Below are 56,191 nucleotides of genomic sequence, written 5' to 3' on the forward strand. Positions count from 1 at the left end.
CTGGAGGTGCTGACCGATGCATCGGGCGCGCGCGCCTGCGCGGTGCGGGTGGCCGACGCCACGGGCGCGCGCCGGACCATCGAGGCCCGGACCATCGTGCTCGCAGCCAGCGCCATCGAGAACGCGCGCCTGCTGCTGAACTCGCGCGCGCACCACCGCCACGGCCTGGGCAACCAGCACGACATGGTCGGGCGCTGCCTGATGGACCATCCCAGCGCGCGGATCGCCCGCTTCAGCCCCCAGGCGATCCCCGCCGTGTCCCGGCTGTATGGCTTCTACGGTCTGCGGGGCCCGCGGGGCGTCAGCATGTACATGCACGGCCTGGCCCCGACGGCCCGGGTGCAGGCGGACGAGTGCCTGCTCAACTGCGCCGCCTACACCATGGGCGAGCGCGCACCGGACGACCCGTGGAGCGCCGTCCGCCGCATCGCCAAACGGCAGAGCCGGAACGTCCTGTCCGACGCCCAGGCCATCCTCAAGTCCCCGGGCATCATGGCCAAGGGGCTGGCGCGCCTGGCCTTCCAGAGCCAGCGCGTCCCCAAAGCCTGGACGCACTTCGCGGTCCAGCAGGTGCTGCGCTGGCGGCCGGGCCTGGCGGTCGAGGAGTACCTCACGCGCGGCGTGCCGCACAAGTTGGTGGGTCTCTCGCTCGACGCTGTCTGCGAACAGGCGCCGGACCGCAACAACCGCATCGAGCTCTCGCCCAAGACCGACCGCTTCGGCATGCCGCTGCCGGTGGCGCACTGGCGCATCGGCGAGCGCGAGATGCACACGCTGACCCGCCTGGCCACCCTCGTGCAGCAGGAGTTCGCCCGGGCGGGCCTGCCGCCGCCGGTGCTCGCCGACTGGATCGCCGACCGCGACGCGCACAGCCCCGACATCATCGACATGGGCCACACGGCCGGCACCACGCGCATGGCGGCCGATCCGGGCCGGGGCGTGGTGGACGCCGACTGCAAGGTGCATGACGTCGACGGCCTCTACGTCGCGGGCGCGTCCATCTTCCCGACCTCCGGCCACGCCAACCCCACGCTCATGATCGTGGCGTTCGCCCACCGGCTGGCCGAGCACCTCGCGCAGCGGAGCCGTCCATGAACGTGGCCGTGATCGTGGCCTCCCTGGGGCGCCCGGACAGCGTTGCGGTGCTGCTGGAGCGGCTGGCGGCGCAGACGCAGCGGCCCTCGCAGGTGATCCTGTCGATGGAAAGCCCGGCCGACGCACCACCGGCCGGGGACCACCCGTTCACGGTCGAGCAGGTCTTCGGGCCGCGCGGCTCCTGCGTGCAGCGCAACCGGGGCCTGTACCGGCTGCGCCCGGACACCGGGGCCGTGGTCTTCTACGACGACGACTTCGTGCCCTCGCGCTTTGCCATCGCCGGCATCGCACGCTTCTTTGAGCGGCACCCCGGCGTGGCCGGCGCGCACGGCCTGGTGCTGGCCGACGGCGTCCAGGGCCCTGGCATTGCGCCCGACGACGCGGTGCGCATGGTCGAGGCCGCCGACGCGGCGGGCGACCCGCAGACGCACACCATCCTGGCGCACACCCACGGGCTCTACGGCTGCAACATGGCCTACCGGGCCTCGGCGATCGCGGGCGTGCGCTTCGACGAAAACCTGCCGCTCTACGCCTGGCTCGAAGACCTGGACTTCGGCGGCCGCGTGCCGGGGCCGCTGGTGCATACCGACGCCTTCCGGGGCGTGCACTGCGGCGAGAAGCGCGGGCGCGAGCGCAGCGGGCGCCGGCTGGGCTACAGCCAGGTCTGCAACCCGGTGTACCTGCTGCGCAAGGCCACGCTGCCGCGAAAAGTCGCGGCCCGCATGATCGTTCGCAACCTGCTGGCCAACCACGCCCGGCTGCTGCGCCCCGAGCCCTGGATCGACCGCCGCGGCCGCGCCGCCGGCAACTGGCTGGCCCTGCTGGATGTCCTGAGGGGGCGCGCCGACCCCCGCCGGATCCTGGAGCTGTGAACACGAAGGCCCCGCCCGGGGTGCTCATCAACGGACGTTTCCTGTCCGCGCCGCCGACCGCCGTGCACCGCGTGGCCTACGAGCTGACGCGGGCGCTGGGCGAGCTGCCGCAGCGCCCGCCGGTCTCGATCGCCGTGCCGCCCGGCACGCGCCCGGCCTGGCCGGCCCCGGAGCTGCCGGTGCGGGAAACGGGGCGGCTGCACGGCATCGCCTGGGAACAGCTGTTCCTGCCCCGGGCCGCGCGCGGCCAGCTCCTGCTGGGCTTCTGCAACATGGCGCCGTTCGGCGTGCGCGCGGGCCTGACCATGGTGCACGACGCCCAGGTGTTCACCACCCCCCGCTCGTACGGGCAGGTGCGCAGCGCCTGGGCGCGCCTGCACATCCGGCGGGCGGGGGCCGCGCAGCGGGGCCTGCTCACCGTGTCCGAGTTCGCGCGGCGCGAGCTCGTGGCGCTGGGCATCGCGCCGGCCGAGCGCATCCACGTCGTGCACAACGGCGTCGACCATGTGCGGCGCATCCCCCGGGACGACACCATCCTGCGCCGCCTCGGCCTGGGCCCGCGGCGCTACGCGCTGGCGCTGGCCAACCTGCAGCCGCACAAGAACATCGGCCTGCTGCTGCGGGCCTTTGCCCGCCCGGGGCTGGCGGGGCTGCCGCTGGTGCTGACCGGGCGCGCCAGTGCCGCGGACTTTGCGGCGGCGGGCTGGTCTTTGCCGCCCAACACCGTGTTCGCCGGCTACGTGAGCGAGGGGGAGATGACCAGCCTGCAGGCCCACGCGCTGGCCGTCTGCACGCCCTCGCTGACGGAGGGCTTCGGCCTGCCACCGGTCGAGGGCCTGATGCTGGGCACCCCGGCGCTGATCGCCCCCTGCGGCGCCCTGCCCGAGGTCTGCGGGCCGGGCGCGCTGCGGGTCGACCCGCACGACCCGGCGGCCTGGGAAGCTGCGCTGCTGAGCCTGCAGAACGACCCGGCGCTGTGGCAGTCGCTGGCGCAGGCCGGCCAGGCCTTTGCGGCCCGCTTCACCTGGGAGGCGGCGGCGCGCAGGCTGGTCGAGGTGATCGCGCAGGTGACGGCGCAGTGGCAGTGACCGGGTGGGCGCGAGTGCGGGTGGCCCGGTGCCGCGTCAGCGCGGCCAGAGCACCCACATCTGCAGCGGCTGCTTGAGCCGCGAGGCGAGCTGGTAGGGCGCGTCGCCCCAGTTGCCCCAGCCAGTGAACAGGTCGGCGCGCACCGCGCCGGTGATGGCGCCCCCCGTGTCCTGCGCCATCACCAGACGCTGCTGGTTGAAGACCACGCCCTTGGAGGCCAGCCAGACCGGCGTACCGTAGGGGATGCTCTGCGGATCGACGGCGATCGAGCGGCCCGGCGTCAGCGGCACGCCCTGCGCGCCGGCAGGGCCGAAACGGGCGTTGAGCTCGGTCAGGCGCACCTCGCGGAAGAACACCGTGCGCGGGTTGCTCCAGAGCATCTCGTTAAGCCGGTCGGGGTTCTGCGCGGCCCAGGCGCGGATGCCCTCCCAGTTGCCCTCACGGATCTCGCGACGGTCCAGCAGCCACTTGCCCACGCTCTGGTAGGGGTGGCCGTTGTGCGCCGCAAAGGCCACGCGCGTCTGCTTGACGGTGCCGTCGGGCTCCTTGATGTTCAGCCGGCCCGAGCCCTGGATCTGCAGCACCAGGGCGTCGATGGGGTCGGACAGCCAGGCGATGACCCGCCCCCTGAGCGCGGCCTGCGCCGCGGGCAGGGTGTCGATCTCCTGCCGGGTGTACCAGGGCGGCTCGTTGCTGCCCAGCCGCACGCCGAGCGGCGGCGCGTACACCGGCACGCGGTGGCTGAAGGTGGTGGTCCGCGAGGCCTCCAGCACCGGCTCGTAGTAGCCGGTGAGCAGGCCCTGCGGCGCGCTGCCGTCGGGTTCGACCACGCGGTAGGGCTGGAAGCGGCTTTCGATCCAGGCCTGCTGCTCGGCGGTGCCGGCCATGATCAGCGGCCGCACCTCGGCGCACAGCGGCGCCTGCACCGGCGACGGCTTCTCGCAGCCGCGCACCCAGGCGCCCCAGACCTCGTGCAGGCTGTCCAGACCCCAGCCCGGCAGCTCGCTCCAGCGCACCGGAACCCAGCGGCTGGCCGGCTGCTGGATGGCGGGCGGCAGGCTGCCGTCGGCCGGGCGGGCGCCCGGCGCCGCGGGCGGCACCTCGACGGTGGTGCAGGCGGCCAGGCTGCCTACAATCAGCGCCGTCGTCCACCGAACCAGTGCACTCCGGCCCCTGTCCATGACCCTGTTGCTGCTCGAAGCGCTCGCTGCGCTGGTACTGCTGATCTTCATCGTGTGGTGGACCATGTTCTCGGGTCGGAAAAACGGGGAGCTGCCCGAGGAGCGCAAGGCCGAGAGGCCCGATCCGCGGGACGACTGAGCCTCAGCGCGCCCCCAGCTGGCGCAGCGCGTTGGCCAGTTCGACAGCCGACTTCACGCCCATCTTGTCGAACACGCGCGAGCGGTGGACCTCCACCGTGCGCACGCTGATGTTGAGCCGGTCGGCCACCAGCTTGTTGGGCAGGCCCTCGATCACCAGGTCCATCACGTCGCGTTCGCGCTCGGTCAGGCTGTCCAGGCGCTGCTGCACGCTGCGCTGCACGCGCCGCCCCTCCTGCACCTGGGCCGAGAGTGCCAGCGCCTGCTCGACGCGGTCGACCAGGGCGTTGTCGGAAAACGGCTTCTCGCAGAAGTCGAAGGCGCCGCGCTTGACGGCGTCGACAGCGGTCGGCACGTCGGCATGGCCGGAGAGGAAGATCACCGGCATGGCCGCCTGCCAGGGCAGCGCCAGCAGCTGCTCGAACAGCGCCAGGCCGCTGGTGCCGGGCATGCGCACGTCCAGCAGCAGGCAGCAGGGCACGGAGGGTTCGGAGGACCAGCGGGTGATCTCGGCCAGGAAGGCGTCGGCGCTGTCGTAGCGCTCGCTGAGCAGGCGCCGCGTGCGCAGCAGCCAGGCCAGCGCGTCGCGCACGCCCGCATCGTCATCGACGATGAACACCTTGGCGTCGGGATGCTGGGTCATGGGCGGGATGATAGTGAATCCGCCGCAGGCAGGGTGAAGCGGAACACGGTGCCGCGCGGCTGTGCCGGCTCGAAGGTCAGGGCACCACCGTGCTGCTCGATCACGGTGCGGCACAGCGACAGTCCCAGGCCCATGCCCTCGGCCTTGGTGGTGAAGAAGGGTGTGAACAGTTTCTCGCGCACCTCGTCGCTCAGGCCCTTCCCGTGGTCGGTGACCGCAAACTCGACCCAGGTCTTGCGCAGGGGTTCGCCATCGGCGGACTGCGGGCGGCGCGGCGCGATGTGGATCTGGATGCTGCGCAGGCCCGAGGCCAGCGGCGGATCACCATCGGGCATGGCCTGCATGCCGTTGCGCGCCAGGTTCAGCAGCACCTGCTCGACCATGGTGCGGTCGCACAGCACGGCCGGGCAGCCGGACGCGATGCGCGTCTCCACCCGGATGTCCAGCTTCTTGGCCTGCAGGCCCAGCAGCGGCAGGATGGCGTCGAGCAGGGCAGCCGGCGCCACCGCCTCGCGCACCTGCTCGCGCCGCCGCACGAAGTCGGCCACGCTCTTGATGACGCGGCCGGCGCGCTCGGCCTGTTCGCTCACGCGCTGCATCGCCTGGCGCAGCAGGTCGGGCGGCGCGTCGGGGTCTTCCAGCAGGTTGAGCGAGCCGCTGGCGTAGCTGGCGATGGCGGCCAGCGGCTGGTTCAGCTCATGGCTCAGCAGCGAGGCCATCTCGCCGACGGTGGCCAGCCGCGCCGTGGCCTGCAGCCGCTCCTGCGAGGCGCGGTTGAGCTCCTCGACGCGGCGCTGCTCGCTCAGGTCGAGGATGGCGCTCATGAAGCCGGTCTGCGTGCCCTGGGCGTCGATCAGCGGCGCCTCGATGATCAGCACCGGAAAACGCGTGCCGTCCTTGCGCTGGAACACCGACTCGTAGCCTTCGCGCGGGAGCACCTGGCCGGCCAGCCGCACCGCCTGGCGCTGCTGGTACTCGTTCACCAGCTCGGGCGGCCACCAGGGCGCGGGCAGGCCCGAGCCGATCAGCTCGCTGGCGGAGAAGCCCACCATCTGGCAGAACGCGGGGTTCACATAGGTCACGCGGCCGTTCATGTCGCGCGCGCGCAAGCCGGTCACCAGCGAGTTCTCCATCGCCTTGCGGAAGGCCAGCGCCTCGGCCACCTCGGTCTCGGCGCGCTGGCGCCGCCGCATGTCGCGCCCCAGCAGCACCAGCACCGCCAGCAGGGCCAGCGAGAGCGCGCCAACCACCGCCGTCAGCACATTGGGGAACAGGCCGGCGACCCGGCGCGGGCTCTCCAGCCGCAGCACCAGCGTGTGGCCCGGCAGGTCCAGCAAGGCACTGGCCACCTGCAGTCGGTTGCCCGTGACGGCGCTGTAGAGCGCCAGCCGGGTGCCGTCGACCTCGGTGAAGGCCAGGCCGCGGTTGCGCAGCAGCGCCTTGTTGGTCAGTTCCGACAGCAGGCCGGGCAGGGCGTAGGTCGCCACCAGGTAGCCCTCGGCCGCGCCGGTGCGCACCACCGGCAGGCACATCTCCATCAGCTCCATGCCCAGGCCGCTGCTCATGGGCCAGAAGTAGCTGGGCGAAAACGAGGGCCCGGACACCCGCTGCGCGCTCTCGCAGGCCTGGCGCACGTCGGGCAGGGCCTGGGCGCGCGACATCTGTCCGTACAGGCCGGACACATAGGACGAGTCGCGCTCGGCCACCAGGCGCAGGCCGGCGTCGCGCCACTCCAGCCGCACCAGCTCGCGGTGCTGGTCCAGCACCTCGGCGGCCGGGTCCTGCCACGAATCGGCCGTAGGGGCCACGCTGTGCAGCGCCTGCAGGGTCTGCACGTTGCGCACCAGACCGTTGCGGATGTCGCCGGCCAGCGCAGACGCGTCGCGCTCCAGCGCTTCCTGGTCGCGCGACTCCTCGTACTCGGCGGCCAGGAACACCAGCACGCCGAGCAGCACCACCACCAGCAGCAGCAGCGCGCCCCACAGCAGCCAGCGCCGCGGCGGTCGTTTCATAGGCTCACAGCCTGCGGTGCTGGAGGGACGGCAGCTGTTCGCGCACGGCGCGCAGGCGTTCGAGGTCGATGTCGGCCATCACCACACCCGGGCCTTCGGCCTGCATCGCCATCACCTGGCCCCAGGGGTCGATCACCATGCTGTGGCCCCAGGTGCGGCGGCCGTTCTCGTGCACGCCGCCCTGGGCGCTGGCGATCACGTAGGCCTGGTTCTCGATCGCTCGGGCGCGCAGCAGCACCTCCCAGTGCGCCTGGCCGGTGGTGTGGGTGAAGGCCGCGGGCACCAGCAGCAGGTCGGCGGCGAGCATGCGGTAGAGCTCGCCGAAGCGCAGGTCGTAGCACACGCTCATGCCGATCCGCCAGTGCTCGCCGTGGCGGGTGGGCATCTCGAAGGAGACCGGCGTGTCGCCGGCCCGCAGCACCGCGGCCTCGTCGTAGGCCTCGCGGCCGTTGTCGTAGCGGAACAGGTGGATCTTGTCGTAGCGGGTGACGCAGTGGCCTTTGTGGTCGTACACCAGCGAGGCGTTGGCCGCGTGCGCGGGGTCGTCGGTGGCCATGGGCAGCGTGCCGCCCACGATCCACAGCTTGAGTTCGCGCGCCGCGTCGGAGAGGAAGTCCTGCACCGTGCCCAGACCGGTCTGCTCGGCCAGCAGCAGCTTGTCGGCGTCCTGCTGGCCCATGAAGCAGAAGTACTCGGGCAGCACCGCGAGTTCGGCGCCGGCGCGGGCGGCCTGGTCGAGCAGGGCGCGAGCGGCGCTGAGGTTGGCGTCCAGGCTGATGCCCGAGACCATCTGGATGGCGGCGACTTTCATGGGTGCTCCTTGGTGTCGGTGTGCGTTTTTACTTCTTTTCGATCTTCTCGACCTTGGGGTCGGCCCAGCCGCCGCTGATGTGGAACTGCTGGGTGGTGGCGGACTGCAGCGGCTCACGCAGCAGGAACTGGGCGAGGAAGGTGCCCAGGCCGATGGCCGGGTTGATGGCGGTGGCGATCAGCGAGGCGGTGCCGGCGTTGATTTCGGGCACTACCACCACCTTGAGGTCCTGCTGCTCGCGCACGATGTCGGCGCTGCCCTCCATCAGCACGGCGGCGTTCACGCCCTTCATCTGCAGGTTGTTGGTGGTCGCCACGCCCTGCGCGATCTTGGCGTCGCCGCGCACGAAGTCGAAGGCGAAGCCCTCGGAGAACACGTCGCGGAAATCCAGCGTCAGCCGCCGCGGCAGGGCCTGCAGGCTCAGCACCCCCAGCAGCTTGGCCGCGCCCGGCTCGACCTTGAGGAACTGGCCGGTCTCGAAGTTGGCCGCCATCTCGCCCGAGAGGCTGGGGTAGTCCAGCGTGAAGGGCGAGCCCAGCCAGCCGATCTCGCCCTCGATGTGGCCGCTGCCGCCGCGCACCACGCCCGCGCGGCCAAAGCGCGTCAGCAGCTGGCCCGCGTCGTCCACGTCCAGCCGGAAGTCCAGCCGGGTGCGGCGCGCCGCGCCCTCGTCCCCGGTGGCGGCCCAGTTGCCGCTGGCGATCAGGCGCGCCTCGGGCACGCGCACGTTCAGCCTGTTCAGGCGCCATTCCCGGTTGCGCCCCACGCCGCGGTTGACGGCCTGGATGTCCACCAGCCCGAGCTGGCGGCCCGAGAGCACCAGGTTCTCCACCGTGATGTCCAGCGCCGGCACGCTGCTGGGCTGCTGCAGCAGCTGCTCCACATCGGCCGCGGCGCTGGGCGCCAGGTCCAGCCGCGCCAGCCGCGCGTAGACGCTGCCGGCGCTGCCACCCGCCGCCTGGCGGTATTCCACATAGCCGTTGAGCTCGTCGGCGTCGACGTTGGCGCGCCACTGCGTGCCCTCGCGCGAGCCGCCCAGCACCACGTTGTTGAAGCTGCGGCCGTCGACATCGACCTGGCCGGCGCGCACCGCCAGCACGGTGGGCAGGTAGTTCAGGCTCGCCGCCTGGGCCGGCGCAACGCTGGCCCCCGGGGTGGTGGCGCGCACCTCGACGCCGCTGGCGTCGCTGAACACGCGCTCCCAGGCGTCCACGTCGATGCGGGCAAAGCGCAGGTTGGCCGCCACGCCCTGTGGCGGCAGCGGCGCGGTTTCGCCCGCCTGCAGGCCCACGCCCAGGCTGCCGCGCAGCACCCGCGCCTCGGGGCCGGTGACGTCGCGCTCGTACTGCAGCGACAGCAGGGGCTGCGCCGCGGTGCCGATATCGACCGCCAGCCGGTCGGAGCGGGCCACCTCGCCGGTGCCCTCGGACGCCACCCCCACCACGGTGTTGTCGTAGCGTAGCGGCAGGATGTCCTCGGCCTTCTTGGACAGGGGCGCTGGCAGGTCCACCGCCAGGCCCTGCAGCGAACTGCTCACGCTGATCTCCGGCGCACCGCCCCGGAAACCCAGGCGCGCGGTGTAGGCCGCGCTGCCGCTGGCGCTGGCGAACAGGCGCGAGACGAAGCCCAGCCCGCCGTCGCGCAGCCCCTCGGCGGTGGCGCTGCCCTGGCCGCGGAATTCCACCCTGGCCACGCCCCGGGCGTCGGGCTGCAGGCCGCCTTCGAGCACCACGTCGCCGCCGTACAGGCGGGCGCGGGCATCGGTCAGCCTAAAGCCACGCTCGGTGAAGGCGATGCCACCGCTGCTGCGCTCCAGCAGGGGCGCATCGGGCGTGATGCGCAGGTCGTTGCCGCCCAGCTGCACGCTGCCCTGCAGCGCGAAGTTCTCAGGTTTTTCAAGCGGCAGCTGCAGCTTGAAGCTCACGCCGGCATTGCCAGTGCCGGTGGCCTTGGACAGGGCGCCGGAGAGCAGGCCGTCGAGCGGCGAGGTCTGCACGAAGCGCAGCACCTCGGCGGCCGGCCCCTGGGTGCGCGCGCCGACCTCGACCCTCGGCGTGCTCATGAGGTCGGGAATCAGCACCTCCCCCTCACCCAGCCGCACCTGCGGCAGGCCCTCGACCCCGGCACTGAGCCCGCCGAGTTTCAGCGAGGCCCTTTCGAGCACCAGCTCACCATTGACCGCCTTGAGCGCCGGCCAGGCCGGGGCACCGGTTTCCTGCAGGTAGGGCGGCAGATAGGCGAAGTCGACATCCTTGAGCGCCGCGGTGATGCGGAACTCGCCGTCGGCGCCGGCCTGGTGGAACGGCAGGTCCCAGAGGTCGCCGCGCACGCGGAACTCGATCCGGTCGGACGCGCCCCCGCGGATCGCCTCGCGCACGTAGCGGCGCGCGTCGGCACCCACCGACAGCGGCATGTAGCGGTGCACCTGGGCGGCGTCGGCGCGGTTGAGGGTGGTGTTGAGGTCGAGCACACCGGGGAAACGGGACTTGGCGCTGCTGCGCGCCGGGTCGGCCGTGGTCCAGTGCAGGCGCCCCGTGCCTGCGGCGTCGGCATTGGCCAGGCGCATGTTCTCCAGCCAGACCTCGATGCGCTCGCCCTGGATGTTCCAGCGCGCGTCGGTCTGGAAGCTGGTCATGGGAATCTGCGGCTGCTCGAACATGCCCGGCAGCTCCAGCGCGCCGTCGGTGATGGAGACGCGCGCGGTACCGCCGTCCTGGTGCAGGTCGAAGTCGGCGCTGGCGCCCACCACCCCGGGCCGGCCCAGTTCGGGGTAGGGCCCGTAGGCCGACAGGCGGCCGCTGGGCTGGCCGGCCAGCGCCAGGCCGCTGACCCGCCCCTTGGCCTGGTAGACGGTGACGGCCGGGGCCGGCGGCGGGGGCTGGCCCGCCACCGCCGCCGGCGCCACCGGCTGCTGCCAGCGCGCCGACAGGCCCTGCACCTGACCGGCCGGCCGCAGGCTGGTGAGCAGGTCGCGGCTGGCCTGGGGCAGGGGCACGCGCGTGGCCAGCGCGGCCAGCGCCGCCAGGTCCAGGCGGTCGGCCTCGATGGTGGTCGTTGCGCTGGCGTTCGCGCCGCGGGACAGGCCGTTGTCGTGCGCCAGCCGCAGCTTGCTGGCGGGCCAGTCCAGGCCGTCCTGGGTGCGGAAGCTCAGGTCGTCGCTGGCCACCTGGAAGCCCTGCGCGCCCCAGCTGGTCACCACCCGGCCATCAACCCGCTCCAGCGCCAGCTCCGGCAGCTGTTTGCCCAGCCGCGTCGCGACCTCGCGCAGGCCCATGTCGACGGTGGCGCCGGCCACCTGACCGCGCTCGACGTCGGCCCAGGCGCGCAGACGGCCCTGGCCGGCCCGCACCTCGACACCCCATTCGGACAGGTCGACATAGGCCTTCAGGCGCGAGACATCGACCGCCGGGAAGTCGCCGTAGACCTCGCCGCTCCAGTTGTGCCAGGGTGCCTGGCCGGGCGGCTGCGGCCCCAGGTCCAGCAGGGGTTCGCGCATCTGCGCCATCAGGCTGAAGGTCTGGCCCCATTCGGACGGCGGTGTCGCGTCCAACCGCAGCAGGTGGCTGCGCACGCGGTTGCGGGCCACGAAGCTCAGCTGGCTCAGGGCCAGGGGGGGCTGGCCCTTGAGTTCGTCGGTCCAGCGCACGGTGCCGTCCCGGATCACGAACTCGGACTGCGAGAAGAACCAGTCCGCCGCGCGGTGGTCGCCGGTCTGCGGCCCCGAAAAGTCCAGGCCTGCGATTTCAATGCGTCCCTGCGGCGTGCGGCGGATGTCGAGCACCGGCGCCTCGATCAGCAGCTGCTCGAAGCCCAGGCGCCAGAGCGAGGTGACCGACACCGCCGCCCGCACCTTGGGCAGCCGCAGGGCCTCGCGGCCCTGGGGGTCGAGCAGGCGCACGTCGCTGAGTTCGAGCGTGGGCACCAGGCGCAACAGGAAGCCGGCGCGGGCACTGGCGTCGCCCTGCGACTCGGCGCGGATGGCACCCACCTGAACGGGTACCCCCACAGCCGCACTGGCCCAGCGCTCCAGGTCGGGGCGCCATTCGCCGATTCGCGGCACAATCCAAAAATGCAAGGTGCCCCAGGTGAGTGCGAACAGGAGCCAGACCGTCAGCACCATCCACAGCAACAGCCGAGTGATCGCCGACCAGGTCTTCTGGGTTCTTGAGGCAGGGGCGGCTGGGGCCGGGCTTTGATTCATATCCAACGCAAATTATGACGGTCAGCCCTCTCGACGGTTCCGCAGCGTCGGTTTCTCCTTTGTCGCCAAATGTGAACCCCGCCGACACCCCGCTGCCCACCCGGCTGGCCGAGCACTCGCGCTTCGTGCAGCGGGTGCGCCGCCGCTACGAGAACGAGCTGGCCTGCCTGCCGCCGGGCCCGCCGGTCAAGGCGCTCATGAACACCTGCCTGGCCACGCTCACCGGCCGCGGCCTGCCCATGCCCGCCGCCCTGCGCGTGCTGCGCCAGCTGGTGATGGAGCGGCTGGTGGTGCTGGACTGCGAAGAGGGTGCGCCCCTGCAGGACATCACCCGCGCGGTGACCGAACTGGCCGAACTGGCGCTGGACCAGGCCTGCCGGCTGGCGTTTGCCGACCTGGACGAGCTGTACGGCGCGCCGCTGGACGAGAACGGCCAGCGCGCCCAGCTCTGGGTGATCGGCATGGGCAAGCTGGGGGCGCGCGAGCTGAACGTCTCCAGCGACATCGACCTCATCTATGTGTATGACGCCGACGGCGAGACGGCCGGCAACGCGGCCGGGCGCAACCGCATCAGCAACCACGAGTACTTCGGCAAGGCGGTCAAGCACATCTACAACACGGTGGGCGAGACCACCGAACACGGCAGCGTGTTCCGGGTCGACCTCGCTCTGCGGCCCAATGGCAATTCCGGGCCGGCCGCGGTCTCGCTGGGCGCGCTGGAGGAGTATTTCCTGGTCCAGGGCCGCGAGTGGGAGCGTTTTGCCTGGCTCAAGAGCCGCGTCATCGCGCCGGCCGCCTGCATCGCTGATAAGAGCGCCAGCGCGCTGCGCGGGGCCGTGCTGCCCTTCGTGTTCCGCAAGTACCTGGACTACAACGTCTTCGATTCGCTGCGCACCCTGCACCGCCAGATCCGCGACCACGCGTCCAAGCGCGCCGCCGGCAACCCGGGCCGGGCCAACGACGTCAAGCTCTCGCGCGGCGGCATCCGCGAGATCGAGTTCACCGTGCAGCTGCTGCAGGTGGTGCGCGGCGGCCAGTTCCCCGAGCTGCGCACCCGCCCCACGCTGGACGCGCTGCAGCGCGTGGCCAAGGCCGGCCTGATGCCGCGCGAGACGGCCGATGCGCTGGCGGCGGCCTACGACTTCCTGCGCAAGGTCGAGCACCGCATCCAGTACCTGGACGACCAGCAGACCCACCTGATACCCACGCGCGACGACGACCTGGCCTGGATCGCCGCCACCCTGGGCTTCCCCGACATGTGCGCCTTTTTGTGCGCGCTGGACGCCCACCGCGAGACGGTAGCGCACGAGTTCGACATCCTGCTCGGCGGCGCGCCCGGTGGCGGCTGCACCGGCAAGGGTTGCAACAAGAACGGCGCGCGCGGCGCGGTGGAAGACCTGCAGGGCGTGATGGCCGGGCTGCCCGAGGCCTTCGCCGCCAAGGTGGCGCAGTGGTGCGAGCACCCGCGGGTGCTGGCGCTGCGCGAGGACGCGCGCCTGCGCCTGGTGCGCCTGGTCCAGCGCACCGGCGCCTGGCTCGACGAAGGCCGCGTCAACGAACAGGCCGCGCTGCGCCTGGCCGACTGGATCGAGCCGCTGCTGCGCCGCGAGAGTTACCTGGCCCTGCTGCAGGAGCGGCCCTCGGTGCACGAGCGGCTGCTGCGCATCCTGGGTGCGGCCAAGTGGCCCGCGCGCTACCTGCTCAAGCACCCGGGCGTGATCGACGAGCTGGCCAGCCGCCAGCTGCTGGAAGATCGTTTCGATGCCGCCCAGTTCGAGGCCGATCTGGAAGACCGCCGCACCGCGCTGCGCCGAACCGGTGAGGACGACGAGGAAGAACTGCTGAACCTGCTGCGCCGTGCCCACCACGCCGAGGTGTTCCGCACCCTGGCGCGCGACATCGAGGGCGTGCTGACGGTCGAGCAGGTGGCCGACGACCTCTCGGCGCTGGCCGACGCGGTGCTGCGCGTGACCGCGCGCTGGTGCTGGGCGCGGCTGAAGAACCGCCACCGCGAAGAGCCGGCCTTCGCCATCATTGGTTACGGCAAGCTCGGCGGCAAGGAACTGGGCTACGGCAGCGACCTGGACATCGTGTTCGTCTACGAAGACGAGGACGAGAACGCCAGCGAGATCTACGCCGCCTTTGTGCGCAAGCTGATCAACTGGCTGCAGGTCAAGACCGGCGAGGGCGACCTGTTCGAGATCGACACCGCGCTGCGCCCCAACGGCAACTCCGGCCTGCTGGTGACCACCTTCACGGCGTATGAGAACTACCAGCGCGGCCGCGGCAGCAACACCGCCTGGACCTGGGAACACCAGGCCATGACCCGCGCGCGCTTCGTGATGGGCATGGCCGGTCTGCAACCGCGCTTCGACGACGTGCGCGAGGCCGTGATCACCGCCGAACGCGACCGTGCGGCGCTGGCGCAGGAAATCACCGCCATGCGCGAGAAGGTGCGCAGCGCCCACCCGGTGCGCGGCGAGCAGTTCGACGTCAAGCACAGCCCGGGCGGCATGGTGGACGTGGAGTTCGTGGTGCAGTACCTGGTGCTGGCGCACTCGGGCGAACACCCGGAACTGCGCGGCAACCTGGGCAACATCGCGCTGCTGCAGCGCGCCGAGGCCGTGGGCCTGCTGCCCAGAGGCGTGGGTCAGGAAGCCGCCGACGCCTACCGCGAGCTGCGCGCCATCCAGCACCGCGCGCGGCTGGACGAGGCACCCACGCAGATAGGCGCCGAGGCCGCCGCCGGCATGGCGAGCGCGGTGCAGGCGCTCTGGCGCCACGCGCTGGGCAAGACGGAATAAATAGGGCCCCCACGCTCCGCCGCTGCGCGGGCCATCCCGAACCGATAACCCTATGACCATCATGGGTTTTAGAAAGAATGTTTCGGCTGTTTTGTGACTGATCAGTCACAATAAAACCAGACAGTTCACCGACACGCCAGCCACCGGAGGGCACATGGTCATCCACCTGCGGAACTTTTCCGCCACGAATCCTCTCAATGCTTTCACGATGGCGCCAAAGCCGGTGTTGTCGGATGTTCAGGTTTTTGCACTGCGAAGCCTTCCGCCGATCGCGGCGGATGAAATCCCGAGGCGCTTCTCCTCCTCCTCCCTCCCTCCCTCCTTCGCGTCGGGGCGCTTCGCAGGCTTTTCTTCTTCCCCCCTCCGCCGCCCCCAACGGGTGGCGGCTCGTCTGGGCTGAGCCATGTACTCGGTCCCCACCCCCTCCCCGATCGGCGGCGCGCCCGCGAGCCCTCCGCAGCGTCCGCGCGTGGCCATCGTCGGCTCCGGCATTTCCGGCCTGGCCGCCGCCCACACCCTCAGCGGCCTGGCCGATCTGACCCTGTTCGAGGCTGGCGACTACTTCGGCGGCCACACCCACACGGTGGACGTGACCCTGCCCGACCCGCTGGGCCGTCCGACCACCTTCGGCGTCGACACCGGTTTTCTGGTGCTCAACGAGCGCACCTACCCCAACCTGCTGGCCCTGTTCGAGCAGCTGCAGGTGCCGGTGGCGCCGTCCGACATGTCGTTCTCGGTCCAGGCGCCGGGCGCCGGGCCGCGCGGATCGGCGCTGGAATGGAGCGGTTGCGACCTCTCCACCGTGTTCGCCCAGCGCGAGAACCTGGGCAACGCCCGTTTCTGGCGCATGCTGGCCGACATCGTGCGTTTCAACCGCCTGACCACCAAACTGGCCAAGCGCGGCGACGACCTCGGCGCCGACAGCCCGCTGCTGGAACCGCTGGGCGACTTCCTGGAGCGCCACCGCTTCTCGGTCGCCTTCCGCGACTGGTACTTCCTGCCCATGATGGGCTGCATCTGGAGCTGCCCGACCGACCAGATGCTGCGCTTCCCGGTCGCGACCATGGTGCGCTTCTGCCACAACCACGGCCTGATCCAGGTGACCAACCGGCCGCAGTGGTACACGGTGGCCGGCGGTGCGCGCCAGTATGTGGAAAAGATCGTGCGCGCCATCCCCGACCGGCGCCTGAACACCCCCGTGCAGCAGGTGCTGCGCGACGCCCAGGGCGTGCGCGTGGTGAGCGAAGGCCGCGTGGAGCGCTTCGACGCCATCGTCATGGCCTGCCATAGCGACCAGGCGCTGGCCATACTGGGTGATGGCGCCACGCCCGAAGAGCGCGCGGCCCTGGGCGCGGTGCGCTACCAGCCCAACCGCGCGGTGCTGCACACCGACGCCTCGGTGCTGCCGCAGCGCGAGAAGGCCTGGGCGGCCTGGAACTACGAGGCCGGTGGCGCGGGCGAAGAGCCGCGCGTCTGCCTGCACTACCTGATCAACCGGCTGCAGCCGCTGCCGCTGAAGACCCCGGTGATCGTCTCGCTCAACCCGCAGCGCGCCATCGACCCGGCCACCGTGATCGGCGAATACGAATACGCCCACCCGGTGTTCGACCTGGCCGCGATCCGCGCCCAGAAGGCCATGGTCGACCTGCAGGGCCGCCACGACACCTTCTACGCCGGCGCCTGGATGGGCTACGGCTTCCACGAAGACGGCCTGAAGGCTGGCCTGCGCGCCGCGCGCGAACTCATCATGGCGCACGACCTGCTGCCGCAGCGCAGCGCCACCGAGGCGCGCGACGCCGCGCTGCCGGGAGTGTTTGCATGAAAGCGGAGGCACGGAGCGCCGCGCAGGCTCTGGTCGGTTTCGGCCAGGTGCGCCACGCCCGCTCGCGCCCGAAGGCGCACGCCTTCGCCTACCCCACCTTTTTCCTGATGCTGCCGCTGCGCAGCCTGCGCCAGCACGGCAACGGCTCCTTGGCACGCAACCGCGCTGCCGCGCTGGCCTTCCACGACCGCGACCACGGCGATGGCCGCGACGACTGCCTGGCCTGGCTCGACGACCTGCTGGCGATGCAGGGTGTCCACGACGCCGACGGTGAAGTCTGGCTGCACACCTACCCGCGCGTGCTGGGCTACGTGTTCAAGCCGGTGAGCTTCTGGTACTGCCACCGCGCCGACGGCACGCTGCGCGCGGTGGTCGCCGAGGTCAACAACACCTTCGGCGAGCGCCACTGCTACCTGCTGGACGCGCCGCGCTTCGGCGTGCCGGCCACCGCCGACAAAGTGTTCCACGTCTCGCCCTTCGCCCCGGTGCGCGGCGAATACCGCTTCGTGTTCATGCGCACGCAGCACGGCGGCGAAGACCGCACCGTGGTGCGCATCGACTTCCACGACGAGCCCGGCGCCGACGCCCTGATCCGCACCAGCGTCAGCGGCACGCTGCAGCCGCTGGAAGCTGCGAGCGCACGGCGCGCACTCTGGGGCCACCCGCTGATGACGCTGGGCGTGATCGCCCGCATCCACTGGCAGGCCCTGCGCCTGTGGCTCAAGCAGGCGCCCTTTTTCCGCCAGCCCGCCGCACCGGCGGACTTCGTGACCCCGGGCCACCCGGCCTCCCGCTGACCCTTGCCTTCCGACACGACATGAACAGCACCACCGCCCCGCAAAGCGCCGGCCTCTCCCTGCCCCGCCACGCCCCGGCCGCCGCCCGCACCACGCTGCAGCTGCTGCAGCGCCTGCGCCACGGCTCGCTCACGCTGCAGCTGCCCGACGGCACGGTGCAGCGCTTCGGTGGCGGCGCCGGGCCGCTGGCCTCGATGCGCCTGGCGAACTGGAACGTGTTCGGCGCTGCGCTCAAGTCGGGCGACATCGGTTTTGCCGAGAGCTACATCGCCGGCGACTGGAGCACGCCGCAGCTCTCCGATCTGCTGCGCCTGCTGATCGCCAACCGCGAGGCGCTGGAAGACGTGGTCTACGGCTCGTGGATCGGCCGCCTGGCCTACCGCCTGCGCCACGTGCTCAACCGCAACAGCAAGGCCAACAGCCGCAAGAACATCCACGCCCACTACGACCTGGGCAACGCGTTCTACGAGCTCTGGCTGGACGAGACCATGAACTACTCGTCGGCGCTGTACGAACAGCCGGGCCAGGACATGGTGGACGCACAACACGCCAAGGTGCGGCGCGCCCTGCGCATGTCCGGCGTGCAGCCCGGCGACCGGGTGCTGGAGATCGGCTGCGGCTGGGGCGCGCTGGCCGAGAAGGCGATCACCGAGTTCGGCGCCTCGGTGACCGGCGTGACGCTGTCGACCGAACAGCTGGCGTTCGCGCAGCGGCGCAACCCGGGCGCCGACCTGCGGCTGCAGGACTACCGCGACATCGGCGACGCCCCTTTCGACGCCGTCTGCTCCATCGAGATGGTGGAGGCCGTGGGCCGCGAGTACTGGGACACCTATTTCAATACCGTCGCGCGCCTGCTCAAGCCCGGTGGCCGCGCCTGCATCCAGAGCATCACCATCCGCGACGACCTGTTCGAGCGCTACGTCGCCGGCACCGACTTCATCCAGCAGTACATCTTCCCGGGCGGCTGCCTGCCCAGCCCCTCGCAGTTCCGCGCCGCGGCCGAACGCGCCGGCCTGCAGGTGGTGGACCAGTTCCACTTCGGCCCCGACTACGCGCAGACGCTGCGGGTCTGGCGCCAGCAGTTCCTGCTGAACCAGGAGCGCGTGCTGCAGCAAGGCTTCGACCCGCGCTTCCTGCGCACCTGGGAGTTCTACCTCGCCTACTGCGAGGCCGCCTTCGACGAAGGCAACACCGACGTCGTGCAGTTCACCCTGCGCAAACCCGACTGACCTTCTGGGAGGACCGGCCGTGCGACACCAACTGCCCCAGCGCGCCTTCACAGTGGTAGCCATCACCGCGGCACTGTGGCTGCCCCTGGCCGCCTCGGTGCACGCCAACGCGCCGGCCGAGGCCGCCGAGGCCGCGCTCTCGGGCAAGGCGCCGCGCGGGCAGTCGCTGTTCCGCTACTGGGGCTTCGAGGTCTACGTCGCCACGCTCTACACCACACCGGCGTTCCGGGCCGAGGGCTTCGAGCAGCAGCGCCTGGCGCTGGAACTGCAGTACCGGCGCGCCTTCAAGGGCACCGACATCGCCCAGCGCTCGATCGACGAGATGCAGGACATTGCCCCGCTGGCACCGGCCCAGGCCGCCGAGTGGAAAGCCGCCATGGATCGCGTGTTTCCCGACGTCGCGCCCGGCGACCGGCTGATGGGTGTGCACCTGCCCGGCCGGGGGGCGCACTTCTATTACAACGGCCGCCTGCGCGGCGTGGTCGACGACCCGGTGTTCGCCGAGCGCTTCTTCGGCATCTGGCTCTCGCCGCGCACCTCGCAACCCCGCTTGCGCGAGGCCCTGATCGCCGGCGCCGCACGCTGAGCCGCCCATGACCGACACCACCGCCTCCGCCGACGCCGCGCGCTTCACCGCGCCCGGGGCCTGGCGCGAGGGCCTGCGCTACGGCCTGCTCGGCCTGCCGCTCGCCTTCGTGGCGCTGCCGCTGTACGTGGTGCTGCCCAACCACTACGCGCGCTCGTTCGCGGTGCCGCTGGCGGCGCTGGGCGCGGTGCTGCTGGCGGCGCGCCTGTTCGACGCGGTGCTGGACCCGTGGATCGGACGCTGGATCGACCGGCTGTTCGCCCGCAGCCACCGCCGCGTGCTGGGCGCGGGTGCGGTGGCGGCGCTGGTGCTGGCGTTCGGCCTGTGGGGCCTGCTGTTCCCGCCGCCGGCCCTGCGGGGCGACGTGGTGCCGCTGCTGGCCTGGGCCGGCGTGCTGATGGCCGTCACCTACACCGCCTACAGCGTGGCCAGCGTGGCGCACCAGACCCGGGGCACGCGCCTGGGCGGCAACGAGGCGCAGCGCAGCCGCATCAGCGCCTGGCGCGAAGGCCTGGCCCTGGTGGGCGTGCTGACCGCCGCGGTGCTGCCGGGCACCCTGGGCCTGGGCGCCACCGTGGCCGCCTTTGCGGTGCTGCTGGCGCTGGGCTGGTGGGCCTGGAGCGCCGCCGTGGTGCCCACGGCGCGCGGCCTCACGCTGGGCGCGCTGGCGCACCAGAACACGCTGGCCCATCCCCTGCGCCAGCCCCGCTTCATGCGCCTGCTGGTGGTGTTCGTGGTCAATGGCACGGCCAGCGCCGTGCCCGCCACCCTGGTGCTGTTCTTCGTGCAGGACCGGCTGCAGGCCCCGGCCTCGGTCGAACCGGCCTTCCTGGCCACCTACTTCCTGTGCGCCGCGCTCTCGCTGCCGCTGTGGGTGCGGCTGGTGCCGCGCCTGGGCCTGGCGCGCAGCTGGCTGGCGGGCATGGCGCTGTCGGTGGGGGTCTTCATCTGGGCCGCCACGCTGGGTGCGGGCGATGTGACCGCGTTCCTGATCGTCTGCGCGCTCTCCGGCGTGGCCCTGGGCACCGACCTGGCCCTGCCGTCGGCGCTGCTGACGGGCCTGATGGACGAACTGGGCGAACGCGGCCAGCGCGAGGGCGCCTACCTCGGCTGGTGGAACTTCGCCGCCAAGCTCAACCTGGCCCTGGCCGCCGGCCTGGCCCTGCCGCTGCTGGGCGCCTTCGGCTACCAGCCCGGCGCACGCGATCCGCAGGCCCTGTGGACCCTCACCGTGGCCTATTGCCTGCTGCCCTGCGGCCTGAAGCTGCTGGCCGCCGCTCTGCTGCAGGTGCTGGTCATCCGCCCCGCAGCACCCCGCGCGCCGCTGCCCGACACCCTGAAAGCCCACCCATGAAACGACGACTGCTGCTCACCGCCGGCGCCGCCGCCACCACCCTGGCCATCACCGGCTGCGCCGGCCCGCAGGTTGGCGACTACGCCACCGAAAAACCCGTGCTGGACCTGCGCCAGTACTTCAACGGCACGCTGGACGCCTACGGTGTGTTCACCGACCGCAGCGGCCAGGTGGTGCGGCGCTTCACCGTGGTCATGCGCTGCACCTGGAACGGCGACGAAGGCGTGCTCGACGAGGACTTCACTTACTCGGACGGCACGACCCAGAAGCGCATCTGGCGCCTCAAGCACGAGGGCAACGGCCGCTACACCGGCCGGGCCGACGACGTGGTTGGCGTGGCCGAGGGCCAGACCGCGGGCAACGCCTTCCGCTGGGGCTACACGCTGGCGCTGCCGGTGGACGGCCGGGTCTGGAACGTGCAGTTCGATGACTGGATGTACCTGCTGGACGACCGCGTGATGCTCAACAAGGCGGTGATGAGCAAGTTCGGCATCCGCCTGGGCGAGGTCACGCTCAGCTTCATGCGGCGCGCCTCATGAACCACAGCTTTGTCGATCCCGCCACCGCCGGTGCAGCCCCGCCGCGCCAGGGCCCCGGCCTGTGGCGCTCGTTCAACCCGCGCATCGGCGCCTGGCAGGGGTTGAGGGTCTGGGTGGTGGGCGCCTCCAGCGGCATCGGCCTGGCCGCTGCGGAGCGGCTGATCGGCCTGGGCGCCACGGTGCTCGCGTCGGCGCGCAGCGAAGCCGGCCTGCAGGCGCTGGTGGAGCGGCACACCCGGCCCGGTCAGCCCGCTCCGGTACAGGCCTGGCCCATGGATGTGACCGACGCGCAGGCCGTGGCGCTGACCGCCCGCACCGTGCTGGCCGAAGGGCCGGTCGACCTGGTGCTGTTCTGCGCCGGCCACTACCGCGCCCTGCGGGCCGAGGCCTTCGACCTGGCCGAGATGCAGCGCCACATGGCGATCAACTACGGCGGCGCACTGAACCTGCTGGACGCCCTGCTGCCGGCCATGCTCGGCCGTGGCCAGGGCCACATCAGTCTGGTCAGCAGCGTGGCCGGGTTCCGCGGCCTGCCCAAGGGCCTGGCCTATGGCCCGACCAAGGCAGCACTGACCCACCTGGCCGAGACGCTGCACCTGGACCTGGCGCCGCGCGGCATCGGCGTGAGCGTGGTGCACCCTGGTTTCGTGAAGACACCGCTGACGGCGCAGAACGACTTTTCGATGCCGGCCCTGATCTCGCCGGACGAGGCGGCCCGCGCCATGCTCGGCGGCATCGCGGACGGCCGGTTCGAGGTCCACTTCCCGCGCCGCTTCACGGTCTGGATGAAGCTGCTGCGTCTGCTGCCCTACCGCGCCTACTTCCCGCTGGTGCACCGCGCCACCGGTCTATAAAGCGGCATGACCCCAACGACCGACCTGCGCGAGGCCGTCCAGCGGCTGGCCGACTTCTATGCGCGGCTGCAGCCACAGGACCTGGACCGGCTGGACCGGTACTACATGCCCAACGCGCGCTTCAAGGACCCGTTCAACGAGGTGCGCGGGCTGCCGGCCATCCGCCGCATCTTCGAGCACATGTTCGCGTCGCTGCACCAGCCGCATTTCGTGATCACCGGCCAGCTGGTCGATGGTGAGCAGGCCTTCCTGGTCTGGGAGTTCCGCTTCCGGATGCGCCGCTTCGACACCACGACCGAACAGGTGGTGCGCGGCGGCTCGCACCTGCGGCTGGCGCCGGACGGCCGCGTGCTCGACCACCGCGACTACTGGGATGCGGCCGAAGAGCTGTACGAAAAACTGCCCGTGCTGGGCGCGCTGATGCGCTGGCTCAAACGAAAAGCGAACAGCTGACCCGAAACGCCTGCAGGGAAGCGATCAAGGATGCCGCGGAACTGGCTCCGCCAGGCCGCAGGCATCGCCCCCTTGAGGGGGTGACGCGCCGCAGGTGCGGCGCGGGGGTGGGGGCATTCAGCTGGGGCGGGTGTCGGCAAAGCTCTGGCGCAGCGCCAGCTTGTCGGCCAGGCGCGCCAGGTTGGGGTGCGTGGTGCGCCACTCCAGCTGCGGGAAGCGGAAGCTGAGGTAGCCCAGCGCGCAACCCACGGCCAGGTCGGAGAGGCTGAGGTGGATGCCCGAGCAGAAGGGCTTGTCGCCCAGGCCACGCGCCATGGCCACCAGCGCGGCGTCGACCTTGGCCATCTGGCGGTCGATCCAGGCCTGGCTGCGCTGCTCCTCGCTGCGGCCGGGCCAGGTGGCCTCCAGCCGCGCCAGGATGGCGGCGTCCATCACCCCGTCGGCCAGCGCCTCCCAGGTCTTGACCTCGGCGCGTTCGCGGCCCGAGGGCGGAATCAGCTTGCCCACTGGCGAGAGCGTGTCCAGGTACTCGACGATCACGCGCGAGTCGAACACGGCTTCGCCGCCTTCCATGATCAGGCAGGGCACCTTGCCCAGCGGGTTGGAGGTGGCGATCGAGGTGTCGGCCGACCACACGTCTTCCTGGATGAACTGGTAGTCGAGCTTTTTCTCGGCCATGACGACGCGCACTTTGCGGACGTACGGGCTGGTGACGGCGCCGATGAGTTTCATGAGGAGTGGAGTTGTGGGGGTCCCTGGGCAGGCCATTTTAGCGAGCGCCTCCACCGCCCGTACCGGCCTGGGGGGATCGGCCGGGCGCCGGACCCGCCTTCTACAATCCGGGGATGCGACCGACCTCTGCCCCCACCGCCGCTGCCTCCGGCAGCCTCACCCCCGTCTCCGCCCTCTCGCCGCTGGACGGCCGCTACGCCGGCAAGCTGGCGCCGCTGCGCCCGTTCATGAGCGAACAGGGCTACATGCACCGCCGCGTGCAGGTCGAGATCGCGTGGTTCATTGCCCTGTCCGACGCTGGTTTCAACGAGTTCCAGCCGCTCTCGCCCGGTGCCCGCACCTACCTGATGGGCCTGGTCAAGAACTTCTCCGAGGCCGATGCCGTGGCCATCAAGGAGATCGAGAAGACCACCAACCACGACGTCAAGGCCGTCGAGTACTGGATCAAGTCCAAGTTCGACGCCCGCCCCGAGCTGGAGAAGGCCGCCGAGTTCGTGCACTTCGCCTGCACCAGCGAAGACATCAACAACACCAGCCACGCCCTGCAGCTCAAGGGCGGCCGCGACGCCGTGCTGCTGCCCGCGCTGGACCAGGTGATCGCCCGCCTGCGCGAGATGGCACACCAGTTCGCCGACGTGCCCATGCTCAGCCGCACCCACGGCCAGACCGCCAGCCCGACCACGGTCGGCAAGGAACTGGGCAACGTGGTCGTGCGCCTGGCCGGCGCGCGCGAGCGCATTGCTGCCGTCAAGCTCATGGGCAAGATGAACGGCGCCGTCGGCAACTACAACGCGCACATGAGCGCCTGGCCCGACTTCGACTGGGAGGCCTTCAGCAAGAAGGTCATCGAGACGCCCGAACCGCTGGGCCTGGGCCTGACCTTCCAGCCCTATTCAATCCAGATCGAGCCGCACGACTACATGGCCGAGCTGTTCGACGCGATCGCCCGCACCAACACCATCCTGATCGACCTCTCGCGCGACATCTGGGGCTATGTGAGCCTGGGCTACTTCAAGCAGCGCCTGAAGGCCGGCGAGATCGGCTCCTCGACCATGCCGCACAAGGTCAACCCGATCGACTTCGAGAACGCCGAAGGCAACCTGGGTCTGGCCAACGCCGTGCTCAAGCACCTGTCGGAGAAGCTGCCCATCAGCCGCTGGCAGCGCGACCTGACCGATTCCACCGTGCTGCGCAACATGGGCGTGGGCCTGGGCTACGCGGTGCTGGCCTACAGCTCGCTGATGACCGGACTGAACAAGCTGGAACTGAATGAAGAAGCCCTGGCCGCCGACCTGGATGCCGCCTGGGAAGTGCTGGCCGAGCCGATCCAGACCGTGATGCGCCGTTTCGGCGTTCAAGGCGCCTATGAGAAGCTCAAGGAAGTCACGCGCGGCAAGACCGTGACCGCCGAGGCCCTGCACACACTGATCCGCAGCCTGGAAATCCCCCAGGCAGAGAAGGACCGGCTGCTGGCCATGACGCCGTCCAGCTACGTCGGCAAGGCCGCCGAACTGGCGCGCCGCACGTAATTCTTTTGGATAAATCTGGCAGGGGCCGGGCACCAGTTGTCCGGCCTTTTTGCATTTTGGGCGGACAAACCCCCGAAGTTGTGCGGTTTTTCATGCACAGTCTGTGACGCGTTTGACATATCGCAACCAGCACCTGGGTGCCCCTGCATAAAGTCCGGCGCTTGTTTTCTCTCCGCCGCCGCCCGACACAGGGCGCCAGCGCCCCAGGAGCCCCGGCCATGGCCATTGAACTGTTCAACCAGAACGGGCACGTCTGCCTGATGTTCGCCCACCTCAGCGACGAGGGCGGGGAAGCCGTGCAGGCCAACCAGTTCCTCGTCATCGATGGCGACCAGGGGGCGGTCATCGACCCGGGCGGCAACATGGCGTTCAACGAGTTGCTGCTCACCATCGGCCGCTATTTCCCGCCCAACAAGCTCACCGAGATCCTGGCCTCGCACGCCGACCCGGACATCATCGCCTCGCTGGACCGCTGGATGACCAGCACCCAGGCCACGCTCTACATCTCCAAGCTGTGGGAGCGCTTTGCCCCCCACTTCTGCAAGCCCGGCAAGACCGCGGGCCGCATCATCGGCATACCCGACCCCGGCATGCGCATCAAGCTCGGGCGCAGCGAGATCATCGCGCTGCCGGCCCACTTCATGCACGCCGAAGGCAACTTTCAGTTCTGGGACCCGGTCAGCAGGATCCTGTTCTCCGGTGATCTGGGCGTGTCGCTGGGCACCTCCAAGGAAGCGGGCGAACCCATCACCAGCCTGGCACCCCACCTGGCCCGCATGGAAGCCTTCCACCGCCGCTACATGGTGTCGCAGAAGATCCTGCGCCTGTGGGCGAACATGGTGCGCGACCTGCCGATCAAGATGATCGTGCCGCAGCATGGCGCGCCGCTGGCTGGCGACGCGGTGAAGGAGTTCATTGGCTGGATCGGCGACCTGACCTGCGGCATCGACAACGTGACGCAGGCGAACTACACGATCCCGGCCTAGCCCGTTTTCTCTTCGATCGCCCGCTCCGCGTAGCGGTTGAAGCGCCAGGCGTCCCCTTGCAGGGTGATGCGCCGCCACACACCCCGTTTTTCGGCCGGACTCATGGCCGTCCAGTGCTGGACCTCGTCGAAACTGCGGCCGCAGCCCTTGCACACCTCGTCGCCCTGGCTGGTCGAGCAGATGGCGATGCAAGGCGTGTCCGGCGTGGTGTCGAACCAGGCCAGCCAGGCCTGACGGGCCGCGGGCGGCAGGGCCGCCTCGTCGGTCTCGGTCTGCCGGTGGTAGGCCATCAGGGCATAGACCTCGGCCAGAGCACGCAGGGGCAGTGTCAGAGGCGCGGCAGCATCGAGCGAGGGTGAGCGCTCACGCCAGTAGTTGATGGCTGCCTCGATGTCGGTGATGTGGATGCCTGCCATGGGAGGGCGATGATACGGTGTGGAAAGTGCTTACCTGCGGCCAGGGTCGAATGCAAGGGCGCGCCGCTACAATCGCCGGACTCGAAGGGGAGTAGCTCTCCGGGAGGGAACCGCGCTCGGCGCACCGTTTCAACCCGTTCGGGTCGTCGTCAGGACGAAGCACATGCTTCCGGCGATCCGAGCCCGGTGCCCGCCACCGGCCTGAGCAAGACCTTTGGACTGTCCCTGCGGACCGATCTAGGCCTCACTGCTCCTTCGCGCCGATGTCCACCATCCGGCGCCGGGGGTCGGTCTGCGCCAAAACCGGCCTGTCAGGGGCCCATCACCACACAACGAGGCATCCAATGGATTTCCTGACTTCACCCGAGTTCTGGGTCGCTCTGGGACAGATCATCATCATCGACATCCTGCTCGGGGGCGACAACGCGGTCGTGATCGCGCTGGCCTGCCGCAAGCTGCCTCCTGCGCAGCGCACCAAGGGCATCATCTGGGGGACAGCGGGCGCCATCATCCTGCGCGTGGTCCTGATCGCGTTCGCCATGACGCTGCTGAACGTGCCCTTCCTCAAGCTGGTCGGCGCCATCCTGCTGGTCTGGATCGGCATCAAGCTGATCGCGCCTGACGAAGACGGTCACGGCGACATCCAGGGCAGCGACAAGCTGTTCGCCGCCATCAAGACCATCATCGTGGCCGACCTGGTGATGAGCGTGGACAACGTGATCGCCATCGCCGGCGCCGCCCAGAATGCGGGCGAACACTCGCTGCTGCTGGTGGTGCTGGGCCTGCTGATCTCCATCCCCATCATCGTCTGGGGCAGCACCCTGGTCATCAAGCTAATGGCCCGCTTCCCGGTGATCATCGTGGCCGGCGGCATGCTGCTGGGCTGGATTGCGGGCGGCATGTTGGTCACCGACCCCGCCTTCGTGAACCCGGACAAGTGGACCTGGATGCCCAAGCTGGGCTCGGTGGACGAGAAGGGTCTGGCGGTCATTTCCGACACGCTGTACTGGACCGCCCACGTCGCCGGAGCCCTACTGGTGCTGGCCGTCGGCAAGTTCGTGGCCTCGCGGCAGAAGCCCGCGGAAGAAGCCGGCGCCTGATCGCCCGAGCGCTCAACGCCCCGGGGCGGCCTTCCGAAAGGGAGCCGCCCTTTTTCATGGCCGGTGCTATGCTGGCCGCATGAAAACACTCGTGACCTGGCTGCTCGCCGCCTGCGCCTTGCTTCTGGTGGCTTACCTGTACCCCGGCGTGCAGGTGCAGAGTTTCACCTCGGCCCTGATCGCCGCCTTTGTTATCGGCCTGTTCAACATGGTGCTGCGCCCGGTCCTGGTGGTGCTGACGCTGCCGGTGACGCTGGTTACCTTGGGCCTGTTCCTGTTCGTGATCAACGCCCTGCTGTTCTGGGCCGCCGCGAGTGTGCTGGACGGTTTCCACGTCAACGGCTTCGGGACGGCGCTGCTGGGCTCGCTGATCTACTCGGCGATCATGCTGGTGGTGGACGCCGCGGTGAAGTCACTCCTGTCGCGCTGACTCGCGCAGCAACTCCTCCACCTCGCGCCGACGCACGTCGACGATGGCCAGCTCCATCGGGTCGGCGTTGCGCTCGGCCGGTGGCAGCATCTGGGCTGCGCGCAGGCGGTCGAGTGCCCCGCCGTAGTCCATCTGGGCCGCCCGCGCTTCGGCCTCCGACCGCACCGAGCGCAGGCGCTGCCCCATTGCGGCCTGCACGCGCGAAAGGGTCTGCCAGGCCAGCGCATCTTTCGGCTGTGCCACTACCCAGGCCTGCAGGCGGGTGGCGGCCCCGGCAAGGGCGCCCTGACTGGTCAGCGCCGCCTGTGCCCCGAACAGCAGATCGGCCCGCGTGCTGCCTGCCAGCGCCTGGTCCCGCAGCGTGGCCAGCGCGGCGTCGTTGAGCGCACGGGCGTTCGGTCCGATCAGGATTTCCAGCTGAAGCAGGTCCCAGGCCCCCAGGGTGCCCGGCGCGGCGGCGGCACGCGCCTGGCGCACGATGGACAGCGCCTGCGCCGACTGCCCGAGCCGGTGAGCGGACAGAGCCGCTGCGTACTGGGCCGCGGGCGCGGCGTTGGGCGCCTGCCCGGCCTGCAGCCAGGCGCGCTGGCGGTCGGGCCCGTTCTCCGACAGCACCCGGGCACGGGCCGCCATCAGTGCGTGCAAGGCCTTGGGCGGCGAGGCCGCCGGCCCCGTGACCGGCGCGCCGACGCGCGGACCGGTCGGTGGCGCCTCGGCGAGCGGCACACGGGCCCTCATGTCGGCCATGCGCTCGCTGGTCAGCGGGTGGCTGCGCAGATACGGGAACGATCCGTCGTCATTCAGCCGGGCCGCCTGCTGCAGCTTCTCGAACATGGTCACAAAGCCCAGCGGTTCAAATCCGGCGCCGGTCAGCACGCCGAAGCCGACGCGGTCGGCCTCGCGTTCCATGTCGCGCGAGAAGTTGAGCTGGTTCTGGATCGCCACCGCCTGGCTGCCGGCGATGGCGGCATTGGCCACGTCCACATTGGCCCGCGCCGCCAGCACCCCGAGGATCAGGGCCCCCATCAGCCAGGGCGCCGCCTGGTCCTGCTTGGTGAGCATGCGCGCAATGTGGCGCTGCGAAACGTGGCTGAGCTCGTGCGCGAGCACGCTGGCCAGCTCCGCAGACGACTCGGTTGCCGCCACCAGCCCCAAATGGACGCCCAGATAACCGCCCGGCAGTGCGAATGCATTGACCCGCTTGTCGCGCGAGATCAGCAGTTGCCAGGCCAGGCGCTCCGACAACTCGGGCGGCACATCGCCCCGGGCGCGCGCAGCGCCCAGCAGCGGCTGCCAGAGCGTCTGCAGGTAGTCGACCAGCACGGGGTCGTCCAGATAGTCCGGGTCGCGGTAAATGTCGCGCGCGATGCTGTCGCCCAGCCGCCGCTCGGCAGCGATGGACATGCCCGCGCCGTCTCCCAGCGACGGTAGGTTGACACCGGACTGCGCGTGCGTGACCGCTGAGGGCGGAAGCAGCAGCGCGGCAGCGAGCACGGCGACAGACCAGCGGCGGAAAGGCGGCGACAGCGGGGAGCGGGTGTGGAAAACCATCCTCGTATGATGCCGCCAAGCCCCAGAGGTTTCTGTAAAGACCGAGCAAAGACCAGCCACCATGCCCGACACATCCGCCCAGCCGCCCAGCCCTCTCACCCACTTCGACGCCCAGGGCCAGGCCCACATGGTGGACGTGTCGGCCAAGGCCAGCACCCACCGGGTGGCCATCGCAGAGGGCCGCATCACCATGATGCCCGCCACGCTGGCGCTCATCCGCAGCGGCAGCGCCAAGAAGGGCGACGTGCTGGGCATTGCCCGCATCGCCGGCATCCAGGGCGCCAAGAAAACCAGCGACCTGATCCCCCTGTGCCACCCGATTGCACTCACCCGGGTGGCGGTGGAATTCGAAGTGGATGAGGCGTCAAGCAGCGTGCTGTGCCGGGCGACCGCCGAATGCACCGGCCAGACCGGCGTGGAGATGGAAGCCCTCACCGCCACCAGCGCGGCACTGTTGACGATCTACGACATGTGCAAAGCGGTGGACCGCGGCATGACCATCAGCGGGGTGCGGCTGATGGAGAAGCATGGGGGGAAGAGTGGGAGTTTTGTGGCGCCCTAAAAGCCATCCACCGGCAGATAGCCGACTATCTCCAGGGTTTCGGAGTCCAGAACAGCCGTCCAGATCGTTTTTCGGGCTGTCAAGGGCAAGTAAACCAAGTCCTCGATCTTCCTGCCGTTCTCGAGCACCCACGCCGAAACCATGGACTCGGTTTCCTGTGATCTGGCCGACAAGAAAGCCAATGGCTTGGCCCGCTGGCGCATCACCTGCCGGTTTTGGTCGCTGATAGGCTGCCAATATTCTGGTCGCAGAGACAGGTCTTTCCCAGCCAAGGCCAATTCGAACGACTTCATACGCTCTTCACCGTCGCGAGACTCCCGAAGACCAATCAGGCGCGCGCCGGCAAAAGGAAGAGTGCGAAAAGCCGGTGCCGCTTTTGGAAGATCTTCGGGATCCACATCCGCAGCACTTACAGCCACCAATCGATCCACTTCATGCACCAAATACACCGGACGCGATTGATAGACGGACCACAGACCGTAGGCAAGCGCGGTCAGTTGTATCGCAGCAATGACGGAAAGATCTCGAGCTAGTTCGTTGCGGGGCTTGCGAATGTCGAAAACCACCAGGGTGAGCAACGGCCCCAGCACGACGTCCACTGACACCATGAGCCAAAACAGGTCCTGGCCCCCTGCAATTACCCTGTAGGGATAGGGAAACCAGAAGAAAAAGACCAAAGCAGCCGCACAGCCGGCCACCAGCGCGGAAATGCCTAGGTGCACACCGGAAGCCCGGATACGAGACCGCAAGTGCCAGCGGGAGGTTGTGGCTTCTCTCATCGTATTTTTGACCATAAAAAAGCCCAGGGCATGCCCTGGGCCGAATGCTCTGCTAAAAAGAAGATTCAGCGGCACTCGCTGGGCGCGTATTTGGCGGGGAGTGTACCCATGGTCAGTGCCGGAAGATTGCGGTCTGGACCACCAGAAACCGCATTGCTATCGGAAGCACACCCCCAGTCGACGGAACCAGTTTCATTGCCCGCCAGCGCGTCTTCCAGCTGCAACGGTCCGGCAGCTACATGTACATATGGCGTGTACACCAGCGTGGAATTGGCTGGAATAGCACCGATGTTGGCCGGATTGAACTCGACCGTCACCTCCCCGGTCACCCCGTCAACCTGCACACTGCTCACGTACTTTGACACCGCGCCAAGTCCACCCGCCGCGTCGTTGTACGTAGTGGCTGAAGCGGCCAAGTCGGCTTGCGTGGTGGCTTCTGTGGCCACCATCAACCTCGCTCCCTGGGCCACCGCGATGCCTTCGGTGATGCGGGCCCGGACAGTGTAGTCCTGATAGGCCGGCAAAGCGACCGCCGCCAAGATGCCAATAATCGCTACTACGATCATTAGCTCGATCAGGGTAAAGCCGTGCTGTTTCATATGCACCCCCAGCGATGTAACAAAAAGTTCGAGCTGCTGGCGTAAAAAAGGGGGCATCGCCCCCTTCTATCCAAAGCAATTGCCTTTGACGAATTAACGGCACTCGCTGGGCGCGTATTTGGCAGGCAGCGTTCCAGGGGTGACGGCAGCCAAGTTACGCGTTGCGCCGCTGGACACTGCGTTGGAATCCGAAGCGCAACCCCAGTCCATCGTGCCGGTATCGGTGCCAGTCAGAGCCGTTTCGAGTTGAACGGGACCGCCGGCCAACTGAACATACGGCGTGTAAACCAGAGTAGATGCGTCCGGAATGGCACCGATGTTTGCTTCGTTGAAGGTCACGGTAACCTCACCGTTGTCGGCGTTGATCTGAACGGACTCGACGTACTTGGACACCGCGCCAGCGCCACCGACCTGCGCGTTGAACGTGTCGGCCAGCGCCGTGAGTTCAGCCGCCGTACCCGCATCGGTTTCCACCAGCTTCTTGGCACCAGTAGCCAGAGAGATACCTTCCGTCACACGGGCACGCACCGTGTAGTCTTGATACGCCGGCAGCGCCACCGCAGCCAAGATACCGATGATGGCCACCACGATCATCAGTTCGATCAGGGTGAAACCTTTTTGCAGGGAACGCTTCATTGAAAACTCCTTGGAGGGGGTTGTGGGTTGAGGACAGGCACTTCTTCGCATGGAGCGTGCCAACCTGAACTGCCCTGCTTTTTGCGTGCTTTTTCACGGACCGACCCCGACCAGTGACGATTTGTGTCCTCTGTCGCTGGTGGTCACTGACAATTTTTGTCACCAGGCGCGCGCCCGACAAAAATTGTCAGAGTTCGAAGGTCTGCCCTGCGCTGAGCCAGCGGATGTCGTGGCGCACATCGCCCCCCCGGCTCGGCATGTCGTCGAAGCGGCGGATCTCTTCCATGATCAACCCGGTCTCGGCCGGCTTGGTGTGGGTGATGTAGATCGGGAAGCGTCGGCTGCGGTCGATCTGGTCCAGCTCGTCGGCCAGCGAGCTGGGCGCCAGATGCAGGCTGCGCTGGGCCAGCTCGCGCTCCCGGTCGCTGAAGGCGGTCTCGATGATCAGCATGGCCACATCGATCCGGTTGACGCGCTGCCAGAACGCCGGGTTGCGCTCGGTGTCACCGCTGAACACCCAGTGGCCGCTGGGGCTGTCCACCGCGTAGCCCACCGCGGGCACGGTGTGCACAGCAGGCAGCACCTCGATGTGTTTGCCGCCCACGCGCAGCAGTTCGCCCACGGTAATCGGTACGAAGCGCATCAGCGGGGTCTCGGCGCTGGGGATGGTCGAAAAGTCGGGCCAGATCAGGTTGTTGAAGATGTGCACCTTCAGCGCGGAGATCGTGCCCGGCAGGGCGTGCACCACCAGCGGAGCGGCACCGGCCGCCAGCCGCCGCGCGGCCACCGCATCGAGCATCAGGGGCAGGCTGGCCACATGGTCGAGGTGGGAGTGGGTCAGCAGCACGTGGTCGACCCGGGCCATTTCGTCGAGGCTGAGATCGCCCACCCCCGTCCCGGCGTCGATCAGCACATCGTCGTCGAGCAGGAAGGAGGTCGTCCGGCAGCCTTGCGATATGGCGCCTGAGCAGCCCAGTACGCGTACCCTCATCAATGTTCCAGGAGTTGGTGGCCCGTGCGGGCGGATTATTTGGTGTCGAACGCAGTGGAGCCGTCCCAGTCCGGAGACGGAGGCTCGACCCGCATGGAGACTACCCGTTCGGCGTAGAGCCGGTAAAGGACTTTTTTGGCATTCTTGCGCTGCAGCTGCCCTAGATAGGCGACGCACTGGTCCCAATCCTGCTGGCGCCAGGCATGCAGAGCCTTCTGCCACTCCTCCAGCTCTTCGGCCAGCGCGGGCGTGAGCTGGTCGGCGGTGCACAGCGGCGTGTGGATGGCCACGGCCTGTGCCTTGCCTTTGACACGCACCCTGTCCAGCTCCTGCCAGACAAAGCCGGGTGCCTGGCGGCGCGTGGATTCGCTGGCCACCACGTCGACACCGTACACACGGGTCAGCCCTTCCAGACGCGCACCGAGGTTCACCGCGTCGCCGACCACGGTGTAGCTTCGCCGCACGTCCGAGCCCATGTCGCCCACGCACATGTCCCCTGTGTTCAGCCCGATGCCAACGCCGATGGCGGGCAGGTGTGCGGCCTGGCGTTCATGGTTGATGGTCGTGATCTCGGCGGCCATGTCCAGCGCGGTCTGCACCGCCAATGCGGCGTGCCCCCGTGTTTCGACAGGGGCACCCCAGAAGGCCATTACGCAGTCGCCCATGTATTTGTCGATGGTGCCGCGGTGCAGGCGGATCACGCGTGTGAGTCGACTGAACACGGTGTTGAGCAGCGCCTGCAGCCCGGTGGGTGGCATGGATTCGGCAATAGCCGTGAAACCGCGCATGTCGCAGAACAACACAGTCAGTTCCCGCGTGCTGGCTTCCATGCTGTAGCTGTCGGGGTCCCTGACCATCTCGTCGACCAGCTCCGGCGGTACGTAGGTACCGAACAACTGGGCCAGCTCCCGCTTGGCCCGGCTTTCCACCAGGTAGCCGTAGCTCATGTTGATCACGAAGGTGAGCCCTGCCATCACCAGGGTACCGGCCATGGGCAGCGCCAGACCGTGGCCCAGGTAGAGCCAGGTGTTGAGCCCCACCACAGCAGCGAACACCGCCAGGCTCAGACACACGGCACCGGCAGCGCCCACCAGAGGCAGCCCGAACGCCAGCACCAGACCGGCCAGCAGCAGCACGACCAGCTCGTAACCAGCGGCGTAGTCGGGCCGGGCCACCATGCGCCCATCCATCAGTGCGGTCAGCACGTTGGCGTGGGTTTCGACACCGGGATAGGCCTCTCCCACGGGTGTGGCGCGCAGGTCCAGCAGGCCAGGGGCGGTGGTGCCCAGCAGCACGATGCGGCCCTTCAACAAGTCGGACGCCACCCGGTTGGTCAGCACATCCGACGCCGAAACATAGCGAAACGAGCCGCCCTGCGGACCACCGGGCCCGCGAAAAGGCACCAGCACCGCCAATCGTTCGTCCACCGGGATCTCCAGCACCCCATTGTTCTTGCGCAGTGCGATGCTGCGCGGCAGGTCGTAGCGATCCCCCAACGCCGGCTGCGGCGGGTAACGCGGCTCAACCGTCGGCATGCCGGAGATCTTCCGGAACATGGCGAGGGACAAGGATTCGTAGTAGGCCCCGTTGTGATCGGCCAGCAGGGGGAGGGATCGCACCATTCCGTCGTCACCGGGCACGGCATTGAAGAATCCCGCCAGTGGCGCGGCCGACACCAGATCCGGCAGATTGGATCCGTACCCAGTCCACTGCGTGGCCTGCAGAGTGCGGCCCTGCAGGTCGCCGAGCCTGAGCACGGGCTCGGGCAAAGTTCCGGACGTCCGGCTGCCGGATTCGTTGCTGAAGTAGAAGCCCATCACCACCGGCCGTCCGCGCAAGGCATCGGCCAGGCGCCGGTCGTTGTCCAGTCCCGGGCGCAGCCGTGCGAGCGCCTCAGAAAACGCCGGAAGGTCTTTCAGGTCTTCGCGAGCCAGCCGCTCCAGTTGTGGCAAGCCGGAACTGGCGTCCGGCTCTGCAAACACGGTGTCCATGCCGAGCAAGGCAATCTGGTGGCGATCAAACAGCGCGTCCACCAAGTCCGCCACGCGGTTTCTGGGCCAGGGCCAGCGCCCCACTTCGGCCAGGCTCTGTTCATCGATGTCCACGATCACGACACGCTCATCCAGGGTCGCCGGCATGGTCCAGCGCAGGCGCGCGTCGTAGATCTGGTCATCGAGCCGCTGCAGGCCATCCATGGGCAGCAGCCCCAGGACATGCAGCACACCCAGCAAAAGCGGCAACAGCGAAACTGCCACGCGCCGGCCGTGTCTGCTCAAGGCCTGCATGGAACGTTGCATTGGAGGCGGGGCGCCAAACGTCGGCGACGCCCGCAGGCAGGCTGGCCCGTCAGGCCTGGACGAACTGCATCTGGGTGCCAGCCAGCTCGATCAGGTCACCGTTCTGGAGGTTCACAGCCTCCGTGGTCAGCGCCCTGCCGTTCACCGTGGGCTTGACTGCGCCCTCCACGAGCGCGACGACGAATCCATGCGGGCGGCGGGTGATGGCCGCCACGGCAACCCCGGGTTTGCCGATCGTCGTCACCACCTTGACCAGGGGCACCTCGCGGCCAGCGGCCGCTCCGGACATGACCCGGATGGAGGCTTCTCCCACCGTCGAGGACTCGGATGCCATCACCGCACCCGAATTGATCACCGTCGTCTTTTCCTGTTGATCGGAGGCCCCGTCGTGGAAGAACTTGATCTTGTACTTGCCGATCTCGACGGTGTCGCCGTTCTGCAGCTGCTGCTTCTTGATCGCCTTGCCGTTGACGTACGTTCCGTTGGTGCTGTTGAGGTCTTCCAGGAACACATCCGCACCGGACATCTGCATGACGGCGTGTTCGCCGCTGACCGCCAGGTTATCGATCACGATGTCGTTGTACGGCCGACGGCCCAGCGTCGTGCGATCCTTGGTGAGCTGCACTTCCTTGATGACGACGCCATCGATGGAAACGATCATTTTCGGCATGGCCGACTCCTCTGGAACCTAATAACTAATGCCAATTGTTTACGGCTGCCCCAGCATACGCGACAACAGGCCCCTCTTGACCGGTTTGGCACGGGCCTGGGCCAGTATCACCGAAATATTATCGCGACCCCCGTTGACGTTGGCACAGTCGACAAGGTTGCGTCCTGTGGCCTCTAGCCCTGCTTCTTCCAGCAGGATCTCAGCGATGCGCTCATCGGGCACCATGTCGCTCAGACCGTCGGAACAGAACAGGTAGACATCGCCGTCCTCGACCCGGAATTCGTTGACCTCCAGCAGCACGGTGTCTTCAACGCCCAAGGCCCTGGTGACCAGATTCTTGTGGGTGGCAAACTGCGCCTGCTCCACCGAAATCAGCCCGGCGTCGATCTGCTCCTGCAGCAGCGAATGGTCGCGGGTGATCTGCTGAAGAACCCCACCGCGCAGGCGGTAGCAGCGCGAATCACCCACATGCCCGATCATGGCCCGGGCACCCTGAAACACCCCCATGACCAGCGTGGTGCCCATCCCCGCGTACAGCGGATTGGAGTTGGCCGCATTGAAGATCGAGCGGTTGGCGTTGTCGACACAAATCTCCATGGCCCGCTTGAGTTCGCGCGCATGCGCCTCATGACCGCCCTCGGTCATCCAGCGACCCAGTTCGTTGTGGATAAAGCCCGTGGCCATGGCACTGGCCACTTCCCCAGCGTTGTACCCACCCATGCCATCGGCCAGAACGACCACCTGGTTGGCGGGATCGAGCGCGACCGAATCTTCGTTGTTTTCACGAATCAGGCCGGGATCTGTCTGGCTGTAGTACTCGAAGATCATGTAGACCGGTTTTATAGCTTGAATCAGATTCCGCGACAGTTGCCCCCTGAGACATTTGTCACACTTTGAAGACAGTCACCTGTCTTTTCACAGCTTCACAGCAGGCATGAGACTTTGAACCATCGGCTGCCAACAGAACAAAAAAGGCCACGAATGCGTGGCCTTTTCTCTCCTCGTCGACGCTGATTACAGCTGCGCTTTGAGCAGCTTGCCCAGCTCGGAGGGGTTGCGCGTGATCACGAAACCACACTCCTCCATGATGGCGAGCTTGGCGTCGGCCGTGTCGGCACCACCGGAGATCAGCGCGCCGGCGTGGCCCATGCGCTTGCCGGGGGGGGCCGTCACGCCAGCAATGAAGCCGACTACGGGCTTCTTCATGTTGGCCTTGCACCATTGGGCGGCTTCGGCTTCGTCCGGACCGCCGATTTCGCCGATCATGATCACGGCATCGGTGTCTGGATCGTCGTTGAAAGCCTTCATCACGTCGATGTGCTTGAGGCCATTGATGGGGTCGCCACCAATGCCCACAGCGCTCGACTGGCCCAGGCCCACTTCCGTCAGCATGGCCACGGCTTCGTACGTCAGCGTGCCCGAACGGGACACCACGCCGATACGGCCCTTGCGGTGGATGTGACCGGGCATGATGCCGATCTTGATTTCATCAGGCGTGATCAGGCCAGGGCAGTTGGGGCCCAGCAGCAAGGTCTTCTTGCCGCCAGCGGCCTCCTTGGCCTTCATCTTGTTGCGCACCATCAGCATGTCCTTGACCGGAATGCCTTCGGTGATGCAGATGGCCAGGTCCAGGTCGGCTTCAACGGCTTCCCAGATCGCGTCCGCAGCACCTGCGGGCGGCACATAGATCACGGACACGGTGGCACCGGTCTGCTGGGCGGCTTCCTTGACAGAGGCGTAGATCGGGATGTTGAAGATCGACTCACCGGCCTTCTTGGGGTTCACGCCGGCCACGAAGCAGTTCTTGCCGTTCGCGTACTCCTGGCACTTCTCGGTGTGGAACTGACCGGTCTTGCCCGTGATGCCCTGGGTGATGACCTTGGTGTCTTTGTTGACGTAGATCGACATGGTGTACTTCTCCGGGGCTTATTTGACGGCGGCGACGATCTTGGTCGCGGCTTCGGCCATGGTGTCGGCGGCGATGATGGGCAGGCCGGACTCGGCCAGCATCTTCTTGCCCAGTTCTTCGTTGGTGCCCTTCATGCGCACGACCAGCGGCACGTTCAGGTTCACGGCCTTGCAGGCGGTGATCACGCCGGTGGCGATGGTGTCGCACTTCATGATGCCGCCGAAGATGTTGACCAGGATGCCTTCGACCTTGGGGTTCTTGAGCATGATCTTGAAGGCTTCGGTGACCTTTTCGGGGGTGGCACCGCCGCCCACGTCCAGGAAGTTGGCCGGCTCGCCGCCGAACAGCTTGATGGTGTCCATGGTGGCCATGGCCAGACCAGCGCCGTTCACCAGGCAACCGATGTTGCCGTCCAGACTGATGTAGGCCAGGTCGAACTTGGAGGCCTCGATTTCAGCCGGGTCTTCCTCGTCCAGATCGCGGAAGGCCACGATTTCGGGGTGGCGGAACAGGGCGTTGGCGTCAAAGTTGAACTTCGCGTCCAGGGCCATCAGGTTGCCCTTGGAGTCGCAGTTCAGCGGGTTGATTTCCACCAGCGACGCGTCGGTGTCCATGTAGCACTTGTAGATCTTGGCGAACAGATCAACCGCCTGGTCCACCGAGGCACCGGTCAGTCCGATGGCGGCCGCCACCTTGCGCGACTGCGCTTCGGTGATGCCGGTCAGCGGATCGATCATCTCGGTGATGATCTTCTCAGGCGTGGAGTGGGCGACTTCCTCGATGTCCATGCCGCCTTCGCTCGACGCGATCAGGGCGACCTTCTGCGTGGCGCGGTCGGTGACCAGCGACACGTACAGTTCGTTCTTGATGTCGGCGCCGTCTTCGATGTAGAGGCGGCGGACCTTCTGGCCTTCGGGGCCGGTCTGGTGCGTGACCAGCTGCATGCCCAGGATGTCCGAGGCACGGGCCTTGACATCGTCGATCGACTTGGCCACCTTCACACCACCACCCTTGCCACGGCCGCCGGCGTGGATCTGGGCCTTGACCACCCAGACCGGGCCACCGAGTTTCTGCGCGGCTTCAACGGCTTCCTGCACCGTGAACGCGGGAATGCCGCGGGGGACCGGCACACCAAACTGACGCAAGATTTCCTTGCCTTGGTACTCGTGAATCTTCATGAGGTTTCTCTCGGACTGGGGTTGTTCGATCCGGCCAAAGGGCACAGCCGGTGCGCGGACTCGTGGACACGGCAACCGACGACTGTATCATGCTGCGACGCAGCATACATATAAGCGACGGCTTACGTAATGCATAATTATCGAGCCGATCGCTGAACCCTGACTGACACACACAGGAGTTGCCATGGCCAGAATCTTCATCGACGGCGAAGCCGGGACCACCGGCCTGCAGATCCGCGAACGTCTGCAGCAGATGCCCGCCATCGAGATGTTGAGCATCGCGCCCGAGCGGCGCAAGGATCCGGAGGCCAAAAGAACGCTGATGGCCGAAGCCGACCTGGTGGTCCTGTGCCTGCACGACGATGCGGCCATCGAGTCGGTCGCGATGATCGACAGCCTGCCTGGCCGCAAGCCCCGCATCATCGATGCTTCTACCGCCCACCGTTGCCACGAGGGCTGGGTCTACGGCTTCCCCGAACTGAGTGCGGGCCAGGGTGAGGCCGTGCAGAAGGCGGACCGCGTCGCCAACCCCGGGTGCTACGCAACAGGAGCCATCGCGATCCTGCGTCCTCTCGTCGATGCAGGGCTGCTGCCCAGGGACTTTCCGGTGTCGCTGCCCTCGGTCAGCGGTTATTCGGGCGGTGGCCGCACGATGATCGAGGCCTACGAGGCCGGCACCGCACCGCTGCACGAGGCCTACGCGCTGGGCCTGTCACACAAGCACATCCCCGAAATCCAGCGCTACACCGGCCTGAGCCGCCGGCCCATCTTCATTCCGGCTGTCGGCAACTTCCGCCAGGGCATGCTGGTGCAGTTGCCGCTGCATCTGGACGAGTTGCCCGGTCGGCCCAAGGCCAGCGATCTGCACGACGCGCTGGTGGCGCACTACGCAGCCAGTGCGGCGCAAGGCGGCTGGGTCAGCGTGTTGCCCGCGCCCGCCGACGGCAAGCTGGACGCCACCGCACTGAACGACACCAACAAGCTCGAATTGCGCGTGTTCGCCAACGAAACGCACCGCCACGCCGTCGTCATCGCGCGCCTGGACAACCTCGGCAAAGGCGCCAGTGGCGCGGCCGTGCAGAATCTGCAGCTCATGCTGGGGCTGTAACGCCCGCCGTATCAGTCGTCGTCCGCACCGCGGACCACTCGGCGGATCGCCTCGGCACCAAAGCCGCGCGATGCGAGGAACCGCATCTGCTTGGCACGCCCTGCCGGGTCCGCCGCAGGCTCGCCAAACTTCTTGCGCCAGACCTCGCGGGCCCGCTCGGTCTCGGTGCCTCGCAGCCGGTCCACCGCCTCGGCCACCGCCTCGGCACTGACGCCCTTGGCCTGCAGCTCCTGCTTCACGCGACCAGCGCCCAGCCCGGCGGCCCGCCGGTGGATCACCGACTCGACCACCCGCTGTTCGCTGATGAAGCCTTTGGCCTGCAGCTCGTCCAGGGCGCGCTGCAGTTCACCCGGCTCCTGCTCGTGGGCCGCCAGCTTCTTCTCCAGCTCGGCACGCGAGTGTTCGCGGCCAGCCAGCAGCCGCAGCGCGCGGCCCTTGAGCGATATCTTGTCAAACCCCACCGCGGGACTTATTCAGCGGCCTCGGCTTCGGCGGTCTTCGCCTTCTTGCCCCTGGCGACTGGAGCGGCCTCTTGGGCTCCTGCATCAACCGGCAGCAGGGGCACGCCCAGCTCGGTGCGCACCTTGTTCTCGATCTCGACGCGCAGCTCGGGGTTCTCCTTGAGGAACTCTCGGGCGTTGTCGCGACCTTGGCCAATCTTCTCGCCGTTGTAGGCGTACCAGGCGCCGGACTTCTCGACCACGCGGTGCAGCACGCCCAGATCGAGGATCTCGCCCTCGCGGCTGATGCCTTCGCCGAACAGAATGTCGAATTCGGCCGTCTTGAACGGGGGCGAAACCTTGTTCTTGACCACCTTTACCTTGGTCTCGTTGCCGATCGCGTCCTCGCCCTTCTTGATGGTGCCGGTGCGGCGGATGTCCAGACGGACCGATGCGTAGAACTTGAGTGCGTTGCCGCCGGTGGTGGTTTCGGGCGAACCGAACATCACGCCGATCTTCATGCGGATCTGGTTGATGAAGATGACCGTGCAGTTGGTCTTCTTGATGGTGGCGGTGAGCTTGCGCAGGGCCTGGCTCATCAGACGGGCCTGCAGGCCGGGCAGGCTGTCGCCCATCTCGCCTTCGATTTCGGCCTTGGGCGTGAGCGCGGCGACCGAGTCGATGATCACCAGATCAACCGCACCGGAGCGCACCAGCGAATCGACGATCTCCAGCGCCTGCTCACCGGTGTCGGGCTGGCTGATCAGCAGATCGGGCACGTGCACACCCAGCTTCTGGGCGTACTGGATGTCCAGCGCGTGTTCGGCGTCGACGAAAGCGCAGGTGCCGCCGAGCTTCTGCATCTCGGCAATCACCTGCAGGGTCAGCGTGGTCTTGCCGGAAGATTCCGGACCGTAGATTTCGATGACGCGGCCGCGCGGCAGGCCGCCGACGCCCAGGGCAATGTCCAGGCCCAGCGAACCGGTGGAAACCACCTGGATGTCCTCAATGGCCTCGCCTTCGCCCAGGCGCATGATGGTGCCCTTGCCGAACTGCTTTTCGATCTGGGCCAGCGCGGCCTGCAAGGCCTTGGCTTTTTCGGTGTTGGTGGCGTTGTCCATGTGTGGTGCTCCAGTGTGTGAGTGGGTACTTGCATCAGTCTGTGGATTTATGTACAGGCTGGATGTCTGAACAGGAGTGTATCGCCACATAAACTCTCCGCAAGCCAATAAATGGTCAGTTTGCCTTACCATTTGCCATGCCCGTCTCATCCGCTTCCACAACCACCGACGACCGCTGGCGGGCCACCCACCTGGGTCGCGTCCTAGGTCATGCGCTGCGCCGTTTTGACGAACGTGTGCTGTTCCTGATGGCGCACGACGCCAACGTACCTCTGGCCTTGTCCAACCTAGCCGCACGCGAGCAGATCGGTGCCGCCCACATCCACATCACGCGCCACCTCGCCCTCAAGGGCTCGCGCCTGACCGAGCTGGCCGCGGCCGCGGGCATGAGCAAGCAGGCCATGGGCGACCTGGTGACGCAATGCGAGGCCTGGGGCCTGGTGCGGCGCGAGCCCGATCCGCTGGACGCGCGCGCGCGGCGCATCGTCTTCACCGAGACCGGCCTGCTCTGGCTGGAGGCCTTCCGGCTGGCCGTGGCGCGGGCCGAAACCGAGTTCCGCGCGCAGGTCGGCACCGAGGTGGCGACCGTGGTCGCGCTGGGGCTGGAGGCGTATGCTTCGCGCTAGGCGCGCCACCTACAATGACCCCAGAACCCGTAAGGAGACACCCATGCGCATCCTGATTGCAGAAGACGACCAGGTCCTGGCCGACGGTCTGTTGCGCAGTCTGCGGGCTGCGGGTGCCGCGGTCGACCACGTGGCCAACGGCAGCGAGGCCGACGCGGCCCTGATGACCAACAACGAGTTCGACCTGCTGATCCTCGATCTCGGCCTGCCCAAGCTGCACGGCCTGGAGGTGCTCAAGCGCCTGCGCTCGCGGGGTTCGGCACTGCCCGTTCTGATCCTGACGGCCGCCGACAGCGTCGATGAGCGGGTCAAGGGCCTGGACTACGGCGCCGACGACTACATGGCCAAGCCGTTCTCTTTGCAGGAGCTCGAAGCCCGCGTGCGCGCGCTCACACGCCGTGGCATGGGCGGCGCCAGCTCCACCATCAAGCACGGCCCGCTGGTCTACGACCAGGCCGGCCGTGTGGCCACCATCGACGGCAAGATGGTCGAACTCTCGGCGCGCGAACTCGGCCTGCTGGAGGTGCTGCTGCAGCGCGCCGGCCGCCTCGTCAGCAAGGACCAGCTGGTGGAACGGCTGTGCGAGTGGGGCGAAGAGGTGAGCAACAACGCCATCGAGGTCTACATCCACCGTCTGCGCAAGAAGATCGAGAAAGGCCCCATCCGCATCGCCACCGTGCGGGGTCTGGGCTACTGCCTCGAAAAGATCTGAGCGCCTGAGCGCCCTTCTGCCCCGACATGACCGACCACAAGCAGGGCAGCCACCGAACCTCCTTCGGCCTGTTCCAGCGCGAGCAGCGCAGCCTGTTCGGAGAGATCCTGGATTGGATGCTCACGCCGCTGCTGCTGCTGTGGCCGCTGTCGCTGGCACTCACCTGGTTCGTGGCCCAGGGCATTGCGTCCAAGCCCTTTGACCGCGCGCTCGAGTTCAACCTGCAGGCGCTCACCCAGTTTGTCGTCACCAAGGACAACAAGGTCAGCTTCAATCTGACCCCGCAGGCGCGCGACCTGCTCAAGGCCGACGACAGCGACCTGGTGTACTACCAGCTCCGGGATGCCCGGCAGGGCGTGATCAGTGGTGAGGCCGATTTCCCGCCGCCCCCGGACACCGACGTGCCGGCGGCCGGCCGGGTATTGCTGCGCGACGACGAGGTCCGCGGCGACGAGGTCCGCGTGGCCTACACCTGGCTGGAGCGGCACCACGACCCCAGCCAGCTGGTGCTGATGCAGGTGGCCGAAACCAAGGGCAAGCGCTCGACGCTGGCCACTGAAATCATCAAGGGCGTGATGGTGCCCCAGTTCGTGATCCTGCCGCTGGCGGTGCTGCTGGTGTGGCTGGCGCTGGTGCGCGGCATCCGCCCGCTCTCCGATCTGGAGCAGAAGATCCGCGCCCGCAAGCCCGACGACCTCAGCCCGATCGAAGAGTCCTTCATCCCGCAGGAGGTGGCACCGCTGGTGTCGTCCATCAACGACCTGCTGGCCCGGCTGACCACCTCGCTCACCACACAGAAGCGCTTCCTGGCTGACGCCGCGCACCAGCTCAAGACCCCACTGGCCGGCCTGCGCATGCAGGCCGAGCTGGCTCAGCGCGAATCCAACCCGCAGGAGATCCGCAGCTCGCTGCAGCAGATCGCGCACTCCAGCACCCGTGCCACCCACACCGTCAACCAGCTGCTGGCCCTGGCCCGCGCGGAAACCACCGGTCGCACGCTGCCCACGGCGCAGATCGATCTGGCACAGCTGGTCACCGGCGTGGTGCGCGACTCCGTGCCCCGGGCGCTGGAACACGGCATCGACCTGGGCTACGAGGGCCCGGACGAGATGCCCGAGATCTGCCTGATGGACGGCAACCCCACACTGCTGCAGGAGATGACGCGCAACCTGGTCGACAACGCGATCAACTACAGCGGGCGCGGCGGCGTGGTGACCGCACGCGTGCTGTTCGACCGCTTCAGCGGTGTGCAGATCCTGCAGGTGGAAGACAACGGGCCGGGCATCCCGGAGAACGAGCGCGAGCTGGTGCTGCAACCCTTCTACCGGGCGCTGGGCACCAACGTCGATGGCTCAGGCCTGGGGCTGGCGATCGTGCACGAGATTGCTCAGCAACACGGTGCCGCCGTGATGATGGAAGACGCCCACCCGGACGCTCCGCGGCGCGGGCTCCGGGTGTCGGTCCGGTTCGCCGCGCGCCGCCGGGCCGATGAGTGAGCTCAGGCGGTAGCGGGCTGGTAGACGTTCAACTGCAGGCGCTCGCGCTCGATGACGCGGGCCACCGCCGGCAGCGCGGCGAACCGCTGGACCAGGGCCCAGGTCGCGGGCAGCGTCGTCGGGTCGATGCCGGCGTAGCCACCCCAGCGCAGCAGGGTCAGCGCGTAGGCGTCCAGCGCACACGGCGCCTCGCCGCACAGCCAGGGCGAGGCCTTGGCGGCCATGGCCTCGATCTCGCCGAGCAGGCCCTTGTAGCTGTCCGCCGCAAAGGCACGAATGATCTTCTGCGCGCCTTCGTCGTCGGTGAACTTCTGCGGCATGAACACGTGGGTGAAGGTCGGGTGCACCGTGTTGTTCATCCAGGCCAGCGTGGACAGCGCGCGGGTGCGTGCCAGGCCCGAGGCGGGCAGGATGCCGGCCTGCGGGAATTTCGCGTCCAGGTGCAGCAGGATGGCCACGATCTGCGTGATGACCTCGCCATCGTCCACCAGCACCGGCACCTGGCCGCGCGGGTTCATCGCGAGGTACTCGGGACTGCGCTGCTCGCCCTTGTGCAGCTTGACCATCGTCGGCTCGAACGGCACGCCGGCCAGCTCCAGCATGGCGTGCGGCACGAACGAGCAGGCGCCCGGGGCGAAGAAAAGTTGGAGGCTCATGGACCGTGTCTCCTGGTGTTGTGGTGGATGGGATCAGTCGACCAGGTGCTGTCCGACGATGCCGGCGATCTCGAACATGGTCACCTGGTCCTTGCCGAACACCGGGCGCAGCTTGGCGTCGGCGTTCACCTTGCGCTTGTCCTTGGCGTCCTGCAGGCCGTTGGCCTTGATGTAGTCCCACAGCTTCTTGACCACCTCGGGCCGCGAGACCGCGCCTTCGCCGATCACCGCGGCCAGCGCAGCACTGGGCTGCTTGCCGGTGGCAGCGGTGGTCTTGCGCGGTGCCTTGGGCGCGGCGGCCTTTTTCGCAGCAGGCGCCTTCTTGGCTGCGGCGGCCTTCTTGGCCGGCGCAGCCTTGGCCGCGGCCCCGGCGGTCTTGCGCGGCGGGAACTTGCTCTCGCGCGGCTCGAACTCGAAGTTCACCTTGCCCGCCTCGTTGTCCCAGGCCAGGAAGGCCTTGAAGCTGCGGCGCGTGCGCATGGAGACGAACTTGTCCAGCAGGTCGGTCTTGCCCGTTTCCAGCAGCTTGCTCATCTGCTCGCGCGCCACCGGCTGCTGCAGGATGATCTTGCCGCTCTTGAACGTGCAGCTGGGCGTGGGCTGGGCGGCCGTGGGCACGGCCTTGCTGCAGACGTAGTTGGCCCCGTGCTCGTACACCGGCGCGCCGCAGACCGGGCAGGCGCCCAGGCTCTCCTGGTCCGCGAAATCCACCAGCTCGCCGGTTTCTTCGGCGTTCTTGTCGTCGCCGAAGTCGAACTCCAGCTTCCAGTTCTTGTCGTCGTCGTTGTACTTGAGGGTCATCTCGGCCACGAAGGGCCAGCCGGCCTTGGAGCGGAAGCCTTCGAGCGGGCCGATGTGCCGGTCGCGCAGGAAGGCTTCGGCTTCGACCACTTCAAACGTGCGGCCCGCCGGCGACTTGGTGAACGAGAAGCCGCAGCCCTCGCTGTTGCCATCGGCGCCGGTGCAGGCGTAGCGGCGGTAGTTTTCCTTCACCACGCCACCGCAGTTGGGGCAGGGCGCTTCGAGCGTGGCGTAGTTGCCCGGCACGGTGTCGCGGTCGTACTCCTTGGCCTTCTTCACCAGGCGCTCGGTCATGGCGGCGATCTCGGCCATGAAGGCGGCGCGCGAGAGCTTGCCATGCTCCATCTGGGCCAGCTTGTATTCCCACTCGCCGGTCAGCTCGGGGCGCGAGAGTTCTTCCACCTCGAGGCCGCGCAGCAGGGTCATGAGCTGGAAGGCTTTGGCGGTCGGGATCATCTCCCGGCCTTCGCGCAGCATGTACTTCTCGTTCAGCAAGCCTTCAATGATGGCCGCACGCGTGGCCGGGGTGCCCAGGCCTTTTTCCTGCATGGCTTCACGCAGCTCGTCGTCCTCGATGAACTTGCCCGCGCCTTCCATCGCGCCCAGCAGCGTGGCTTCCGAATAGCGCGCCGGCGGCTTGGTCTTCAGGCCCTTGGCCTCGACGGTTTCGGTGCGCACGGTCTCGCCCTCGCGCACCGGCACCAGGTTCTGGCCCTTGTCGCCTTCTTTCGCACCCTCGACGTCCTCGGCCGCTTCCTTGCCGTACACCGCCATCCAGCCCGGCTTGACCAGCACCTTGCCTTCGGTCTTGAAGTGGTGGTTCAGGACCTTGGAAATGCGCGTCGTCACCATGAACTCGGCGCTGGGGAAGAACACCGCGAGGAAGCGGCGCACCACCAGGTCGTACAGTTTCTGCTCGGCTTCGGACAGGCCGCTGGGCGCCTGCAGCGTAGGGATGATGGCAAAGTGGTCCGAGACCTTGCTGTTGTCAAAGATGCGCTTGCTGGGCTTGATGTAGTGGCCGTTGAGCGCCGTCAGCGCGTGCGGCGCCAGGTGCTTCATGCCGCTGTCGGCCAGCATCTCGAAGGTCTGCTTGACCGTGCCCAGGTAGTCCTCGGGCAGGTGGCGCGAGTCGGTCCGGGGGTAGGTCAGGGCCTTGTGGCGCTCGTACAGGCTCTGCGCCAGCTGCAGCGTGGTCTTGGCCGAGAAGCCGAAGCGGCCGTTGGCCTCGCGCTGCAGGCTGGTCAGGTCGTACAGCAGGCCGCTGGCCTGCGTGGTGGGCTTGCTCTCTTCGGTGACGCTGGCGGCCTTGCCGCGCACGGCCTCGACGATGGCCAGGGCCTCGCGGTGGTCCCACAGGCGGTCGGCGCGCTGGTCGGCGTCGGCATCATCACCCGTGGGCTTCTTGAACGCCGGGTCGAACCACTTGCCGGGGTATTCGCCGGCCTCGGCCAGGAAGGACGCGTGGATTTCCCAGTAGTCGCGGCTGCGGTGGGCGCGGATCTGCTCCTCGCGCTCGACCACGATGGACAGCGTTGGTGTCTGCACCCGGCCCACTGTGGTCAGGAAGAAGCCGCCGTCGCGCGAATTGAAGGCCGTCATGGCCCGCGTGCCGTTGATGCCCACCAGCCAGTCGGCCTCCGAACGGCTGCGCGCCGCGTCGGCCAGACCGCGCATCTGCTCGTCGCTGCGCAGCTTTTCAAACCCGTCGCGAATGGCCTGCGGCGTCATGGACTGCAGCCACAGCCGCTGGACCGGCTTGCCCAGGCCCTGGTACTGGCCGCTTTTCTGCCCGCCGGCGTACTGCTCGATCAGGCGGAAGATCAGCTCGCCCTCGCGCCCCGCGTCGCAGGCGTTGATCAGGCGGGCCACGTCCTTGCGCTTGGCCAGCCGGACCACGGCCGACAGGCGCGACTTGGTCTTGTCGATGGGCTTGAGCTCGAAAAACGGCGGCAGCACCGGCAGGTGGGCAAAGCTCCACTTGCCGCGCTTGACGTCGAACTGCTCGGGCGCGGCGATCTCCACCAGGTGGCCGACGGCGGAGGTCACGACGTACTGCTCGTTCTCGAAATGGTCGTCGTGCTTGTCGAACTTGCCCGCGACCGGGGTGAGGGCGCGCACGATGTCCTGGGCCACGGACGGCTTCTCTGCAATGACCAGTGTTTTGTTCATCTCTACAATTTGGGCTTCACGCGCGTGTACACGCGCACGGGAGCGCGCACGCATACACGCGCGCACCTGCATGAAACAACCTTACCAAAATTCCCGATCGTGAAGAAAACCGCCCCCGCACGCCGCATCCAGACCCGCCGCTCGGGCGTTCACGGCAAGGGGGTCTACGCCCTGGTCGATCTGGCCGAAGGCGAAACCGTCATCGAGTACGTGGGCGAGATCATCAGCTGGGACGAGGCGCTGCGCCGCCACCCGCACGACCCCCAGGACCCCAACCACACCTTCTATTTCCACATCGACGAGGACCACGTCATCGACGCCAAGTACGGCGGCAACTCCTCGCGCTGGATCAACCACAGCTGCGACCCCAACTGCGAGGCCGAGACCGACGAGGGCCGGGTATTCATCCGCGCACTGCGCAACATCAAGGCCGGCGAAGAGCTGTTCTACGACTACGGCCTGGTGATCGACGAACCCTACACGCCGGCCCTCAAGAAGCAGTACCCCTGCTGGTGCGGCTCGAAAAGCTGCCGCGGCACGCTGCTGGCCCCCAAACGCGGTGGCCGCGCCACGAAACTCGGATGACCGACCTGCTCGCCCACGTCGAATCCGTCTGGCAGTCGGTCGTCACCGACCTGCCGACCTTCACCGTCGAGGTACTGCCCCGCATCGACTCGACCAGCAGCGAACTGATGCGCCGCGCCCGCGACGGGCTGCTGGAGCCGGTGCTGCTGGCGGCCGAGGAACAGACGGCCGGCCGCGGCCGCATGGGCAAGGGCTGGCACAGCCGGGCGGGGCAATCGCTGACCTTCTCGCTGGCGCTGCCGCTGGCCCCGGCCGACTGGTCGGGCCTGTCGCTCGCGGTCGGCGTGAGCCTGGCAGAGAGCCTGCACCCGGACGTGCAGCTGAAGTGGCCCAACGACCTCTGGCTGCAGCAGCGCAAGCTGGGCGGCATCCTGGTCGAGACGGCGGGCACCGGTGATGGTGCCTCGGCGCCGCGCACCGTGGTGGTCGGGGTCGGCATCAACATCGCACGCCCCGAGGCTGCGGTCGTGCAGTCGCTGGCCACGCCTGGTGCGGTGGCGGCCATGCCGCCGGCCGGACTGGCCGAGGTGCGCATGGGCGTGACCGCCGGTGAGACCCTGGCCCTGGTCGCACCCGCGTTGGTGCGCGACGTGCTGCGCTTCGGTGCGGACGGCTTCGCTCCTTTTGCGAACCGTTTCGCACAGCGCGATGCCCTGCTGGGCCGCGCCGTGCGGCTGACCGACGGCACAGAGGGCACCGCCGAGGGCGTCGACGCGCAGGGCGCCCTGCGCGTGCGAACGGCACAGGGGCTGCGCACCGTGCACAGCGCGGAAGTGAGCGTGCGCCCATGCTGAGACTCGTCGCCATCGCCCTGCTGCTGGCCAACGCGGTGTATTTCGCCTGGACCCAGGGTTTCCTGGCAGGGCTGGGCCTGGCGCCCGTCCAGCAGAGCGAACCCGAACGGCTGAACGCGCAGATCGAACCGGGCACGCTGCGCCTCCTCAATGGCCCCCGCGCCGAAGCCGAGGAACTGGCCCAGGCCACCGAGGCAGCCCCCAGCGGCTCGCCGGAAGTCGCACCCGCCACGTCCTGCTGGCAGGCCGGCGGCTTCACGGCGCCACAGGCCGACGCGCTGCGCGCCGCGCTGGGCAGCACCGGCCTGAACGACGCGCTCTGGCAGTTCAGCGAGGCCAAGTCCTCCGGCCGCTGGATCGTCTACATGGGCCGCTACAACGACGAGCAGATGGAGAAGAAGAAGGGCGAGCTGCGCGAACTCAAGATCGAGTTCCGCGAAGTCAACCTGCCCACGACCGGGCCGGGCCTGGCGCTGGGCACCTTCTCCAGCGAGGAGTCGGTGCAGCAGGCACTCAAGGACGTCGCCAGGAAGGGCGTGCGCACCGCACGCGCCGCCCTGGAACGCCCCGAGAGCGTCTCGTGGGCCCTGCGCCTGCCCGCGATCACCGACGAGCAGCGCACGTCGATCGAAAGCCTGGGCGAGCCCCTGGCCGGGAAAAAACTCCAGCCTTGCGAATAAAAAAAGCCGCTGTTTCCACAGCGGCTTTTTAAGTCCAGGGCACCCGTGGAACCGGCTTCGCCGGGCCACAGGGTGCGTCCCCCCTACGGGGGGAAGCCGCGAAGCGGCGCAGGGGGGAGCTTACTTCGCCACGACGCGGACCATTTCTAGGCACTTGTTCGAGTAGCCCCACTCGTTGTCATACCAGCTCACGACCTTCACGAAGGTCTTGTCCAGCGCGATGCCGGCGTCGGCGTCGAACACCGAGGTGCAGGTCTCGCCGCGGAAGTCGGTGGCCACCACCTTGTCTTCCGTGTAGCCCAGCACGCCCTTGAGCGCGCCCTGGCTCTGCGCCTTCATCTCGGCCTTGATCTCTTCGTAGCTGGCTTCGCTGTTGAGCTCCACGGTCAGGTCCACCACCGACACGTCGGAGGTCGGCACGCGGAAGCTCATGCCGGTCAGCTTCTTGTTCAGCTCGGGGATCACCACGCCCACGGCCTTGGCAGCGCCGGTGGAGGACGGGATGATGTTTTCCAGGATGCCACGGCCACCGCGCCAGTCCTTGTTGGACGGGCCGTCCACGGTCTTCTGGGTGGCGGTCGCTGCGTGCACCGTCGTCATCAGGCCGCGCTTGATGCCCCACTTGTCGTGCAGCACCTTGGCCACGGGGGCCAGGCAGTTGGTGGTGCAGGAGGCGTTGGAGATGATGGCCTGGCCGGCGTAGGTCTTGTCGTTCACGCCGAAGACGAACATCGGGGTGTCGTCCTTGGAGGGGGCGGAGAAGATGACCTTCTTGGCGCCCGCGGCCAGGTGCTTCTCGCCACCGGCCTTGTCCAGGAAGATGCCGGTGGACTCGATCACCACGTCGGCGCCCACTTCGTTCCACTTCAGCGCGGCGGGGTCCTTCTCGGCGGTCAGGCGGATCTTCTTGCCATTGACGACCAGGGTGTTGCCCTCGACGGACACGGTGCCCTTGAAGCGGCCGTGCACGCTATCGTACTGGAGCATGTAGGCCAGGTAGTCGGGCTCCAGCAGATCGTTGATGGCCACGATCTCGATGTCCGGGAAGTTCTGAATCGCGCTGCGCAGCACGTTGCGACCGATGCGGCCGAAACCGTTGATACCGACTTTGATAGCCATGTCCTCAGCTCCTGTGATGGATGAAAAAAAAAGGGGAAACCTTATTTGGCGAGCACGGCGCGCACCGTGTCGGCCACGTTCTCGGGGGTGAAGCCGAAGTGCTTGAAAAGCACCGGCGCCGGGGCCGATTCGCCGTAGGTGTCGATGCCGACCACGGCCGACACGCCGTACTTCCACCAGCCGTCGGTCGAACCCATCTCGACGGCGACACGCGGCAGACCCTTGGGCAGCACGGCGGCCTTGTACTCTGCGCTCTGGCGGTCGAACACGCTGGTGCTGGGCACGGACACGACGCGCACGGCGATCTTGTGTTCCTTGGCCAGCTGTTCCTGCGCCTTGAGCGCCAGCTGCACTTCGGAGCCGGTGGCGATGATCACGGCCTGGGCCTTCTTCTTGAGGCCCACGTCGGCCGGCTCGGACAGCACGTAGCCGCCCTTGCTGATGTCGGCCAGATCGGCCTTGGGCGCGTAGGGCAGGTTCTGGCGCGACAGGCACAGGGCGCTGGGGCGGTTGGCGGTCTGCAGGGCCACGGCCCAGGCCACGGCGGTTTCGGCCGTGTCGGCGGGGCGCCAGACGTCCAGGCCCGGGATCAGGCGCAGGCTGGCGACGTGTTCGATCGACTGGTGCGTCGGGCCGTCTTCGCCCAGACCGATGGAGTCGTGGGTGAACACATGGATCACGCGCTGCTTCATCAGCGCGGCCATGCGGATCGCGTTGCGGCTGTAGTCGCTGAAGGTCAGGAAGGTGCCGCCGTAGGGGATGAAACCGCCGTGCAGGGCGACGCCGTTCATGATGGCGGCCATGCCGAATTCGCGCACACCGTAGTTGATGTGGCGGCCGCCCACGCCAGCGTCGTTCTTCACGACATTGCCGGCCAGGTCAAAGCGCAGGTTGGGCGTGGACTTGGTGTTGGTCAGGTTGGAGCCGGTCAGGTCGGCCGAGCCGCCCAGCAGCTCGGGCAGGGCCGCCGTGAAGTGCTCCAGCGCGATCTGGCTGGCCTTGCGGCTGGCCACGGTCTCGGCCTTGGTGTGGGCTTCGACGGCGGCGTTGACGGCCACCTGGTTGAACGACTTCGGCAGTTCGCCCTTCATGCGGCGGGTGAATTCCTTGGCCAGCTCGGGGAAGGCGGCTTTGTAGGCGGCGAACTGCTCGTTCCAGGCGGCCTCGGCGGCCTTGCCGGCGTCCTTGGCGTCCCAGGCGGCGTAGACGTCCTTGGGGATCTTGAACGGCTCGTGGCTCCAGCCCAGGGCTTCGCGGGTGAGCTTGATTTCTTCGGCGCCCAGCGGCTCGCCGTGGGCCTTGGCGGTGTTGGCGCGGTTCGGGCTGCCCTTGCCGATGCTGGTCTTGCAGCAGATCAGGGTCGGCTTGTCGGCGCTGTTCTTGGCGGCGGCGATGGCGGCGCTCACGGCGTCGGCGTCGTGGCCGTCGACGGCACGGATCACGTTCCAGCCGCAGGCTTCAAAACGCTGGGGGGTGTCGTCGATGAACCAGGGCGCGACCTGGCCGTCGATGGAGATGCCGTTGTCGTCGTACAGGGCGACCAGCTTGTTGAGCTTCCAGGCGCCGGCCAGGGCCACGGCCTCGTGGCTGATGCCTTCCATCAGGCAGCCGTCGCCCAGGAACACGTAGGTGTGGTGGTCGACTATTGAGTGGCCTTCGCGGTTGAACTCGGACGCCAGCAGCTTCTCGGCCAGCGCCATGCCCACCGCGTTGGTGATGCCCTGGCCCAGCGGGCCGGTGGTCGTCTCGACGCCGGGCGTGTGCCCGACTTCGGGGTGGCCGGCGGTCTTGCTGCCGAGCTGGCGGAAGTTCTTGAGTTCGCCGATCGGCAGCTTGTAGCCCGTCAGGTGCAGCAGCGCATAGATCAGCATGGAGCCGTGGCCGTTGGACAGCACGAAGCGGTCGCGGTTGGCCCAGGCGGGGTTGGTCGGGTTGTGGCGCAGGTGGCGGCCCCACAGCGCGACGGCCATGTCGGCCATGCCCATGGGGGCGCCGGGGTGGCCGGAGTTGGCGGCCTGCACCGCGTCCATGGCGAGCGCGCGGATGGCGTTGGCCTGGGTCTGGGCGCTCACGGTAGAGACGGGGGCGGGGGCGGTGCTGGGGGTAGCGTCGGACATGGTGCGGGGGAGGGGAGGAGAGAAGGGGTCGGCGCGGGCCGAAACCGGGGATTTTATCGGCCCCCGTCGGCGGACCATAATGCGCGCGGCGGTTCACCGAACGCGCACCCACCATGGCCTCCACCCTCCACACGCCCATTCCCGCCATGATCCTGGCCGCCGGCCGGGGCATGCGCATGCGGCCGCTCACCGACACCACCCCCAAGCCCCTGCTGCCGCTGCGCGGCCAGCCCCTGATGCAGTGGGCCATGGAAGCGCTGTCGCGGGGCGGCTTTGACCGGCTGGTGATCAACACCGCCTGGCTGGGCGAGCAGATCGCGGCGCATTTCGCCGACTGGCCGCAGCAGCACCGGGACGCCGAGCTGCGGTTCTCGCACGAAGGGCAGGACTTCGGCTACGCCCTGGAGACGGCGGGCGGCATCTCGCGCGCCCTGCCCCTGCTGGGCGAGGTGTTCTGGGTGCTGGCGGGCGACGTGTACGCGCCCGACTTCGTCTTCAGCCAGGACAGCGTGGACCGCTTCGTCGCCAGCGACCGGCTGGCCCATCTCTGGCTGGTGCCCAACCCGCCGCACAACCCCCGGGGCGATTTCGGACTCTCGGCCGACGGCCGCGCGCTGAACACCGCCGACGGCGAGCGTTTCACCTACAGCACCATCGGCCTGTACCGCCGCGAGCTGTTCGAGTCGCCCTGGAGCGACACCGTCCCGGGCAACCCGCAGGGCACAGCCGAGCCGCTGGCGCCGCTGCTGCGCAAGGCGATGGACGCCGGCCGCGTGGGCGCCGAGCTGTACCACGGGCCCTGGACCGACGTGGGCACGCCCGAGCGACTGGACGAACTAAACCGCTGACCCTGCGCCGCACGCGCGCAATCAAAAGCCGCACAATGCGGCGATGGACGCCCAGACCTCATTCACCCTCTACGCACAGCGCCGCGCCCGCCTGGCCGCGCAGCTGACCCCCGGCGGCATCGCCATCGTGCCCACCGCGCCCGAGCAGCAGCGCAACCGCGACAGCGACTTCCTGTTCCGGCACGACAGCTACTTCTACTACCTGACCGGCTTCACCGAGCCCAACGCCTGGCTCGTACTGACCGCCGAGGGCGAGGCGACGCTGTTCTGCAACCCCAAGGACCAAGAACGCGAGATCTGGGACGGCATCCGCCTGGGTCCCGCCGCCGCGCCCGACGCGCTGGGCGTGCAGGCCGCCTTCCCGACGACCGAGCTGGACCAGCGCCTGCCCAAGCTGCTGGAAAACCGCAGCGTGGTCTGGTACCCGTTCGCCACCCACAAGGGGCTGGACGGCCGCATCAACGGCTGGCTCGAACCCGTGCGCGCCCGCGTGCGCTACGGCGCGCTCTGCCCCGAGCAGCAGCGCGACCTGTGCGGCCCGCTGGACGAGATGCGCCTGATCAAGGACGCGCACGAACAGGCCGTGATGCGCCGCGCCTCGCAGATCAGCGCGCGCGCCCACATCCGCGCCATGCAGCGCAGCGCCGCCATGCTGCGCGCCGGGCAGGACGTGCGCGAGTACCACCTGGACGCCGAGCTGCTGCACGAGTTCCGCCAGCACGGCTCGCAGTATCCGGCCTACGGCAGCATCGTGGCCGCCGGCGCCAACGCCTGCGTGCTGCACTACCGCGCCGACGCCGCGCCCATCCGCAGCGGCGAGCTGGTGCTGATCGACGCCGGCTGCGAGCTCGACGGTTATGCGTCGGACATCACCCGCACCTTCCCGGCGAACGGCACGTTCACCGGCCCGCAGCGCACGCTGTACGACCTGGTGCTGGCCTCTCAGGACGCTGCGGTGGCCGCCACGAAACCCGGCAACCGCTTCACCGACCCGCACGAGGCCACGGTGGCCGTGCTGGCCCAGGGCTTGCTGGACGTGGGGCTGCTGGACAAGAACAAGGTCGGCAGCGCGCAGGACGTGATCGCCAGCCGCGCCTACTTCCCGTTCTACATGCACCGCACCGGCCACTGGCTGGGCATGGACGTGCACGACTGCGGCAGCTATGTTGAGCCGACCGAGGTGGGCACGGTGAACGAGCGCAAGGACCCGCTGTCCGGCGAAGTGATCAAGGACCGGCCCAGCCGCATCCTGCGCCCGGGCATGGCGCTGACCATCGAGCCCGGCCTGTACGTGCGCCCCGGTGAGGGTGTGCCGGAGGCGTTCTGGAACATCGGCATCCGCATCGAGGACGACGCCATCGTCACCGAGTCCGGCTGCGAGCTGATCACGCGCGACGTGCCGGTCAAGGCCGACGAGATCGAAGCGCTGATGCGCGGCTGAGGTGGCGCGGATCGTCAGCGTCCAGACCGGCGTGGTCCGCCCCCTGAGGGTGGGTGAGCGGCGCGTGCTGTCGGCCATCGGCAAGACACCGGTGGGCGGCGCGGTGGCGGTCGGACCGCTGGGCCTGGCCGGCGACGAACAGGCCGACCCGGCCTACCACGGTGGCCTGGACAAGGCGGTCTACGCCTACCCGGTGGAACACCTGCCGACCTGGCAGTGCCTGCGGCGCGAACGCAGCGTATCGATGTTCGACGAACCGCTGCCGTTCGGCTTCGTCGGCGAGAACCTGAGTGTGGAAGGCCTGCGCGAGAGCGAAGTGTGGATTGGCGACGAATGGGCCATCGGCGATCTGGTGCTGCGCGTCACCGCGCCGCGCGAACCCTGCTCGAAGTTCAACGCCGTGACCGGGCTGCCCGACGCAGGGCGTCTCATGGTGGATGCCTGCAACTGCGGCTGGTACCTGGCCGTGGCGCAGCCGGGCACGGTGCAGGCCGGACAGGACATCGCTGTGCGCCCCGGCCGGCGCGGCATGACCGTGGCGCAGGCCTTTCTCGCCAAGCGGGCCAAACACATCCGTTGAGGCGGGGCAAAGCCGCCGGGCGGCGCATGCGGTACAACCGCCGCATGAAC

General features: G+C 68.4%; 52 protein-coding genes (2 of these 52 cut by a window edge). 29 read left to right on the plus strand and 23 right to left on the minus strand.

Features of this window, described 5'->3' with window-relative positions; translation table 11 throughout:
• The 3 genes in view from HFL01S_RS11970 to HFL01S_RS11980 are tightly spaced (each overlapping or abutting the next) and all read left to right on the plus strand, a layout consistent with a single transcriptional unit that may run on beyond the window.
• Window positions 1–1,095, plus strand: the 3' portion of a protein-coding gene (locus HFL01S_RS11970) for a GMC oxidoreductase (protein ID WP_066258687.1). It extends 654 nt beyond the left edge of the window; only the last 1,095 of its 1,749 coding nucleotides appear in the window; the start codon falls outside the window, past its left edge; the stop codon is at window positions 1,093–1,095.
• Window positions 1,092–1,967, plus strand: coding sequence for a glycosyltransferase family 2 protein (locus HFL01S_RS11975; protein ID WP_066258689.1), 876 nt, complete (start codon window positions 1,092–1,094; stop codon window positions 1,965–1,967). The genes HFL01S_RS11970 and HFL01S_RS11975 overlap by 4 nt, the downstream gene beginning before the upstream one ends.
• Window positions 1,964–3,055, plus strand: a complete 1,092-nt coding sequence (locus HFL01S_RS11980) for a glycosyltransferase family 4 protein (RefSeq protein WP_218008625.1) — start codon at window positions 1,964–1,966, stop codon at window positions 3,053–3,055. The genes HFL01S_RS11975 and HFL01S_RS11980 overlap by 4 nt, the downstream gene beginning before the upstream one ends.
• 36 nt (window positions 3,056–3,091) lie before the next feature.
• Here HFL01S_RS11980 and mltA read toward each other — a convergent pair whose 3' ends face one another.
• Window positions 3,092–4,303: a murein transglycosylase A gene (gene mltA / locus HFL01S_RS11985; protein WP_084383246.1), complete on the minus strand. Its 1,212-nt coding sequence runs from the start codon at window positions 4,301–4,303 to the stop codon at window positions 3,092–3,094.
• Here mltA and HFL01S_RS25410 point away from each other — a divergent pair.
• Window positions 4,236–4,376 (plus strand): hypothetical protein, encoded by a 141-nt coding sequence (locus HFL01S_RS25410; RefSeq protein WP_164868308.1) that lies wholly within the window; start codon window positions 4,236–4,238, stop codon window positions 4,374–4,376. The genes mltA and HFL01S_RS25410 overlap by 68 nt on opposite strands.
• A gap of 3 nt (window positions 4,377–4,379) precedes the next feature.
• On the opposite strand, the gene HFL01S_RS11990 is transcribed toward HFL01S_RS25410, so the two are convergent.
• From HFL01S_RS11990 to HFL01S_RS12005, 4 genes are read right to left on the minus strand one after another with little or no spacing between them, the layout of a single operon-like run.
• Window positions 4,380–5,018 (minus strand): response regulator transcription factor, encoded by a 639-nt coding sequence (locus HFL01S_RS11990; protein WP_066258693.1) that lies wholly within the window; start codon window positions 5,016–5,018, stop codon window positions 4,380–4,382.
• A complete protein-coding gene (locus HFL01S_RS11995; protein ID WP_066258696.1) occupies window positions 5,015–7,030 on the minus strand; it encodes a two-component system sensor histidine kinase NtrB in 2,016 nt (671 codons plus the stop codon). Before HFL01S_RS11995 ends, HFL01S_RS11990 begins: the two co-directional genes overlap by 4 nt.
• 4 nt (window positions 7,031–7,034) lie before the next feature.
• Window positions 7,035–7,841, minus strand: a complete 807-nt coding sequence (locus HFL01S_RS12000; protein WP_066258698.1) for a carbon-nitrogen hydrolase family protein — start codon at window positions 7,839–7,841, stop codon at window positions 7,035–7,037.
• A 28-nt stretch (window positions 7,842–7,869) separates the two neighbouring features.
• Window positions 7,870–12,042 carry a YhdP family protein gene (locus HFL01S_RS12005; protein ID WP_066258700.1) on the minus strand — a complete coding sequence of 1,391 codons (4,173 nt, stop codon included), beginning with the start codon at window positions 12,040–12,042 and terminating at the stop codon, window positions 7,870–7,872.
• Between the two features lie 14 nt (window positions 12,043–12,056).
• On the opposite strand from HFL01S_RS12005, the gene glnE reads away from it, so the two are divergent.
• The 9 genes from glnE (at window position 12,057) to HFL01S_RS12050 (ending at window position 22,480) form a co-directional block, all read left to right on the plus strand.
• Window positions 12,057–14,846, plus strand: coding sequence for a bifunctional [glutamate--ammonia ligase]-adenylyl-L-tyrosine phosphorylase/[glutamate--ammonia-ligase] adenylyltransferase (glnE, locus tag HFL01S_RS12010; RefSeq protein ID WP_084383247.1), 2,790 nt, complete (start codon window positions 12,057–12,059; stop codon window positions 14,844–14,846).
• Window positions 14,847–15,249: 403 nt separating this feature from the next.
• Window positions 15,250–16,668, plus strand: a complete 1,419-nt coding sequence (locus tag HFL01S_RS12015; RefSeq protein WP_084383248.1) for an NAD(P)/FAD-dependent oxidoreductase — start codon at window positions 15,250–15,252, stop codon at window positions 16,666–16,668.
• On the plus strand, window positions 16,665–17,465 hold the full coding sequence (locus HFL01S_RS12020) for a DUF1365 domain-containing protein (RefSeq protein ID WP_066258706.1): 801 nt from the start codon (window positions 16,665–16,667) through the stop codon (window positions 17,463–17,465). Before HFL01S_RS12015 ends, HFL01S_RS12020 begins: the two co-directional genes overlap by 4 nt.
• A 20-nt stretch (window positions 17,466–17,485) precedes the next feature.
• On the plus strand, window positions 17,486–18,694 hold the full coding sequence (locus tag HFL01S_RS12025; RefSeq protein WP_066258707.1) for an SAM-dependent methyltransferase: 1,209 nt from the start codon (window positions 17,486–17,488) through the stop codon (window positions 18,692–18,694).
• 19 nt (window positions 18,695–18,713) lie between these two features.
• Complete coding sequence (locus HFL01S_RS12030; RefSeq protein ID WP_084383249.1) at window positions 18,714–19,280, plus strand: chalcone isomerase family protein; 567 nt, start codon at window positions 18,714–18,716, stop codon at window positions 19,278–19,280.
• A 7-nt stretch (window positions 19,281–19,287) separates the two neighbouring features.
• Complete coding sequence (locus HFL01S_RS12035) at window positions 19,288–20,634, plus strand: MFS transporter (RefSeq protein WP_066258708.1); 1,347 nt, start codon at window positions 19,288–19,290, stop codon at window positions 20,632–20,634.
• Window positions 20,631–21,173 (plus strand): DUF3833 domain-containing protein, encoded by a 543-nt coding sequence (locus HFL01S_RS12040; RefSeq protein WP_066258710.1) that lies wholly within the window; start codon window positions 20,631–20,633, stop codon window positions 21,171–21,173. The genes HFL01S_RS12035 and HFL01S_RS12040 overlap by 4 nt, the downstream gene beginning before the upstream one ends.
• Complete coding sequence (locus tag HFL01S_RS12045; RefSeq protein WP_066258711.1) at window positions 21,170–22,027, plus strand: SDR family NAD(P)-dependent oxidoreductase; 858 nt, start codon at window positions 21,170–21,172, stop codon at window positions 22,025–22,027. Before HFL01S_RS12040 ends, HFL01S_RS12045 begins: the two co-directional genes overlap by 4 nt.
• A gap of 6 nt (window positions 22,028–22,033) precedes the next feature.
• Window positions 22,034–22,480: a nuclear transport factor 2 family protein gene (locus HFL01S_RS12050; protein WP_066258712.1), complete on the plus strand. Its 447-nt coding sequence runs from the start codon at window positions 22,034–22,036 to the stop codon at window positions 22,478–22,480.
• 117 nt (window positions 22,481–22,597) lie between these two features.
• On the opposite strand, the gene HFL01S_RS12055 is transcribed toward HFL01S_RS12050, so the two are convergent.
• Entirely contained in the window at window positions 22,598–23,212 is a 615-nt protein-coding gene (locus HFL01S_RS12055; RefSeq protein WP_066258715.1) for a glutathione S-transferase N-terminal domain-containing protein, read from the minus strand.
• Between the two features lie 113 nt (window positions 23,213–23,325).
• On the opposite strand from HFL01S_RS12055, the gene purB reads away from it, so the two are divergent.
• Together purB and HFL01S_RS12065 are read left to right on the plus strand one after the other, a co-directional pair.
• Entirely contained in the window at window positions 23,326–24,741 is a 1,416-nt protein-coding gene (purB, locus tag HFL01S_RS12060) for an adenylosuccinate lyase (protein ID WP_066258717.1), read from the plus strand.
• A gap of 218 nt (window positions 24,742–24,959) precedes the next feature.
• The gene (locus HFL01S_RS12065) at window positions 24,960–25,727 is read left to right on the plus strand and encodes an oxygen-binding di-iron domain-containing protein (RefSeq protein WP_066258718.1); all 768 of its coding nucleotides are present in this window, start codon (window positions 24,960–24,962) and stop codon (window positions 25,725–25,727) included.
• On the opposite strand, the gene HFL01S_RS12070 is transcribed toward HFL01S_RS12065, so the two are convergent.
• The gene (locus tag HFL01S_RS12070) at window positions 25,724–26,143 is read right to left on the minus strand and encodes a DUF3717 domain-containing protein (protein WP_066258720.1); all 420 of its coding nucleotides are present in this window, start codon (window positions 26,141–26,143) and stop codon (window positions 25,724–25,726) included. The genes HFL01S_RS12065 and HFL01S_RS12070 overlap by 4 nt on opposite strands.
• Before the next feature lie 344 nt (window positions 26,144–26,487).
• On the opposite strand from HFL01S_RS12070, the gene HFL01S_RS12075 reads away from it, so the two are divergent.
• Window positions 26,488–27,243: a TerC family protein gene (locus tag HFL01S_RS12075; RefSeq protein ID WP_066258722.1), complete on the plus strand. Its 756-nt coding sequence runs from the start codon at window positions 26,488–26,490 to the stop codon at window positions 27,241–27,243.
• Window positions 27,244–27,322: 79 nt separating this feature from the next.
• Window positions 27,323–27,673 (plus strand): phage holin family protein, encoded by a 351-nt coding sequence (locus tag HFL01S_RS12080; RefSeq protein WP_066258723.1) that lies wholly within the window; start codon window positions 27,323–27,325, stop codon window positions 27,671–27,673.
• Here HFL01S_RS12080 and HFL01S_RS12085 read toward each other — a convergent pair.
• Window positions 27,656–29,224, minus strand: coding sequence for a M48 family metalloprotease (locus HFL01S_RS12085; protein ID WP_066258724.1), 1,569 nt, complete (start codon window positions 29,222–29,224; stop codon window positions 27,656–27,658). The two genes, HFL01S_RS12080 and HFL01S_RS12085, sit on opposite strands and share 18 nt — an antisense overlap.
• Before the next feature lie 61 nt (window positions 29,225–29,285).
• Between HFL01S_RS12085 and moaC the strand changes: the two genes are divergently transcribed.
• Entirely contained in the window at window positions 29,286–29,786 is a 501-nt protein-coding gene (gene moaC, locus HFL01S_RS12090) for a cyclic pyranopterin monophosphate synthase MoaC (RefSeq protein WP_066258725.1), read from the plus strand.
• On the opposite strand, the gene tfpZ is transcribed toward moaC, so the two are convergent.
• From tfpZ to sucC, 9 genes are all read right to left on the minus strand, one after another.
• A complete protein-coding gene (gene tfpZ, locus HFL01S_RS12095; protein WP_157538855.1) occupies window positions 29,783–30,640 on the minus strand; it encodes a TfpX/TfpZ family type IV pilin accessory protein in 858 nt (285 codons plus the stop codon). The two genes, moaC and tfpZ, sit on opposite strands and share 4 nt — an antisense overlap.
• Window positions 30,631–31,221, minus strand: coding sequence for a pilin (locus HFL01S_RS25910; RefSeq protein ID WP_281179911.1), 591 nt, complete (start codon window positions 31,219–31,221; stop codon window positions 30,631–30,633). The genes tfpZ and HFL01S_RS25910 overlap by 10 nt, the downstream gene beginning before the upstream one ends.
• 36 nt (window positions 31,222–31,257) lie before the next feature.
• Complete coding sequence (locus HFL01S_RS12105) at window positions 31,258–31,800, minus strand: pilin (RefSeq protein WP_066258727.1); 543 nt, start codon at window positions 31,798–31,800, stop codon at window positions 31,258–31,260.
• Between the two features lie 187 nt (window positions 31,801–31,987).
• On the minus strand, window positions 31,988–32,791 hold the full coding sequence (locus HFL01S_RS12110) for a 3',5'-cyclic-nucleotide phosphodiesterase (protein ID WP_066258728.1): 804 nt from the start codon (window positions 32,789–32,791) through the stop codon (window positions 31,988–31,990).
• Between the two features lie 35 nt (window positions 32,792–32,826).
• Window positions 32,827–35,046 carry a CHASE2 domain-containing protein gene (locus HFL01S_RS12115; protein WP_369407728.1) on the minus strand — a complete coding sequence of 740 codons (2,220 nt, stop codon included), beginning with the start codon at window positions 35,044–35,046 and terminating at the stop codon, window positions 32,827–32,829.
• Window positions 35,047–35,137: 91 nt separating this feature from the next.
• Window positions 35,138–35,758 carry an FHA domain-containing protein gene (locus HFL01S_RS12120; protein WP_066258731.1) on the minus strand — a complete coding sequence of 207 codons (621 nt, stop codon included), beginning with the start codon at window positions 35,756–35,758 and terminating at the stop codon, window positions 35,138–35,140.
• A gap of 39 nt (window positions 35,759–35,797) precedes the next feature.
• Window positions 35,798–36,586, minus strand: coding sequence for a Stp1/IreP family PP2C-type Ser/Thr phosphatase (locus tag HFL01S_RS12125; RefSeq protein ID WP_066258734.1), 789 nt, complete (start codon window positions 36,584–36,586; stop codon window positions 35,798–35,800).
• 186 nt (window positions 36,587–36,772) lie between these two features.
• On the minus strand, window positions 36,773–37,666 hold the full coding sequence (gene sucD, locus HFL01S_RS12130; protein WP_066258735.1) for a succinate--CoA ligase subunit alpha: 894 nt from the start codon (window positions 37,664–37,666) through the stop codon (window positions 36,773–36,775).
• A gap of 18 nt (window positions 37,667–37,684) precedes the next feature.
• Window positions 37,685–38,845, minus strand: a complete 1,161-nt coding sequence (gene sucC / locus HFL01S_RS12135; RefSeq protein WP_066258738.1) for an ADP-forming succinate--CoA ligase subunit beta — start codon at window positions 38,843–38,845, stop codon at window positions 37,685–37,687.
• Window positions 38,846–39,029: 184 nt separating this feature from the next.
• Here sucC and argC point away from each other — a divergent pair, with 184 nt between their 5' ends.
• Entirely contained in the window at window positions 39,030–39,953 is a 924-nt protein-coding gene (gene argC / locus HFL01S_RS12140) for an N-acetyl-gamma-glutamyl-phosphate reductase (protein WP_066258741.1), read from the plus strand.
• 11 nt (window positions 39,954–39,964) lie between these two features.
• Here argC and recX read toward each other — a convergent pair whose 3' ends face one another.
• On the minus strand, window positions 39,965–40,414 hold the full coding sequence (gene recX, locus HFL01S_RS12145) for a recombination regulator RecX (RefSeq protein WP_066258743.1): 450 nt from the start codon (window positions 40,412–40,414) through the stop codon (window positions 39,965–39,967).
• Between the two features lie 8 nt (window positions 40,415–40,422).
• Complete coding sequence (recA, locus tag HFL01S_RS12150) at window positions 40,423–41,514, minus strand: recombinase RecA (RefSeq protein ID WP_066258745.1); 1,092 nt, start codon at window positions 41,512–41,514, stop codon at window positions 40,423–40,425.
• A 137-nt stretch (window positions 41,515–41,651) separates the two neighbouring features.
• On the opposite strand from recA, the gene HFL01S_RS12155 reads away from it, so the two are divergent.
• Genes HFL01S_RS12155 through HFL01S_RS12165 form a run of 3 tightly spaced genes read left to right on the plus strand, consistent with a single transcriptional unit; the run spans window position 41,652 to window position 44,348 of the window.
• On the plus strand, window positions 41,652–42,140 hold the full coding sequence (locus HFL01S_RS12155; protein ID WP_066258746.1) for a MarR family winged helix-turn-helix transcriptional regulator: 489 nt from the start codon (window positions 41,652–41,654) through the stop codon (window positions 42,138–42,140).
• Window positions 42,141–42,183: 43 nt separating this feature from the next.
• Window positions 42,184–42,852, plus strand: coding sequence for a response regulator (locus HFL01S_RS12160; protein ID WP_066159418.1), 669 nt, complete (start codon window positions 42,184–42,186; stop codon window positions 42,850–42,852).
• A 26-nt stretch (window positions 42,853–42,878) separates the two neighbouring features.
• On the plus strand, window positions 42,879–44,348 hold the full coding sequence (locus tag HFL01S_RS12165) for a sensor histidine kinase (protein ID WP_066258749.1): 1,470 nt from the start codon (window positions 42,879–42,881) through the stop codon (window positions 44,346–44,348).
• Between the two features lie 2 nt (window positions 44,349–44,350).
• On the opposite strand, the gene HFL01S_RS12170 is transcribed toward HFL01S_RS12165, so the two are convergent.
• On the minus strand, window positions 44,351–45,004 hold the full coding sequence (locus HFL01S_RS12170) for a glutathione S-transferase family protein (protein WP_066258751.1): 654 nt from the start codon (window positions 45,002–45,004) through the stop codon (window positions 44,351–44,353).
• A gap of 33 nt (window positions 45,005–45,037) precedes the next feature.
• On the minus strand, window positions 45,038–47,977 hold the full coding sequence (locus HFL01S_RS12175) for a DNA topoisomerase III (RefSeq protein WP_066258754.1): 2,940 nt from the start codon (window positions 47,975–47,977) through the stop codon (window positions 45,038–45,040).
• Window positions 47,978–48,076: 99 nt separating this feature from the next.
• On the opposite strand from HFL01S_RS12175, the gene HFL01S_RS12180 reads away from it, so the two are divergent.
• From HFL01S_RS12180 to HFL01S_RS12190, 3 genes are read left to right on the plus strand one after another with little or no spacing between them, the layout of a single operon-like run.
• Window positions 48,077–48,562, plus strand: a complete 486-nt coding sequence (locus HFL01S_RS12180) for an SET domain-containing protein (RefSeq protein WP_245644793.1) — start codon at window positions 48,077–48,079, stop codon at window positions 48,560–48,562.
• On the plus strand, window positions 48,559–49,356 hold the full coding sequence (locus HFL01S_RS12185) for a biotin--[acetyl-CoA-carboxylase] ligase (RefSeq protein WP_066258755.1): 798 nt from the start codon (window positions 48,559–48,561) through the stop codon (window positions 49,354–49,356). Before HFL01S_RS12180 ends, HFL01S_RS12185 begins: the two co-directional genes overlap by 4 nt.
• Window positions 49,350–50,036, plus strand: a complete 687-nt coding sequence (locus tag HFL01S_RS12190; protein WP_066258756.1) for a hypothetical protein — start codon at window positions 49,350–49,352, stop codon at window positions 50,034–50,036. Before HFL01S_RS12185 ends, HFL01S_RS12190 begins: the two co-directional genes overlap by 7 nt.
• A 120-nt stretch (window positions 50,037–50,156) precedes the next feature.
• Here HFL01S_RS12190 and gap read toward each other — a convergent pair whose 3' ends face one another.
• A complete protein-coding gene (gap, locus tag HFL01S_RS12195; RefSeq protein WP_066258759.1) occupies window positions 50,157–51,155 on the minus strand; it encodes a type I glyceraldehyde-3-phosphate dehydrogenase in 999 nt (332 codons plus the stop codon).
• A gap of 41 nt (window positions 51,156–51,196) precedes the next feature.
• Window positions 51,197–53,272: a transketolase gene (gene tkt / locus HFL01S_RS12200; protein ID WP_066258761.1), complete on the minus strand. Its 2,076-nt coding sequence runs from the start codon at window positions 53,270–53,272 to the stop codon at window positions 51,197–51,199.
• A gap of 113 nt (window positions 53,273–53,385) precedes the next feature.
• Between tkt and HFL01S_RS12205 the strand changes: the two genes are divergently transcribed.
• The 4 genes in view from HFL01S_RS12205 to HFL01S_RS12220 are tightly spaced (at most 44 nt apart) and all read left to right on the plus strand, a layout consistent with a single transcriptional unit that may run on beyond the window.
• Window positions 53,386–54,120, plus strand: coding sequence for a nucleotidyltransferase family protein (locus HFL01S_RS12205; protein WP_281179913.1), 735 nt, complete (start codon window positions 53,386–53,388; stop codon window positions 54,118–54,120).
• A gap of 43 nt (window positions 54,121–54,163) precedes the next feature.
• The gene (locus HFL01S_RS12210) at window positions 54,164–55,561 is read left to right on the plus strand and encodes an aminopeptidase P N-terminal domain-containing protein (protein WP_066258763.1); all 1,398 of its coding nucleotides are present in this window, start codon (window positions 54,164–54,166) and stop codon (window positions 55,559–55,561) included.
• Window positions 55,562–55,592: 31 nt separating this feature from the next.
• Window positions 55,593–56,141 carry an MOSC domain-containing protein gene (locus HFL01S_RS12215; RefSeq protein WP_245644794.1) on the plus strand — a complete coding sequence of 183 codons (549 nt, stop codon included), beginning with the start codon at window positions 55,593–55,595 and terminating at the stop codon, window positions 56,139–56,141.
• 44 nt (window positions 56,142–56,185) lie between these two features.
• Window positions 56,186–56,191, plus strand: partial view of a 1-phosphofructokinase family hexose kinase gene (locus HFL01S_RS12220; RefSeq protein WP_066258840.1) — the start only. It continues 945 nt past the right edge of the window; only the first 6 of its 951 coding nucleotides appear in the window; the start codon lies at window positions 56,186–56,188; its stop codon lies beyond the right edge, outside the window.

It is taken from the genome of Hydrogenophaga flava NBRC 102514 (assembly GCF_001571145.1).
GTDB lineage: Bacteria > Pseudomonadota > Gammaproteobacteria > Burkholderiales > Burkholderiaceae_C > Hydrogenophaga > Hydrogenophaga flava.

Coding starts and splice junctions, on each gene's coding strand:
- HFL01S_RS12110 (WP_066258728.1), bottom strand. CDS start 32,791: ATGAGGGTACGCGTACTGGGCTGCTCAGGCGCCATATCGCAAGGCTGC.
- HFL01S_RS25410 (WP_164868308.1), top strand. CDS start 4,236: ATGACCCTGTTGCTGCTCGAAGCGCTCGCTGCGCTGGTACTGCTGATC.
- HFL01S_RS12175 (WP_066258754.1), bottom strand. CDS start 47,977: ATGAACAAAACACTGGTCATTGCAGAGAAGCCGTCCGTGGCCCAGGAC.
- HFL01S_RS12075 (WP_066258722.1), top strand. CDS start 26,488: ATGGATTTCCTGACTTCACCCGAGTTCTGGGTCGCTCTGGGACAGATC.
- HFL01S_RS11995 (WP_066258696.1), bottom strand. CDS start 7,030: ATGAAACGACCGCCGCGGCGCTGGCTGCTGTGGGGCGCGCTGCTGCTG.
- tkt (WP_066258761.1), bottom strand. CDS start 53,272: ATGTCCGACGCTACCCCCAGCACCGCCCCCGCCCCCGTCTCTACCGTG.
- purB (WP_066258717.1), top strand. CDS start 23,326: ATGCGACCGACCTCTGCCCCCACCGCCGCTGCCTCCGGCAGCCTCACC.
- HFL01S_RS12170 (WP_066258751.1), bottom strand. CDS start 45,004: ATGAGCCTCCAACTTTTCTTCGCCCCGGGCGCCTGCTCGTTCGTGCCG.
- HFL01S_RS12000 (WP_066258698.1), bottom strand. CDS start 7,841: ATGAAAGTCGCCGCCATCCAGATGGTCTCGGGCATCAGCCTGGACGCC.
- HFL01S_RS12015 (WP_084383248.1), top strand. CDS start 15,250: ATGTACTCGGTCCCCACCCCCTCCCCGATCGGCGGCGCGCCCGCGAGC.
- glnE (WP_084383247.1), top strand. CDS start 12,057: ATGACGGTCAGCCCTCTCGACGGTTCCGCAGCGTCGGTTTCTCCTTTG.
- HFL01S_RS12210 (WP_066258763.1), top strand. CDS start 54,164: ATGGACGCCCAGACCTCATTCACCCTCTACGCACAGCGCCGCGCCCGC.
- HFL01S_RS12065 (WP_066258718.1), top strand. CDS start 24,960: ATGGCCATTGAACTGTTCAACCAGAACGGGCACGTCTGCCTGATGTTC.
- recA (WP_066258745.1), bottom strand. CDS start 41,514: ATGGACAACGCCACCAACACCGAAAAAGCCAAGGCCTTGCAGGCCGCG.
- HFL01S_RS12080 (WP_066258723.1), top strand. CDS start 27,323: ATGAAAACACTCGTGACCTGGCTGCTCGCCGCCTGCGCCTTGCTTCTG.
- HFL01S_RS12205 (WP_281179913.1), top strand. CDS start 53,386: ATGGCCTCCACCCTCCACACGCCCATTCCCGCCATGATCCTGGCCGCC.
- sucD (WP_066258735.1), bottom strand. CDS start 37,666: ATGTCGATCTACGTCAACAAAGACACCAAGGTCATCACCCAGGGCATC.
- HFL01S_RS12125 (WP_066258734.1), bottom strand. CDS start 36,586: ATGATCTTCGAGTACTACAGCCAGACAGATCCCGGCCTGATTCGTGAA.
- HFL01S_RS25910 (WP_281179911.1), bottom strand. CDS start 31,221: ATGCCCCCTTTTTTACGCCAGCAGCTCGAACTTTTTGTTACATCGCTG.
- HFL01S_RS12155 (WP_066258746.1), top strand. CDS start 41,652: ATGCCCGTCTCATCCGCTTCCACAACCACCGACGACCGCTGGCGGGCC.
- moaC (WP_066258725.1), top strand. CDS start 29,286: ATGCCCGACACATCCGCCCAGCCGCCCAGCCCTCTCACCCACTTCGAC.
- HFL01S_RS12035 (WP_066258708.1), top strand. CDS start 19,288: ATGACCGACACCACCGCCTCCGCCGACGCCGCGCGCTTCACCGCGCCC.
- HFL01S_RS11975 (WP_066258689.1), top strand. CDS start 1,092: ATGAACGTGGCCGTGATCGTGGCCTCCCTGGGGCGCCCGGACAGCGTT.
- HFL01S_RS12160 (WP_066159418.1), top strand. CDS start 42,184: ATGCGCATCCTGATTGCAGAAGACGACCAGGTCCTGGCCGACGGTCTG.
- HFL01S_RS12185 (WP_066258755.1), top strand. CDS start 48,559: ATGACCGACCTGCTCGCCCACGTCGAATCCGTCTGGCAGTCGGTCGTC.
- HFL01S_RS12025 (WP_066258707.1), top strand. CDS start 17,486: ATGAACAGCACCACCGCCCCGCAAAGCGCCGGCCTCTCCCTGCCCCGC.
- HFL01S_RS12040 (WP_066258710.1), top strand. CDS start 20,631: ATGAAACGACGACTGCTGCTCACCGCCGGCGCCGCCGCCACCACCCTG.
- HFL01S_RS12190 (WP_066258756.1), top strand. CDS start 49,350: ATGCTGAGACTCGTCGCCATCGCCCTGCTGCTGGCCAACGCGGTGTAT.
- HFL01S_RS12005 (WP_066258700.1), bottom strand. CDS start 12,042: ATGAATCAAAGCCCGGCCCCAGCCGCCCCTGCCTCAAGAACCCAGAAG.
- HFL01S_RS12120 (WP_066258731.1), bottom strand. CDS start 35,758: ATGCCGAAAATGATCGTTTCCATCGATGGCGTCGTCATCAAGGAAGTG.
- argC (WP_066258741.1), top strand. CDS start 39,030: ATGGCCAGAATCTTCATCGACGGCGAAGCCGGGACCACCGGCCTGCAG.
- HFL01S_RS12020 (WP_066258706.1), top strand. CDS start 16,665: ATGAAAGCGGAGGCACGGAGCGCCGCGCAGGCTCTGGTCGGTTTCGGC.
- HFL01S_RS12070 (WP_066258720.1), bottom strand. CDS start 26,143: ATGGCAGGCATCCACATCACCGACATCGAGGCAGCCATCAACTACTGG.
- HFL01S_RS12165 (WP_066258749.1), top strand. CDS start 42,879: ATGACCGACCACAAGCAGGGCAGCCACCGAACCTCCTTCGGCCTGTTC.
- HFL01S_RS12055 (WP_066258715.1), bottom strand. CDS start 23,212: ATGAAACTCATCGGCGCCGTCACCAGCCCGTACGTCCGCAAAGTGCGC.
- HFL01S_RS11990 (WP_066258693.1), bottom strand. CDS start 5,018: ATGACCCAGCATCCCGACGCCAAGGTGTTCATCGTCGATGACGATGCG.
- HFL01S_RS12050 (WP_066258712.1), top strand. CDS start 22,034: ATGACCCCAACGACCGACCTGCGCGAGGCCGTCCAGCGGCTGGCCGAC.
- mltA (WP_084383246.1), bottom strand. CDS start 4,303: ATGGTCCACCACACGATGAAGATCAGCAGTACCAGCGCAGCGAGCGCT.
- HFL01S_RS12105 (WP_066258727.1), bottom strand. CDS start 31,800: ATGAAGCGTTCCCTGCAAAAAGGTTTCACCCTGATCGAACTGATGATC.
- gap (WP_066258759.1), bottom strand. CDS start 51,155: ATGGCTATCAAAGTCGGTATCAACGGTTTCGGCCGCATCGGTCGCAAC.
- HFL01S_RS12045 (WP_066258711.1), top strand. CDS start 21,170: ATGAACCACAGCTTTGTCGATCCCGCCACCGCCGGTGCAGCCCCGCCG.
- HFL01S_RS12085 (WP_066258724.1), bottom strand. CDS start 29,224: ATGGTTTTCCACACCCGCTCCCCGCTGTCGCCGCCTTTCCGCCGCTGG.
- sucC (WP_066258738.1), bottom strand. CDS start 38,845: ATGAAGATTCACGAGTACCAAGGCAAGGAAATCTTGCGTCAGTTTGGT.